This is a genomic window from Actinacidiphila sp. bgisy145 (assembly GCF_057708125.1).
Map to the genome: position 1 here is coordinate 1 of NZ_JBYIRL010000033.1, position 57382 is coordinate 57382.

At 72.5% G+C, this 57382-nt stretch carries 47 protein-coding genes (1 of these 47 cut by a window edge); 29 read left to right on the forward strand and 18 right to left on the reverse strand.

Annotated elements, in window-relative coordinates; translation table 11 throughout:
* Window positions 1-42 precede the first annotated feature (42 nt).
* On the reverse strand, window positions 43-1440 hold the full coding sequence (locus tag AC3ERT_RS26520; RefSeq protein WP_435132934.1) for an ABC transporter substrate-binding protein: 1398 nt from the start codon (window positions 1438-1440) through the stop codon (window positions 43-45).
* A gap of 327 nt (window positions 1441-1767) precedes the next feature.
* Entirely contained in the window at window positions 1768-2760 is a 993-nt protein-coding gene (locus tag AC3ERT_RS26525) for a LacI family DNA-binding transcriptional regulator (protein ID WP_335982672.1), read from the reverse strand.
* A gap of 170 nt (window positions 2761-2930) precedes the next feature.
* Between AC3ERT_RS26525 and AC3ERT_RS26530 the strand changes: the two genes are divergently transcribed.
* Window positions 2931-5264 carry a discoidin domain-containing protein gene (locus tag AC3ERT_RS26530; protein ID WP_435177197.1) on the forward strand — a complete coding sequence of 778 codons (2334 nt, stop codon included), beginning with the start codon at window positions 2931-2933 and terminating at the stop codon, window positions 5262-5264.
* Window positions 5265-5322: 58 nt separating this feature from the next.
* Here the strand turns inward: AC3ERT_RS26530 and AC3ERT_RS26535 are convergent, their stop codons facing one another.
* The gene (locus AC3ERT_RS26535; RefSeq protein WP_435177199.1) at window positions 5323-6564 is read right to left on the reverse strand and encodes a PucR-like N-terminal domain-containing protein; all 1242 of its coding nucleotides are present in this window, start codon (window positions 6562-6564) and stop codon (window positions 5323-5325) included.
* Window positions 6565-7027: 463 nt separating this feature from the next.
* Between AC3ERT_RS26535 and AC3ERT_RS26540 the strand changes: the two genes are divergently transcribed.
* The 16 genes from AC3ERT_RS26540 to glnA all read left to right on the forward strand — a co-directional run bounded on the left by AC3ERT_RS26540 (window position 7028) and on the right by glnA (window position 24193).
* Complete coding sequence (locus tag AC3ERT_RS26540; protein WP_435132940.1) at window positions 7028-7660, forward strand: hypothetical protein; 633 nt, start codon at window positions 7028-7030, stop codon at window positions 7658-7660.
* A gap of 280 nt (window positions 7661-7940) precedes the next feature.
* Window positions 7941-9689, forward strand: a complete 1749-nt coding sequence (locus tag AC3ERT_RS26545) for a DUF6801 domain-containing protein (RefSeq protein WP_435177201.1) — start codon at window positions 7941-7943, stop codon at window positions 9687-9689.
* Between the two features lie 76 nt (window positions 9690-9765).
* A complete protein-coding gene (locus AC3ERT_RS26550) occupies window positions 9766-10752 on the forward strand; it encodes an ABC transporter ATP-binding protein (protein ID WP_335982685.1) in 987 nt (328 codons plus the stop codon).
* Between the two features lie 28 nt (window positions 10753-10780).
* Window positions 10781-11620, forward strand: coding sequence for an MlaE family ABC transporter permease (locus AC3ERT_RS26555; RefSeq protein ID WP_335982688.1), 840 nt, complete (start codon window positions 10781-10783; stop codon window positions 11618-11620).
* A 3-nt stretch (window positions 11621-11623) separates the two neighbouring features.
* Window positions 11624-12511 (forward strand): MlaE family ABC transporter permease, encoded by an 888-nt coding sequence (locus tag AC3ERT_RS26560; protein ID WP_335982690.1) that lies wholly within the window; start codon window positions 11624-11626, stop codon window positions 12509-12511.
* Entirely contained in the window at window positions 12508-13812 is a 1305-nt protein-coding gene (locus AC3ERT_RS26565) for an MCE family protein (RefSeq protein ID WP_435177203.1), read from the forward strand. Before AC3ERT_RS26560 ends, AC3ERT_RS26565 begins: the two co-directional genes overlap by 4 nt.
* Window positions 13809-14840, forward strand: a complete 1032-nt coding sequence (locus tag AC3ERT_RS26570) for an MCE family protein (protein WP_435132951.1) — start codon at window positions 13809-13811, stop codon at window positions 14838-14840. Before AC3ERT_RS26565 ends, AC3ERT_RS26570 begins: the two co-directional genes overlap by 4 nt.
* A complete protein-coding gene (locus tag AC3ERT_RS26575; RefSeq protein ID WP_435177205.1) occupies window positions 14837-15910 on the forward strand; it encodes an MCE family protein in 1074 nt (357 codons plus the stop codon). Before AC3ERT_RS26570 ends, AC3ERT_RS26575 begins: the two co-directional genes overlap by 4 nt.
* A 71-nt stretch (window positions 15911-15981) precedes the next feature.
* Window positions 15982-17181, forward strand: coding sequence for an MCE family protein (locus AC3ERT_RS26580; RefSeq protein WP_435177269.1), 1200 nt, complete (start codon window positions 15982-15984; stop codon window positions 17179-17181).
* Window positions 17178-18383 (forward strand): MCE family protein, encoded by a 1206-nt coding sequence (locus tag AC3ERT_RS26585; protein ID WP_435177207.1) that lies wholly within the window; start codon window positions 17178-17180, stop codon window positions 18381-18383. Before AC3ERT_RS26580 ends, AC3ERT_RS26585 begins: the two co-directional genes overlap by 4 nt.
* The gene (locus AC3ERT_RS26590) at window positions 18383-19675 is read left to right on the forward strand and encodes an MCE family protein (RefSeq protein WP_435177209.1); all 1293 of its coding nucleotides are present in this window, start codon (window positions 18383-18385) and stop codon (window positions 19673-19675) included. The genes AC3ERT_RS26585 and AC3ERT_RS26590 overlap by 1 nt, the downstream gene beginning before the upstream one ends.
* Complete coding sequence (locus tag AC3ERT_RS26595; RefSeq protein ID WP_435177211.1) at window positions 19675-20334, forward strand: hypothetical protein; 660 nt, start codon at window positions 19675-19677, stop codon at window positions 20332-20334. The genes AC3ERT_RS26590 and AC3ERT_RS26595 overlap by 1 nt, the downstream gene beginning before the upstream one ends.
* A 17-nt stretch (window positions 20335-20351) precedes the next feature.
* Window positions 20352-21056 carry a hypothetical protein gene (locus AC3ERT_RS26600; RefSeq protein ID WP_435177213.1) on the forward strand — a complete coding sequence of 235 codons (705 nt, stop codon included), beginning with the start codon at window positions 20352-20354 and terminating at the stop codon, window positions 21054-21056.
* Between the two features lie 131 nt (window positions 21057-21187).
* The gene (locus tag AC3ERT_RS26605; RefSeq protein WP_435177271.1) at window positions 21188-21787 is read left to right on the forward strand and encodes a hypothetical protein; all 600 of its coding nucleotides are present in this window, start codon (window positions 21188-21190) and stop codon (window positions 21785-21787) included.
* A gap of 115 nt (window positions 21788-21902) precedes the next feature.
* Window positions 21903-22667 carry a hypothetical protein gene (locus tag AC3ERT_RS26610; RefSeq protein ID WP_435177215.1) on the forward strand — a complete coding sequence of 255 codons (765 nt, stop codon included), beginning with the start codon at window positions 21903-21905 and terminating at the stop codon, window positions 22665-22667.
* A 164-nt stretch (window positions 22668-22831) separates the two neighbouring features.
* Window positions 22832-24193, forward strand: a complete 1362-nt coding sequence (glnA, locus tag AC3ERT_RS26615) for a type I glutamate--ammonia ligase (protein WP_335982711.1) — start codon at window positions 22832-22834, stop codon at window positions 24191-24193.
* A gap of 115 nt (window positions 24194-24308) precedes the next feature.
* On the opposite strand, the gene AC3ERT_RS26620 is transcribed toward glnA, so the two are convergent.
* Window positions 24309-24746 carry an Asp23/Gls24 family envelope stress response protein gene (locus tag AC3ERT_RS26620; RefSeq protein ID WP_335982729.1) on the reverse strand — a complete coding sequence of 146 codons (438 nt, stop codon included), beginning with the start codon at window positions 24744-24746 and terminating at the stop codon, window positions 24309-24311.
* A 124-nt stretch (window positions 24747-24870) separates the two neighbouring features.
* Here AC3ERT_RS26620 and AC3ERT_RS26625 point away from each other — a divergent pair, with 124 nt between their 5' ends.
* On the forward strand, window positions 24871-25635 hold the full coding sequence (locus tag AC3ERT_RS26625) for a histone deacetylase (RefSeq protein ID WP_435177217.1): 765 nt from the start codon (window positions 24871-24873) through the stop codon (window positions 25633-25635).
* Window positions 25636-25716: 81 nt separating this feature from the next.
* A complete protein-coding gene (locus AC3ERT_RS26630; protein WP_435132969.1) occupies window positions 25717-28758 on the forward strand; it encodes a bifunctional [glutamine synthetase] adenylyltransferase/[glutamine synthetase]-adenylyl-L-tyrosine phosphorylase in 3042 nt (1013 codons plus the stop codon).
* Window positions 28759-28790: 32 nt separating this feature from the next.
* Here AC3ERT_RS26630 and AC3ERT_RS26635 read toward each other — a convergent pair whose 3' ends face one another.
* The 7 genes from AC3ERT_RS26635 to AC3ERT_RS26665 form a co-directional block, all read right to left on the reverse strand.
* A complete protein-coding gene (locus AC3ERT_RS26635) occupies window positions 28791-29744 on the reverse strand; it encodes a phosphatase PAP2 family protein (RefSeq protein ID WP_435132972.1) in 954 nt (317 codons plus the stop codon).
* Window positions 29745-29830: 86 nt separating this feature from the next.
* The gene (locus AC3ERT_RS26640) at window positions 29831-30871 is read right to left on the reverse strand and encodes a LacI family DNA-binding transcriptional regulator (protein ID WP_335982738.1); all 1041 of its coding nucleotides are present in this window, start codon (window positions 30869-30871) and stop codon (window positions 29831-29833) included.
* Between the two features lie 34 nt (window positions 30872-30905).
* On the reverse strand, window positions 30906-32774 hold the full coding sequence (locus AC3ERT_RS26645) for a glycoside hydrolase family 13 protein (RefSeq protein ID WP_435177219.1): 1869 nt from the start codon (window positions 32772-32774) through the stop codon (window positions 30906-30908).
* 134 nt (window positions 32775-32908) lie between these two features.
* Complete coding sequence (locus AC3ERT_RS26650) at window positions 32909-33754, reverse strand: sugar ABC transporter permease (RefSeq protein ID WP_435132978.1); 846 nt, start codon at window positions 33752-33754, stop codon at window positions 32909-32911.
* A gap of 13 nt (window positions 33755-33767) precedes the next feature.
* Window positions 33768-34766, reverse strand: a complete 999-nt coding sequence (locus tag AC3ERT_RS26655; protein ID WP_435132981.1) for a carbohydrate ABC transporter permease — start codon at window positions 34764-34766, stop codon at window positions 33768-33770.
* Window positions 34767-34947: 181 nt separating this feature from the next.
* Complete coding sequence (locus AC3ERT_RS26660) at window positions 34948-36243, reverse strand: extracellular solute-binding protein (RefSeq protein ID WP_335982742.1); 1296 nt, start codon at window positions 36241-36243, stop codon at window positions 34948-34950.
* A gap of 245 nt (window positions 36244-36488) precedes the next feature.
* The gene (locus AC3ERT_RS26665; RefSeq protein WP_435177221.1) at window positions 36489-37409 is read right to left on the reverse strand and encodes a hypothetical protein; all 921 of its coding nucleotides are present in this window, start codon (window positions 37407-37409) and stop codon (window positions 36489-36491) included.
* A 273-nt stretch (window positions 37410-37682) separates the two neighbouring features.
* On the opposite strand from AC3ERT_RS26665, the gene AC3ERT_RS26670 reads away from it, so the two are divergent.
* Window positions 37683-38216 (forward strand): GNAT family N-acetyltransferase, encoded by a 534-nt coding sequence (locus tag AC3ERT_RS26670; protein WP_435177223.1) that lies wholly within the window; start codon window positions 37683-37685, stop codon window positions 38214-38216.
* A 93-nt stretch (window positions 38217-38309) separates the two neighbouring features.
* Here AC3ERT_RS26670 and AC3ERT_RS26675 read toward each other — a convergent pair whose 3' ends face one another.
* Both AC3ERT_RS26675 and glnII read right to left on the reverse strand, forming a co-directional pair.
* The gene (locus tag AC3ERT_RS26675) at window positions 38310-40394 is read right to left on the reverse strand and encodes a hypothetical protein (RefSeq protein WP_435177225.1); all 2085 of its coding nucleotides are present in this window, start codon (window positions 40392-40394) and stop codon (window positions 38310-38312) included.
* A 173-nt stretch (window positions 40395-40567) separates the two neighbouring features.
* Window positions 40568-41587 (reverse strand): glutamine synthetase, encoded by a 1020-nt coding sequence (glnII, locus tag AC3ERT_RS26680; RefSeq protein ID WP_435132995.1) that lies wholly within the window; start codon window positions 41585-41587, stop codon window positions 40568-40570.
* A gap of 220 nt (window positions 41588-41807) precedes the next feature.
* On the opposite strand from glnII, the gene AC3ERT_RS26685 reads away from it, so the two are divergent.
* The 3 genes from AC3ERT_RS26685 (at window position 41808) to AC3ERT_RS26695 (ending at window position 44220) form a co-directional block, all read left to right on the forward strand.
* Window positions 41808-42185: a 5-carboxymethyl-2-hydroxymuconate Delta-isomerase gene (locus tag AC3ERT_RS26685; protein ID WP_435132998.1), complete on the forward strand. Its 378-nt coding sequence runs from the start codon at window positions 41808-41810 to the stop codon at window positions 42183-42185.
* Between the two features lie 2 nt (window positions 42186-42187).
* Complete coding sequence (locus AC3ERT_RS26690) at window positions 42188-43057, forward strand: Gfo/Idh/MocA family protein (protein WP_435133060.1); 870 nt, start codon at window positions 42188-42190, stop codon at window positions 43055-43057.
* A gap of 155 nt (window positions 43058-43212) precedes the next feature.
* Window positions 43213-44220, forward strand: a complete 1008-nt coding sequence (locus AC3ERT_RS26695) for an NADPH:quinone reductase (RefSeq protein WP_435177227.1) — start codon at window positions 43213-43215, stop codon at window positions 44218-44220.
* 124 nt (window positions 44221-44344) lie between these two features.
* Here AC3ERT_RS26695 and AC3ERT_RS26700 read toward each other — a convergent pair whose 3' ends face one another.
* Both AC3ERT_RS26700 and AC3ERT_RS26705 read right to left on the reverse strand, forming a co-directional pair.
* A complete protein-coding gene (locus AC3ERT_RS26700) occupies window positions 44345-45547 on the reverse strand; it encodes a serine hydrolase (RefSeq protein WP_435177229.1) in 1203 nt (400 codons plus the stop codon).
* 237 nt (window positions 45548-45784) lie between these two features.
* Window positions 45785-46849: a helix-turn-helix transcriptional regulator gene (locus tag AC3ERT_RS26705; RefSeq protein WP_435177231.1), complete on the reverse strand. Its 1065-nt coding sequence runs from the start codon at window positions 46847-46849 to the stop codon at window positions 45785-45787.
* Window positions 46850-46962: 113 nt separating this feature from the next.
* Here AC3ERT_RS26705 and AC3ERT_RS26710 point away from each other — a divergent pair, with 113 nt between their 5' ends.
* Complete coding sequence (locus AC3ERT_RS26710) at window positions 46963-47661, forward strand: SDR family NAD(P)-dependent oxidoreductase (protein WP_435177233.1); 699 nt, start codon at window positions 46963-46965, stop codon at window positions 47659-47661.
* A gap of 368 nt (window positions 47662-48029) precedes the next feature.
* Here the strand turns inward: AC3ERT_RS26710 and AC3ERT_RS26715 are convergent, their stop codons facing one another.
* Together AC3ERT_RS26715 and AC3ERT_RS26720 are read right to left on the reverse strand one after the other, a co-directional pair.
* Window positions 48030-49931 (reverse strand): ABC transporter ATP-binding protein, encoded by a 1902-nt coding sequence (locus AC3ERT_RS26715; RefSeq protein ID WP_435177235.1) that lies wholly within the window; start codon window positions 49929-49931, stop codon window positions 48030-48032.
* A complete protein-coding gene (locus tag AC3ERT_RS26720; protein ID WP_435177237.1) occupies window positions 49928-51766 on the reverse strand; it encodes an ABC transporter transmembrane domain-containing protein in 1839 nt (612 codons plus the stop codon). The genes AC3ERT_RS26715 and AC3ERT_RS26720 overlap by 4 nt, the downstream gene beginning before the upstream one ends.
* Before the next feature lie 123 nt (window positions 51767-51889).
* Between AC3ERT_RS26720 and rpmG the strand changes: the two genes are divergently transcribed.
* From rpmG to AC3ERT_RS26735, 3 genes are all read left to right on the forward strand, one after another.
* Window positions 51890-52054: a 50S ribosomal protein L33 gene (rpmG, locus tag AC3ERT_RS26725; protein ID WP_055610751.1), complete on the forward strand. Its 165-nt coding sequence runs from the start codon at window positions 51890-51892 to the stop codon at window positions 52052-52054.
* Between the two features lie 5 nt (window positions 52055-52059).
* Entirely contained in the window at window positions 52060-52320 is a 261-nt protein-coding gene (locus AC3ERT_RS26730) for a type B 50S ribosomal protein L31 (protein ID WP_335982768.1), read from the forward strand.
* Between the two features lie 571 nt (window positions 52321-52891).
* Window positions 52892-55327: a hypothetical protein gene (locus AC3ERT_RS26735; RefSeq protein ID WP_435177239.1), complete on the forward strand. Its 2436-nt coding sequence runs from the start codon at window positions 52892-52894 to the stop codon at window positions 55325-55327.
* 92 nt (window positions 55328-55419) lie between these two features.
* Here the strand turns inward: AC3ERT_RS26735 and AC3ERT_RS26740 are convergent, their stop codons facing one another.
* Window positions 55420-56286, reverse strand: coding sequence for an Fpg/Nei family DNA glycosylase (locus tag AC3ERT_RS26740; protein ID WP_435133020.1), 867 nt, complete (start codon window positions 56284-56286; stop codon window positions 55420-55422).
* Between the two features lie 719 nt (window positions 56287-57005).
* Here AC3ERT_RS26740 and AC3ERT_RS26745 point away from each other — a divergent pair.
* Together AC3ERT_RS26745 and AC3ERT_RS26750 are read left to right on the forward strand one after the other, a co-directional pair.
* Window positions 57006-57245, forward strand: a complete 240-nt coding sequence (locus AC3ERT_RS26745) for a hypervirulence associated TUDOR domain-containing protein (RefSeq protein ID WP_335984114.1) — start codon at window positions 57006-57008, stop codon at window positions 57243-57245.
* On the forward strand, window positions 57242-57382 hold the 5' portion of the coding sequence (locus tag AC3ERT_RS26750; protein ID WP_435177241.1) for a DUF3140 domain-containing protein. It continues 201 nt past the right edge of the window; only the first 141 of its 342 coding nucleotides appear in the window; it begins with the start codon at window positions 57242-57244; its stop codon lies off the right edge, out of view. The genes AC3ERT_RS26745 and AC3ERT_RS26750 overlap by 4 nt, the downstream gene beginning before the upstream one ends.

Genomic DNA, 57382 nt, shown 5'->3' on the forward strand with positions numbered 1-57382 from the left:
CCTGGGGGGTTGTTCGCCGGACCGGCCCCGCGGGGCGTACGGTCAGCTGCTGGCGGCCAGCAGCTGGTTGACCTGGTCGGTCGCGGTCTTGAGCAGCTTGTCGATGTCGGCGCCCTTGTTGGTCAGCACGCCCGACATCACGGTGTCGAGCACCGTGTAGACCTTCTGCGCGTTCGGCGGCTCGGCGAGCACGGGGGTGTCGACGCCGGTGTACGCCTTGAAGTTGTCCACCGGGATGGTGGCGCTGGCGGTCTTGAGCTGGTTGTCCTGGTCCTTGGCCGAGCCGGTGAAGAAGAACGGCTCGGGCAGGCCGACCGGCAGGCCGTCCGCCTTGGTGCGGGCGTAGTTGAACTGGCCCTTGCCCAGCGTCAGGTACTTGAAGTTGATCCAGGCGATGCCCGCCTTGATCTGGTCGGGGCTGTCCGACTTCTTGAACATGTAGTCGTTGCCGCCCATGAGCGCGATCTTGCCGCCGGGGATCGGGGCCATGCCCAGGTCCTTGTAGTCGGCGTGGTACTGCTGGACCTCCAGCGTCACGTCGTCGGGCGCGCCGACGTACATGCCGATCTTGCCGGTGCCCATCGCCTTCTGGACGTCGCCCCACTGCACACCGGGGTCGGCCGGCATCGACTTGTCGGTCCAGCGCATGTCGTGCAGCGTCTGGAGCACCTGCTTGGTGGCGGCGGTGTCGAAGGCGGCCTTGGTGCCGTCCTCGCTGACCGCGCGCACGCCCACGCCGTTCATCTCCGAGACCAGGTGCCAACCGCCCTGGTTGCCGCCGGAGTTGTCCATGTAGCCGGTGATGCCCTTGCCGCCGAGCTTGTCGGAGATCACCTTGGCGTCCTGGCGGATCTCGTCCCAGGTGGTGGGCGGGTTGTTCGGGTCGAGCCCGGCCTCCTGGAAGATCTTCCGGTTGTAGATCAGGCCCATCTTGTAGTTCGAGGTGGGCAGCCCGTACAGCTTGCCGCCGTCCTTGAGGACGTTCAGCACGCTCGGGTCGATGCTCGCCAGGTTCGGGATCGTCTTGGCGTTGACGTAGTCGGAGATGTCGGCGGCCTGGCCGGCGTCGAGCACCTGCGCGAGGTCGGTGTAGTACGAGTAGAACGTGTCCGTCTGGGTGCCGGCCTGGAGCTGGGCGGTGAACTTGGCCGGGTCCTCGCAGGGGAAGGCGTCCTTGCTCTTGATCGTGACGTTCGGATAGATCTTGTTGAACGCCGCGACGTCGTCGGTCCACTCCCGGCGCTCGGCCTTCTTCGTGGTCGGCGGCTCGCAGTCGACGCTGATGGTCACCTTGGTCTTCGGGTCCAAGGGGGTCGCGGCGTCGGCGCTGCTGGTGCTGCCCGAGCCGTCCTTCTTGCTGCTGGAACACGCGGTACCGGTCAACCCGATCCCCGCGACCAGAGCGACTGCCACCAGTCTGCGGTAGCCGATTCTGCTCATGTTCTGCCCTTCCCCTGAACCACTGCGCGTCGTTGGACTGCGATCTGGGACCCCCGTGGCACGTGAGGCACATGCGTCCGGCGCGAGAGTGCGCCGCCGTCCCGGGTTGGCTCAACGTACTTAACCCGATAGATGTCCGCAAGATGTCGCGCGAATTTCGCAAAGACACGACTTGGTCACAGCAGGGAGAGGGCGCTCAGGGGTGCCCTGGCGGGCGGGGAACGCGCAGGGGCGCGGGAGACCGCGCGGCCGGCCCGGCGCGGCATGGCGGCGGGCAGGTCGCGCGGTCTCCCGCGCCCCTGGGTGGCGGACGTCCCTCGGCGGCGCCTACGCGTTGGCGCGGGCCGGGCCGGTGGAGCCGCGGACCACCAACTCCGGCTCGAAGAACAGCTCGTCGTGGTCGACGGAGGCGCCGCTGATCTCCCCGGCGAGCAGGTCCACCGCGGCCCGCCCCATCGCCTCGATCGGCTGCCGCACGGTGGTCAGCGGCGGCTCGGTGCAGTTCATCAGCGAGGAGTCGTCGTAGCCGATCACCGAGACGTCCCCGGGCACGGACAGCCGGCGGCGCCGGGCGGCCCGGATCGTGCCGAGCGCGAGCAGGTCGGAGGCGCAGATGAACGCGGTGTTCCCGCGGGCCAGCAGCCGGCTCGCCGCGGCCTGCCCGCCCTCCAGCGTGAACAGCGCGTGCTCCACGGTGACCGACGGGTCCACCCGGCGGGCGGCGGCCAGTTTGCGGCGCGAGGGCACGTGGTCCGGCGGGCCGAGCACCAGCGCGATCCGCTGGTGGCCGAGCGAGATGAGGTGGTTCATCGCCTGCTCGACCGCCACCGCGTCGTCGCACGAGACGCGGGGGAAGTCGAGATGGTCGATGGCGGCGTTCATCAGCACGGTGGGCAGGTTGCGTTCGGCCAGGCGCGCGTAGTGGTCGTGCGGGGACTCCGCCTGGGCGTAGAGCCCGCCGAAGAAGACCACCCCGGAGACGTGCTGCTGGAGCAGCAACTCCACGTAGTCCGCTTCCGATACGCCGCCGGCGGTCTGCGTGCACAGCACCGGGGTGAACCCCTGCTGGGCGAGCGCGCCGCCGACCACCTCGGCGAACGCGGGGAAGATCGGGTTCTGCAACTCGGGCATGACCATGCCGACCAGTCGGGCGCGTTCGCCGCGCAGCTGGGTGGGCCGTTCGTATCCGAGCACGTCAAGGGCGGTGAGGACCGCGGCCCGGGTCGCATCGGAGACGCCCGGCTTCCCGTTCAGCACGCGGCTGACCGTGGCCTCGCTCACCCCGACCTTCTTTGCCACCTCGGCAAGTCGTCGTGTCATGGCGTCGATTCTAGTACAGCTACCGCAAGTTTCTTGCAGGGTATTTGCGAGATCTCTGCAAGCTATCCAAATCTTGCGAAATCCAATCGACATCTTGCTGTGACGTGTTCGGCATCCCTAGGGTGTGCGTCACGTCAGCGACTCCCGTCAGAAGGGAAGCCCCCCACCCCATGGACACCAGACGTCGCTCCTCGCTCGTGCTGGCCGCGGCCACCGCGGCGGCAGTGGCCGCGGGCGGACTCATCGCCCTGACCGCCACCGCCGCCGCCTCGGCGGCCCCCACCGCCGCCGGCCCCGCCGCCAAGGCATCGGCCGTCTCCCCGTTCGACGCCGCCGGCGGCGCCTCGGTGCCGTTCACGGAGTACGAGGCCGAAGCCGCGCACACCGACGGCACCGTGATCGGCCCCGACTACACCCAGGGCACCGTCGCCTCCGAGGCGTCCGGCCGCCAGGCGGTCACCCTCGGCCAGGGCCAGTACGTCGAGTTCACCCTCACCAAGGCCGCGAACGCCGTCGACGTCGCTTACAACCTGCCGCAGGGCGCCTCCGGCACCCTCTCGGTCTACGTCGACGGCACCGAGCTGAGCCGGAAACTCGCCGTCACCTCGCAGTACAGCTACGTGGACACCGGCAACATCGCCGGCTCCAAAACCCATCACTTCTTCGACGACTCCCGGCTGCAACTCGGCCAGAACCTCGCCGCCGGCGACACGGTCAAGCTCCAGATCGACTCCGGCGACACCGGCACCGCCACCATCGACGTCGCCGACTTCGAGCAGGTCGCGGCGGCCGCCGCCCAGCCGGCGGACTCGGTGTCGGTCGTCGACGAGGGCGCCGACCCCAGCGGCAGCGGCGACTCCACCCAGGCGTTCCGCCAGGCGATCACCGACGCCAAGGCCGCCGGCAAGGAGGTGTGGATACCCGCCGGCGACTTCAAGGTCACCTCGCAGCTCCCGGTCGACGACGTCACGCTGCGCGGCGCGGGCAACTGGTACTCCGTGGTGCACAGTTCGCACTTCATCGACCAGACGTCCGCGACCGGCAACACCAAGCTCTACGACTTCGCGGTGTTCGGCGACGTCAGCACCCGCAACGACAGCTCGCCCGACAACTTCGTCACCGGCAGCCTCGGCCCGAACTCCGTGGTCTCCGGGATGTGGGTGCAGCGCGAGAAGTGCGGCCTGTGGCTGACCGGCGACAACGACAACCTCACGGTCGAGGACAGCCGGATCATCGGCACCACCGCCGACGGGCTCAACCTCGACGGCAGCGCGCAGGGCGTCACCGTCAAAAACAACTTCCTGCGCAACCAGGGCGACGACTCGCTCGCCATGTGGTCGCTGGGCTCGCCGGACACCGGCAACACCTTCACCGGCAACACCATCGTGCAGCCCAACCTCGCCAACGGCATCGCGATCTACGGCGGTTCGGACAACACCGTGTCCGACAACGTCATCGCCGACACCAACGCCCTCGGCAGCGGCCTGGCCATCTCCAACCAGGCGTTCCTCCAGCCCTTCAACCCGCTCTCGGGCAAGGTCACGGTCTCCGGGAACACCCTCATCCGCACCGGCGCGCTGAACCCCAACTGGGGCCACCCGATGGGGGCGCTGCGGGTCGACTCCTACGACTCGGCGATCACGTCCGTGGACGTGCGGATCTCCGGCACCACCTTCGTCGACAGCCCCTACAGCGACTTCGAGTTCGTCTCCGGCGGCGGCCACGGCTACGACGTCAGCGGTGTGACCGTGGACGGCGCGACCGCGACGAACACCGGCACCGTGGTGGTGCAGGCGGAGACACCCGGGTCGGCGACGTTCAGCGATGTCACGGCCACCGGCACCGGCGCCACCGGCGTCTACGACTGCCCGTACCCGGCGGACCTGACGCCCTTCACCGTCAACCAGGGCTCGGGCAACAGCGGTTGGTCCGGCACCTGGGGCGACTGCACCACCTGGCCGCAGCCGGGCGGGGGCGACAGCAGCGGAGGTACGACGAGCGGCTCGACGGACGGCGGTTCGACGAGCGGTTCGACGAGCGGCTCGACGGACGGCGGTTCCACCGGGGGCACCACCCCGCCCTCCGACGGCAACCTCGCCCAGGGCCGGCCGGCCACCGACACCGGGCACGCGGACGTCTACACGGCGTCCAACGCGGTGGACGGCGACGCCAGTACGTACTGGGAGAGCACCGACAACGCCTTCCCGCAGTCGCTGACCGTGGACCTCGGTGCCACCCGGACCCTCGGGCGGCTGGTGCTGAAGCTGCCGCCGGCCACCGCGTGGGCCACCCGCACCCAGACCCTCTCCGTGCTCGGGTCCACTGACGGCTCGACGTTCACCACGCTCAAGGGCGCCGCCGACTACACGTTCGACCCGTCCTCGGGCAACACCGCGACGGTCACGCTCAGTTCGGCCGCCACCCGCTACCTGCGGCTCACCTTCACCGCGAACACCGGCTGGCCGGCGGGCCAGCTCTCGGAACTGGAGGCGTACGCCTCCTGACCCCTCCCGGGCGCCCCTTGTTCCGCGTACCGCACGCCGGGACGAGGGGCGTCCCGCGCTACGCCGGCGCGGTGCCGTCCTCGCCGTGGCGGCGCAGGTGCAGGGCGCGCAGCGCGATCTCCGTCGCGAACCGGTCGTCCGGGTGCGCGAGTTGGTCGCCGAACGCGCGGTCCAGGATGCGCAGGCGGTAGCGGACCGTCTGCGGGTGGACGCCCAACTGGTCGGCGACCTGGCCCGCGGTGCCCCGGGTGGTCAGCCAGATCCGCAGGGTGTCGATCAGCCGGGTGCGCTGCGCCGGGGTCAGCCCGACCAGCGGCGCGAGGTACTTCCGGGCCATCTGGTCGGCCAGCGCCGGGTCGCCCAGCAGCCACAGCGGCAGCAGGTGGTCCTCGCTGAGGACCAGCGCGTCGTCCGCCCCGTCGGCGGCGCTGCCTCCGACCACTCCGGAGCCGGCCAGTGCGAGGGTGTGCCGGGCCCAGCGCAGCGAGTCGGCGGCCTCACCGAGCCCCGTGGTCAGTCCGACCGCGGCCCGGCAGCCGCCGAGCGCGGCGGCCAGCGAGGCGCGCCGCTCCTCGCTGAACGCCCCCGGCACGAGTAAGTGCGGCTCGGGGTCGGCGAAGTCCTGGAGCACGTCGCGGTCGAGCGCGGTCCGGGCCGGCCGGGTGCCGGGGGCGACGGCCACCATCGTGACCTCCTCCGGCAGCGGCCACGCGGCGTGCTCGGCGAGTTCGGCCAGCGCGCTGCGCGCCACCGCGGTGCCGCCGAGTATCCGCCGCAGCAGCCGGCGCCGCCGGTTGTCCGGTTCCTCGCCCAACTCCGCGAGCGCCTGCACGTATCCCTCGCGGGAGAGCTCCGCCAGGTCGCCCATGTAGGCGAAGAGCGCGTCGGCGAAGGTGAGCATGAAGGACGCGGAGAGGTTGTAGCGGCGCCCGACCGTGCGCACCCGGCGCAGCGCCACCTGGCAGCCGATCCGGTACGCGGCCTGGAGGTTGTCCAGGCTGCGGCCCTCGTACGCCTCGAAGCGGCCGAACCGGCGGCACAGGTCGTCGCGCAGCGAGGTGGTCGCGGTGGGAGCGGCGACCCGGTCCACGAACGTGGCGATGCTCTGCTCGATCCCGATTTTGATCACCCGGCTGTTCGGGCCCTCCAGGAGGTGCCCGTATTCGGGGATCGCGGTGACGATTTCAGCCGCCATCTCTTTTAAAAGGCTGGGCAGTTCCGGGCGCATGATGGCGGCGAACTCCCGCGGAATCGGCCCCGGCGACTCGGTGTGCTCCGGGGTCTGCCGCATGATGGTCATCCCCGCCCCCTCCCCAGCGCCCCATCGCGCGTCGGTGACCTCGCTGCAAGATAGACCAAACGTCTACGGAGCGCAGCCCCATGGACACGCAAACGTTGTCGGCCGGTGCCGCGCGGGCCCGGGCCGGAGCGGCGGGGCGACCGTACCGCAGGGGCGGCGGGGTGCGCCGCGGCGGACGCCGACGGGCGGGCCGGCGGTCTGCAAGTGCTCACTCCTTTACAAAGCCGCCGGCGGCGATGTTGCCCCGGTGACAGAAAAATACCGGCCGGTAGTGATCGGTGGAGATTCTTCGGCCCGATTGTTGCGCCGTCTCGTTACCCGTGCGTAACGTCCTGCCCCGCAAGGGCAACCGACCGGAATCGGTACCCCACGTTCCAGGTAGTGAGTCGCAACCGAATTCGCGCTTCGAGCAGCGCGGACGACGGTTTTATCAGGCACGTCAACTCCCAGGAAGGAACAGCCCGTGCGTAAGATCTCGCCTCTCGTCAAGGGCGGTGTCGTCACCGGCGCCGCGTTCGCCGCGGCCCTCGGCCTCGCCATCAGCCCGGCCTCCGCGGCCGGCACGTGGACGGTCACCGGCGGCGGCGCCTTCACCGGCACCTCCACCAACACCGTCCTGAAGGACACCGCCACCGGCACCACGCTCACCTGCAAGACGTCCACTGCGACCGGCACCGCGGCGAACACCACCGGTGCCAGCGGCACCGGCATCGCCTCGATCGCCTCCGTGGCGTGGACCAGTTGCTCCGGCCCGCTGGGCATCACCTTCACCGTCACGGCCGACAACCTCCCGTGGTCGCTGAACGCGGTCAGCTACAGCGGCGGCGTCACCACCGGCACCCTGACCGGTGTCGAGGCGCACATCAGCGGCCTCGGCTGCACGGCCACCTTCGCCGGCGCCAGCGCCACCACGCCGGCCACGCTGGACGTCACCTACACCAACTCCACGCACGACCTGAAGGTGCTGGGCACCGGCAACCTGCACGCGTACAACGTGTCGGGCACCTGCCTCGGCCTGATCAACTCCGGTGACGCCACCACGTACTCCGGCGACTACACCGTCTCGCCGACCACCCTCCAGATCACCTCGCCGTGACCCGGCAGATCTCCTGACGGGCGGATCGCCACACCCCCGCCCACCCGCACCACCAGGGACCCCGGCCCGCGCCACGAGGCCGGGGTCCCTGCGCCAGGAGGGGGCACTCACTGGAGGACAAAGTTCCGGTTGGGGTTTGTCACGGGGTGACAAGAATCCCCGGTTCCGGAAATTGGCCGGATCTCCGGGTGTTCGATCACTTGTCCGGCCTTATTACCCACACGTAATGTCCTGCCGCCAGGGCTGGAAAAGGAGTTCGGAAATGAGGGGTGCCGTGCGCGTGAGCCGACCGCGTCCGCGTCGAGTGGTGCAGCTCGCGGGCGTCGCGGCAGCCGCGCTCCTGGCCGGGCTGCTGCCGGGCACCGACTCCGCGGCGACCGGCGCGGCCGACGGGGTGTCACTCGCGTACACCTGCCAGTTCGGCGCGGGCCAGGACCCGCAGGACATCAGCGTCGGCATCAAGCAGACCTACCCGTCGAACGGGGTGGTCGGCAAACCGATCCAGCCGGGCGACCTGACGCTCACCGTGGGCATCCCGCGGGCCGCGGTCACCGCGCTGGTCCCGGCCGAAGCCGACACCCTCGGCGGCAGCGCCGACATGAAGGCCAACGTCACGCAGGGCACCTCGCGCACCGTGGCGGTCTGGCCGGACCTGACCGCGCAGCCCACCACGGTGGCGGGCAGCGGCGACCTGGACCTGGTCTTCACCGGCAAGGTGCCCGGCGTGTCGGTGACCGCCGGGGGAGACCTGGTCTTCGCCGCCGGCGACCTGGACCTGACGCTGCACCCGCAGGCCGCGACCAGCACCCCCACCGACCCGGCCACGCCCACGCCGGACCCGTCCACCGGCGACGGCTCCGGTACGAGCGGGGCGGGTTCCGACAGCAGCGGTACCTCCGCGGACACCGCCGCCGCCACCGCGGCCGACGGCTCCGGGAGCACGACCGCCGCCGACCCCGCCGACGGCGCCGGCTCCGGCGCGCTCACCGACATCACCGGCCTGTGCGCGGCCAAGGCCGGCCAGGACATCACGCTCGCGACGGTCACCGTGCCCGGCACCGGCGACCCGACATCCGGCACCGGCGCTCCGACCAGCCCCACGGGAACAGCCGGTACGCCGTCCGGTTCGGCGTCGTCCTCCCCGTCCGCCGGCAGTCCGGCCGACGGCACCCGCAGCACCATCGTCCCGCTCGACACCCCGCCGCGCTCGGGCGTGACGTCCTGCGGCGCGGCGCCGAAGGGCGAGCTGGACCCGAGCCGGCTGCCGGTTCCGCCGGCCGGCGCCATCGTGCTGCCCCCCGCAGGGTTCGTCTATCCGGATGTGATCCTGTGCGGTTACTTCACCGGCTTCTCCAACGTCAACAAGCTCAGCGGCGCGATGATCGTCAACGACCCTCGTGGGAAGCCCGGGTTGGCGACCCTCAATTCGAACCGCAGGCTGGCTCTCAACACGAGCGAGAACTACTACGAGGTCGACTCCCTTCTCGGGATCGAACTTCCCTCCTCCCATTCGACGTTCCTCAGTTTCGGGTTCGTCCCCATCACCGCCGACGTCGACTTCGCCGCCGATGGCCCGATGACCGTGGTCAGCTCCGGGTACCCGTCGCAGGGAATTCCCCAGATCACGGTCGTCGGCGGGTACCAGGATCTGCGGATCAGCAACGTGAAGGTCAACGGCGTGTCCATGCACCTCGGAGCCGGCTGCCACACCACCAAGCCGTTGAACGTCGTCCTCACCGGACGCCAGGACGAGGGACTGCCCGGGGACGACGGCAGACCGGACTACACGATCGCATCGGGTGGCCCGCTCGTGGACGACAACCTGGTCATCCCCCCGTTCACCGGCTGTGTCACGCCCGACGGCGACAACCTGAACTCGCTCTTCACCGCGTCCCTGTCGGGACCCGGCAACACCCTCAACTTCGTCCAGGCGCCGCTGTGCTCGATGGACGGCACCACACCCGAGAACTGCGACGAGCCCGACATCCCGCTGCCCCAGCTCCCCGTCCGCGCCGGGTCCACCAAGTGACGGCCCGCCGCACGGAGTTCGACCGTACTCACGTCCCCCACCCGTCCGTCCACCGCAACCACCCCCGGGAGGTGCAATGGGAATCGAAGTGACCGTCGAGGGTCTGACGAAGTCCTTCGGCAAACAGACCGTCTGGGAGGACGTGACGCTCACTCTGCCGGCCGGCGAGGTCAGCGTGATGCTCGGGCCCTCCGGCACCGGCAAGACCGTCTTCCTGAAGTCCGTGATCGGCCTGCTCAAACCCGAGCGCGGCCGGGTGCTGGTGAACGGCGTCGACATGGTCGGCGGCAAGGAGCGGGACATCTACGAGACCCGCAAGCTCTTCGGCCTGATGTTCCAGGACGGCGCGCTGTTCGGCTCGATGAACCTCTTCGACAACATCGCCTTCCCGCTGCGGGAGCACACCCGCAAGAAGGAGTCGGAGATCCGCCGCATCGTCATGGAGCGGATGGACATGGTGGGCCTGATCGGCTCCGAGCGGAAGCTGCCCGGCGAGATCTCCGGCGGCATGCGCAAACGCGCCGGGCTGGCCCGCGCGCTGGTGCTGGACCCGCAGATCATCCTGTGCGACGAACCGGACTCCGGGCTCGACCCGGTGCGCACCTCCTACATCTCGCAGCAGCTGATCGACCTCAACGCGCAGATCGACGCCACCATGCTGATCGTCACCCACAACCTCGACATCGCCGCGACGGTGCCGGACAACATGGGGATGCTCTTCCGGCGCCGCCTGGTCACCTTCGGCCCGCGCGAACTGCTGCTCACCAGCGACGAGCCGGTCGTACGGCAGTTCCTCGGCGGCCGCAAGGAAGGCCCGATCGGGATGGCCGAGGAGAAGGACGAGGCCACCCTCGCCCGCGAACAGCTCACCGCGGTCGACGAACTGCCGCGCCGGATCGCACCCCAGCTCGAACCGAGCCCCGGACTGCCGCCGCGCGCGGCCGTGCAGCGCCGCCGGGCGCGGGTGCTGGCGATGTGGGACGACCTGCCGCCGGCCGCCCGCGCGGCGATGAAGGCCGGTCTCGCCCCGGTCGCCGCCCCCGTACAGGAGGAGCACGCATGAGGACCGGCCCCGCCGCGGGGGTGACCGCGTGAGCGCGCCGCCGGTGCCGGGGCCGGCGCCGCGCCCGCCCGCACCCGCTCCCGCCGTACCGCGCCGCCCCTTCCCCGGCACCGGGGCGCTGCGCCAGACCGGGCAGCTGATGACGCTCGGCGCGACCACCATCAGGGACACCTTCCGGCGGCCCTTCCAGGTCCGCGAGCTGATCGAGCAGTTCTGGTTCGTGGCGAGCGTGACGATCCTGCCCGCGGCCCTGGTGTCGATCCCGTTCGGCGCGGTGATCGCGCTCCAGGTCGGCTCGCTCGCCCAGCAGTTGGGCGCGCAGTCCTTCACCGGCGGCGCGAGCGTCCTGGCGGTGATCCAGCAGGCCAGCCCGCTGATCGTGGCACTGCTGATCGCCGGTGCGGGCGGCAGCGCGATCTGCGCGGACCTCGGCTCGCGGAAGATCCGCGAGGAGCTGGACGCGATGGAGGTGATGGGCGTCTCGCCGGTGCAGCGGCTGATCGTGCCGCGGGTGCTGGCCACGATGCTCGTCGCGCTGCTGCTCAACGGCCTGGTCTCGGTGGTCGGCACCGCCGGCGGCTACTTCTTCAACGTGATCGTGCAGCACGGCACCCCCGGCGCGTACCTGTCCAGCTTCTCCGCGCTGGCCCAGCTGCCGGACCTGTACATCTCCGAGATCAAGGCGCTGATCTTCGGCTTCATCGCCGGGATCGTCGCCGCCTACCGCGGCCTGAACCCCAAGGGCGGCCCCAAGGGCGTCGGCGACGCGGTCAACCAGTCCGTGGTCATCACCTTCCTGCTGCTGTTCGTGGTGAACGTGGTGCTCACCGCGATCTACCTCCAGCTCGTGCCGCAGAAGGGAGCCTGAGCGATGGCCCTGCTCGACAAGGACGCCCCGCGGCCCGAGCCGCCCGGGCCCCCCGCGCCGCCGCCCCGCGCCCGCCGGGTGCGGCCGGGCCGCTGGCTGCGCTGGCTCGACGACACCGGCGACCACCTGCTCTTCCACATCAAGGCCGTGCTGTGGGTGCCGCGCACCCTGCGCCGCTACCTCAAGGAGGTGCAGCGGCTGCTCGCCGAGGTCGCCTTCGGCAGCGGGGGCCTGAGCGTGATCGGCGGCACCGTCGGCGTGATGATCGGCATGACGCTGGCCACCGGCACCGTCGTCGGCCTCCAGGGCTACGCGGCGATGAACGAACTGGGCACCGCGGCGTTCACCGGCTTCATCTCCGCCTACTTCAACACCCGCGAGATCGCGCCGCTGATCGCCGGGCTCGCGCTGTCCGCGACCGTCGGTGCCGGGTTCACCGCGCAGCTCGGCGCGATGCGGATCAACGAGGAGGTCGACGCGCTGGAGAGCATGGGCGTGCGCTCGATGCCGTACCTCGTCACCACCCGGATCATCGCCGGCGTGGTGGCGATCATCCCGCTCTACGGCATCGGCCTGCTCAGCAGCTACGCGGCGTCCCGGCTGGTGACCGTGTGGTTCAACGGCCAGTCGCCCGGCACCTACGACCACTACTTCAACCTCTTCCTCGCACCGGAGGACGTACTGCTGTCCATACTGAAGGTGCTGATCTTCAGCGTCGTGGTGATCCTCGCGCACTGCTACTACGGCTTCACCGCCAAGGGCGGCCCGGCCGGTGTCGGTATCGCGGTCGGCCGGTCGGTGCGCAACGCGATCGTGATCATCTCGCTCACCGACTTCTTCCTGTCGCTGGCGCTGTGGGGCGCCACCACCACCGTGCGGGTGGCGGGATGACCACCACCGACACCCGCACCCCGGGGCCGGCGCCCTCGCCGCCCGCACCCCCGGCCCGGCCGCGCCTGCGCCGCCTCGGCGGCACCGCCCGCCGGCGCACCGCGGGCATCGTCTTCCTGCTGGTGCCCGCGCTGCTGGCCTGGCTCGCGGTGGCCGTCTACGACAAGTCGTTCACGCACTCCGTGACGGTCACCGTGGAGACCGGCAGCGCCGGCAACGAGATGAACCAGGGCGCGGACGTGAAGATGCGCGGCGTCGTCGTCGGCCGGGTCACCGCCATCCACGCCGACGGCGCCGGCGCCCGGCTGACGCTCGCCATCGACCCCGGTCAGATGCGGCACATCCCGGCCGGGGTCACCGCGCAGATGCTGCCCACCACGCTCTTCGGCGAGCGGTTCGTCGCGCTGGTGCCGCCGGCCGGCGCCGCCACCGGCACGGGCACCACCGGCACCGGCGCCACGCTCGCCGCGCACGCCACCATCCCGCAGGACCGGTCGGCCGACGCCGTCGAACTCGAACAGGTCCTGGACAACGTGATGCCGCTGCTGACGGCCGTCCAGCCGCAGAAACTCGCCGCCACCCTCAACGCGGTCTCCACCGCGCTCGACGGCCGTGGCCAGGAACTCGGCACCACCCTGGTCCAGCTCGACCGCTACCTGACCAAGCTCAACCCCCAACTTCCCGCGCTCACCGACGACATCAAGCAGCTCGTGACGGTCAGCAACACCTACGACGCGGCCGCGCCCGACATCGTGCAGGCCCTCACCGACTTCACCAGAACCAGCGGCACCATCGCCGAGCAGCAGGCCAACCTCAGCACGCTGTACGGCTCGACGACCGCCACCGCCCAGGACATCACCACCTACCTGCGGCAGAACAAGCAGAACCTGATCCACCTCGCCGCCGACAGCCGCGGCACCCTCCAACTGCTCGCGAAGTACGCCCCGTCCTTCCCCTGCACCCTGCGCACCCTCGCGGACTTCGTGCCCGAGATGGACAAGGCGCTCGGCAAGGGCACCGACGAACCCGGCCTGCACGTCGACGTCACCGCCGTCGCCTCCCGCGGCAAGTACGTCGCCGGCAAGGACACTCCGGTGTACGACGCGAGCGGCGACCCGCAGTGCTACCCGGTCCCGTACACCGGCCGCGGCACCACCCCGGTCGCCAACTCGCCGCAGGAGAACGAGCTGGTCAACGAGTTGCTCGCGCCCAGCATGGACACCTCGCCCACGAAGCTGCCGGACTGGAGCAGCCTGCTGACCGGGCCGGTCTACCGCGGGGCGGAGGTGACGGTGAAGTGAACCGCCGCAGCCTGACCGGACCGATCGTCAAGTCGCTGATCTTCATCCTGGTCACCGCGTTCGCCACCACGGTGCTCGCGGTGAGCATCGCCGGCGCCGGCGTCGGCAGCACCTCCGGCTACAACGCCGAGTTCACCGACACCACCGGGCTCAACAAGGGCGACAGCGTCCGCATCGCCGGGGTCAAGGTCGGCCAGGTCGACTCGATCAAGGTGGTCCGGCACCGGATCGCCGAAGTGCACTTCTCCGTCCGCAAGGACCGCACCCTGCCCGCCTCGGCGACCGCCACCATCAAGTACCTCAACCTCGTCGGCCAGCGCTACATCGACCTGGAGCAGGGCAGCGGCCCGGTCGGCGCCGGCCTGCACCCCGGCGGCACCATCCCACTCAGCCACACCAAGCCCGCGCTCGACCTCACCGAACTCTTCAACGGGTTCCAGCCGCTCTTCGAGGGGCTCTCCCCGAAGGACGTCAACCAGCTGTCCGGGGAGATCGTGCAGGTCCTCCAGGGCGAGGGCGGCACCGTGGACAGCCTGATCGGCAACATCGGCACGCTGACCACCACGCTCGCCGCGAAGGACCAGGTGATCGGCCAGGTGATCGACAACCTCAACTCGGTGCTGACCACCGTCAACACCCGCGAGGCCGGCTTCAACGACCTGATCACCTCGCTCCAGCAGCTCGTCACCGGCTTCTCCGCCGACCGCAAGCCGATCGGCCAGTCCATCACCGCCATCTCCCAACTCACCACCAGCACCGCCGGTCTGCTCCAGGACGGCCGGCAGCCGCTGAAGAACTCCATCGCCCAGCTCAACCGGGTCTCCACCAACCTCGGCGACAACACACCCCAGTTGCAGCAGTTCCTCACCACCACCCCCGGCAAGCTCCAGACCATCGGCCGGCTCGCCTCCTACGGCTCCTGGCTCAACCTCTACCTGTGCCAGGCCACCGTGCACGGCGTGACCACCTCCGACGGCAGCACCCCGCCCACCGGGATAGCGATCACCGAATCGAGGTGCCGGCCATGAGGCTGCGAGCCCCCGCGCTGCGCCTGCGCGCCCCCGCCCGGCGCGGCCCGCTCTTCCGGCCGCTGCGCGAACGCAACCAGGTCGCGGTCGGCATCGTCGGCCTGCTGGTGCTGGCCCTGCTCAGCCTGGTCGCCTACAACGCCGACGCGCTGCCGCTGATCGGCGGCGGCACCACCTACTCCGCGTACTTCACCGAAGCCGCCGGCATCAAGAGCGGCAACGAGGTACGGGTGGCCGGCGTCAAGGTCGGCAAGGTCACCCACGTCGGGCTGGACGGCGCCCAGGTCAAGGTCACCTTCCGGGTCCGGCACACCTGGATCGGCAACGCCAGCACCGCCGCCATCGCCATCAAGACGCTGCTCGGCGAGAAGTACCTCGCGCTGGACCCGCTCGGCAACGCCAAGCAGAACCCCGGCGACACCATCCCCAAGTCCCGCACCACCTCACCGTACGACGTCACGCAGGCGTTCAACGGCCTCGGGCAGACCTTCGACGCGATCGACACCAAGCAACTCGCCGCCAGCTTCCAGGCGATCGCGGACACCTTCAAGGACACCCCGGACTCCGTGCGCACCGCCGCGACCGGCCTGTCGTCGCTGTCCAAGACCATCTCCAGCCGCGACGCCCAACTCGCCTCCCTGCTCAGCGGCAGCAAGCAGCTCACCAAGACCCTCTCCGACCAGAACAGCCGCTTCCAGCAGCTGATCTCCGACGGCAACCTGCTCCTCGGCGAGGTCGAGAAGCGGCGGACCGCCATCCACTCCCTGCTCACCGGCACCCAGTCCCTGGGCACCCAGCTCAACGGCCTGGTCACCGACAACACCCAGCAGCTCGCCCCCACCCTCGACGCCCTCGACCGCGTCACCGGGGTGCTGCTCGCCAACCAGGCCAGCCTCGACAAGGTGCTGGCCCTGGCCGGCCCCTACTACCAGGTGGTCGGCAACACCCTCGGCAACGGCCGCTGGTTCGACAGCTACCTGTGCGGCCTGGTGCCCAAGAACTACCTGCCCAGCGGCACCCAGCCGACCACCGGCTGCATGCCGCCCAAGGCGACCGGAGGAGCGTCGTGACCCTCTTCCCGCGGCGGCTGCGCCGCACCACCCCCCGGCCGCCGCGCACCGGCCGCCGGCTGCGGGTACCGCTGCGCGCCCTGTCCGTGCTGGTCGTACTGGCGATCGTCGCCGCCGGGGCCGTCACCGCCGGGTTCGTCGCCTTCGGCGGGCCGTCCGGCAAGCACGTCACCGCGTACTTCGACCGCACCGTCGGCGTCTACGCCGGCTCCGACCTGCGCATCCTCGGGGTGAAGGTCGGCACGGTGGAGTCGGTGAAGCCGCAGGGCAAGCAGGTGAAGGTGACCCTGCGGCTGGACCACGGCATCAAGGTGCCCGCCAAGGCCGGGGCCGTGGTCGTCGCGCCCAGCGTGGTCGCCGACCGCTACGTCCAGCTCACCCCGGCGTACACCGGCGGCGCCCAACTGCCCGACCACGGCGTCATCCCGGCCAGCCGCACCACCACCCCGGTCGAGATCGACCAGCTCTACGCCTCCGTCACCCAGCTCAGCAAGGCGCTGGGCCCCGACGGCGCCAACACCAACGGCGCCCTGTCCGACCTGCTCGACGTCGGGGCGCAGAACCTCAAGGGCAACGGCAAGGACATCGGCGACAGCATCGACCAGCTCGGCCAGGCCACCAAGACCCTCAACGGCCACAGCGGCGACCTGTACGCGACCCTCGCCTACCTCCAGTCCTTCACCACGATGCTCAAGAACAACGACGGCAAGGTGAAGACCGCCACCGACCAGCTCTCCACGGTCAGCGGCTTCCTCGCCGACGACAAGGAGGACCTGGGCGGCGCGCTCCAGCAGCTGTCCACCGCGCTCGGCTCGGTGAAGACCTTCATCCAGGACAACCGCAGCCGGCTCAAGGCCAGCATCGACAAGCTCACCCCGATCACCCAGACCCTCGTCGACCAGCGCGCCTCGCTCGCCGAACTCCTCGACGACGCGCCGCTGGCCGCCGACAACCTGCTCAACACGTACAACCCGGCGACCGGCACCCTCGACGGCCGGGCCGACATCAACGAGCTGAGCATGGGCGGCAGCGTGGACCCGACCGACACCGGCGCGTCCGCGGTCAAGCGGAACACGACGACCACCACCGGTACGGCGAGCACCACCGGCACGACGTCCGGTACGGCCGCCGACGACGCGGTGCCGCTGCCCCTGCCGCCGGTCGGCACCGTCTACGGCAGCGACACCACGACCGGCGGCACGGCCGGTTCCTCCGGTTCACCGGGTTCCACCGGCTCCGCCGGTTCCGCCGGCAAGGGGGCGGCGAAGTGAACGCACGCCACGCGGCCGCCGCCGCCCTGCTCACCGCCGCCGCCCTCACCCTGACCGGCTGCTCCTTCACCAACGTGCAGAACATGCCGCTGCCCGGCGGCGCCGACGTCGGCAGCCACCCCTACACCGTCAAGGCCCGCTTCGCCGACGTGCTGGACCTGGTGCCGCAGGCGTCGGTGCGGGTCAACGACGTCGCCGTGGGCCGCGTCACCAAGATCTCGCTGGCGCACGGCAGTTGGTCGGCGGTCGTGACGATGCAGCTCAACGGCAAGGTCAAGCTCCCGGCGAACGCCTACGCCCAGCTGGAGCAGTCCAGCCTGCTCGGCGAGAAGTACATCGAACTCACCGCCCCGCCCAGCACCGAGACCTCCACCGGACGGCTGGAGTCCGGCGACACCATCCCCGCCTCGCACACCAACCGCAACCCCGAGGTCGAAGAGGTCTTCGGCGCGCTCTCCCTGGTGCTCAACGGCGGCGGCATCCAGCAGATCCACACCATCAGCACCGAGCTGAACAAGGCGCTGGGCGGCAACGAACCCGCGGTGCGCGACATGCTCACCCAGGTCGACACGCTCGTCTCCGACCTGAACGCCCACAAGAAGGACATCACCGACGCCCTCGACAGCGTCAACAAGCTCTCCGCGACGCTCGCCACCCGCGACCAGAAGATCGGCACCATCCTCACCTCCCTGAGCCCCGGCCTGAAGGTGCTGGAGCAGCAGCGCGGCTCGCTGGTCACCATGCTCCGCTCGCTCGACACCCTCTCCGGGGTCGCCACCGACACCGTCAACCGGAGCAAGGACGACATCGTCGCCGACCTCAGATCGCTGGCCCCCACCCTCCAGCGGCTCGCCGACGCCGGCGACGACCTGCCCGACTCCCTCCAGGTGCTGCTGACCTACCCGTTCACCGACGAGGTGCTCAACGGCGTCAAGGGCGACTACCTCAACGTCTACCTCGACCTCACCGCGAGCGCCGGCACCCAGCTCATCCCCGAACTCCAGGCGGGCGACAGCGACTACCCCGGCCTGGTGGCCACCTCCTCCGCGAAGAAGTCCGGCACCTCCGCGAAGGACCTGCCGCTGCCCCTGCCCTCGGTGACCGGCTCGGCGTCCACCTCCTCCGCGCCCGCCACTTCCTCCTCGCCGTCCCCGCCGTCCTCGCCCTCCTCCTCGTCGGCCACCACCCCGGGGAGCAACTGATGCTGACCCGCGCCACCCTCGCCAAGAACCTCGCCTTCCTGATCGTCGCGGTCCTCGTGATCGGCTTCGTCGGCGTCCGCTACGCCGACCTCGGCCGCTACGTGGGCCTGCGCGGCTACTACACGGTGGACGTCCAACTCCCGCAGACCGGCGGCCTGTTCGAGCACTCCGACGTCACCTACCGGGGCGTGTCGGTCGGCCGGGTCGGCCCGATCCGGCTCACCGCCGACGGCGTGCGGGCCGAACTGCGGATCAACAACTCCGCCCCCCGCATCCCCGCCCGGCTCACCGCGGTCGTCGCCAACCTGTCCGCGGTCGGCGAGCAGTACATCGACCTGCAACCCGCCACCGACAACGGGCCCTACCTGCACGGCGGTTCGACCATCGTGCAGGCCAGCACCAAGGTGCCCGCGCCGGTCACCAACCTGCTCACCAGCGTCAACGACCTCACCAAGTCCGTGCCGCTGGACGCCCTGCGCACCGACGTCGACGAACTCGGCCTCGCCTTCAGCGGCCAGGGCGACAACCTCCAGTCCCTGCTGGACACCAGCAGCGAGTTCCTGACCGCCGCCGACGAGAACCTGCCCACCGACACCAAGTTGATCGACGACGGGCAGACGGTGCTGCACACCCAGGTCGACGAGTCCGACGCGATCAGGAACTTCGCCACCAGCGCCAACCAGCTCGCCAAGCAGCTCGACGACTCCGACACCGACCTGCGCCGGCTCATCGCCGCCGCCCCCGGCGCCGCGACCCAGGTCAGCGCGCTGCTGCGGGACGTCGGCCCCAACCTCAGCGTGGTGCTGGCCAACCTGCTGACCACCTCCGATGTCGCGGTCACCCGGCAGAACGGCATCCAGGAGTTCCTGGTGAAGATGCCCGCCGTGGCCGCCGCCGGCTCCTCGGCGGTCAAGGACGGCAAGCTCGACTTCGGCATGGCGGTCACCTTCTTCTCGCCGCTGCCGTGCACCTCCGGGTACGGCAGCACCACCTACCGCAACGGCCTGGACACCAGCCCGCCGACGACCGCCTTCAACACCGCGGCCACCTGCACCGCGCCCGCCTCCTCCGGCACCGACGTACGCGGCTCCGCGCACGCGCCCAGCGGCGGGGGAGTGCCGAGCCCGGCGCAGCCCGGCTCCGTCCTGCCGACGACCACCTCCGCGACCACCTCCGTGAGCGCCGCCACCACCACCGCGGCTTCGGCGCTGCCCGGCGCCCTCGCGCTGCCCGCGCTGCCCGCCGCCGGGCCCACCACCATGGCGGGCCTGCTCGGACTGGAGGACCACTGATGAGCGGGACGACGAAGAGCCCGAAGGCGGCGGAGTCCGAGCCCGAGGATGTGGCGGAGCCGGTGGACCCGGATGGTGCGGTTGACCCGGACACCGCGCCCGAGGGCCGTACGCCCGCGCGCGGCCGTACCGCACGCGCCGCCCGGGCGCTGCGGGCCCGGCGCACCGCGGTCGCCTGGGCCGCCGCCCTCACCGTCGCGCTGCTGCTGGCCGGCTACTCCGCCTGGTCCTACGTCGACACCCGCGGCGACGGCGCGCTGTCGTACGGCAAGGCGCGCGACGCCGCATTGGCCGCGGGCACGCGCGGGGTGGCCCGGCTCAACACCGTGGACGCCGCCCACGTCGCCCGGGACCTCGACGACTGGCTCGGCGTGACCACCGGCCCGCTGCACGCCCAGCTCACCCGCACCCACGCGTCCGACACCGCGACGATGAAGGCGGCCGCCACCTCCACCCGCGGCACCGTCACGGACGCGGCCGTCACCGAGCTGGACACCCGCGCGGGCACCGCGCAGCTCATCGTCACCGTGCAGGTCCGGCTCACCCCCGCGGCGGGCACGGCCACCACCGACCGCAAACGCTTCGAAGCCAACCTGTCCCGTACGGACGGCACCTGGAAACTCGCCGCGCTCACCGCGGTCCCGATCGGTGCGAGCTGAGGGCGAGGGACAACGAGATGACGACCATCGACAACACCGAGCAGGTCCTCGCGGACACCGACGCGGACGTGGACGCGGACGCCGACGCCGGGGCGGACACCGAACCCGCGGCTGTGACCGAGCCCGAGTCCGAAGCCGAGCCCGTGGACGCCGAGGCCGAGCCTGCGGAGCCCGATGTGCCGGGCGGCGTACGGCTGCGCGGGCTGCTGCGGCGCACGCGGGCGTACGGGTGGCGGCGCATCGTTGGGGCCGCGGTGGTCGCCGCCCTGCTGCTCGGCTCCGGCGGGCTGCTCTACGCCGCCCAGGACCTCAAGGACCCGGCGGCCACCCGCAACCGCGCGCTCACCGACACGGCCACCACCGACCAGGCGATCGGCGACGTCAGCAGTGCGCTGAGCCAGATCTTCGCGTACACGCCCGACGGCACCGACGCCACCGAGCAGGCCGCGCGCAGCGTCCTCGCCGGCGCCGCGGCCACCCAGTACCAGGCGCTGTTCGCGCAGATCAAGCAGAACGTCGCCGCCCAGCAACTCACCCTCACCACCAGGGTCGTACGGGCCGGTGTGGTCAGCCTCACCGGCGACCGCGCCCGGCTGCTGGTCTTCCTCGACCAGACCGCGCAGCGCGCGGGTTCCACCGCCACCAGTGCCGCCGCCCAACTCTCGGTCACCGCCGAGCAGATCAACGGCCACTGGCGGATCACCGCACTCAAGGCCCGCTAGGGGAGAGGCAGATGCCACGTATGCGTTTCGGCTCGCGCCCACCGCGCAAGGACGACCCCCGGGCCGCCGAGGCCCCTGCCGAGGTCTCCACGAAGACCCCCGCGGAGACCGACGAGGAAGCGGCGCCCGCGCTGAAGGACACCCGGCCCGCGCCGACCGGGCGGCGGCCCGTCCTCGGCGCGGCGGTCGCCCTCGTGGCGGCCGCGGCCGTCGCGGCGGCGTGGACCGGCTGGTCGTGGTACTCCGCCGCCCATGACGACGACGCGGCGTTCGCGCGCAGCCGGGACACCGTACTGGCGGCGGGCGAGCAGGCGGTGCAGAACCTGAACACGCTCGACCACGCCCATTTCGCGGCCGGGCTCGCGGTGTGGGAGCAGAGCACCACCGGCGACCTGCACGACGAACTCGTCCAGGGCCGCAGCGCCTTCGAGAAGCAGGTGCAGCAGGCGCAGACGGTCAGCACCGCGAAGGTGCTCAGCGGCGCGGTCACCGACCTCGACGACCGTACGGGGAAGGCGGACGTGATGGTCGCGCTCCAGATCACCGTGCAGGCGCCCAAGGCGAAGCCGGCGGTGAAGGAGAGCCGGCTGCTCGGCGAGATGACCCGCACCGCGGCCGGGTGGAAGCTCAGCGCGCTCGGCGACGCGCCGCTGGGCGACAGCGCGGCCACCTCGACGGACACCGCCCCCGCGACCGCCACCGCCACCCCCACGACGACCGCCGGCCACTGACCCCCGCACAGCCGCCCCGCCCGCCCCCCCCGCACAGCCGCACCGCCCGCGCCCCGCACCGCAGCAGCGCCGTATGCCGCACGCCGTACGTTCGTACGCGAGAGGACCGCAGCCCATGTCGACCACCACCCGCCACCTCATCAACCGGCAGCGCAGACTCGCCGCGGTGGGCGCGCGCACCGTCGTACGGCCGGCCCCCGACCGTACGGCCGGTCCCGCCGCCGACCCTCCCGCCGACCCGGCGGCTCCCGCCGCGCCGGAACCGGCCGCCCCACCCGCGGTGGACGAGGACACGGACCCGGAAGCGGACGGCAGCGGTGACGCCGTCGGGCAGTCCCGGACCCGCCTCGCGCGGCGGCCCGGCCGCTTCCCGCTCGCCGTCGCGCTGCTCGCGGCACTGACGGTGCTGCTCGGCGGTTTCGCGGCCTGGGCGGCCGGCAAGGCCTCCGCGCTGCACGACGACGCGGCCACCGCCAACACCGCGCTCACCGACAACGCCCGCACCGCCGAGGTCAAGGGCCAGATCGCGCAGGACGTGAACTCCGTCTTCTCCTACGACTACAGCAACACCGCCCGCACCGACGCCGCCGCGAAGAAGGTGCTCACCGGCAAGGCCGTCCAGCAGTACGCCACGATGATCGCGCAGGTGAAGGCGGCCGCCCCCAAGCAGAAGCTGGTGCTGACCACCACGGTCACCGCCACCGGCGTGGAGATGATCAGCGGCGACCGGGCCCGCGTGCTGGTCTACGCCGACCAGTCCAACACCTCCACCGCCAAGGGCGCGAACGCCGGAAGCGCTTACTCCGCCGCCATGCTCGCGGTCGACGCGGTGCGCCAGGCGGGCAGCTGGAAGATCTCCGCCATCGACACCTTCGGCTGAGCGGCCGGGCCGCCGCCCGGACGGGGTGCGGCGCCCGCCCCGCCCGGGGTGCACCATGGAGGAGCGGCGCGCGCAACGCGTGCGAAACGGTGTGGTGCAATGCTCCTGATCCCCCGGTATGGCGACGGCGGGGGAGCGGTGCTGAGCGGCGAGGATGGAAGCATATGGACAAGCAGCAGGAGTTCGTTCTCCGCACCCTGGAGGAGCGGGACATCCGCTTCGTACGGCTGTGGTTCACCGACGTGCTCGGCTACCTGAAGTCGGTCGCCGTCGCGCCCGCCGAACTGGAGCAGGCGTTCGACGAGGGCATGGGCTTCGACGGCTCCGCGATCGAGGGCTTCGCCCGGGTGTACGAGTCCGACATGATCGCCAAGCCGGACCCGAGCACCTTCCAGATCCTGCCCTGGCGCGCGGAGGCACCCGGCACCGCCCGGATGTTCTGCGACATCCTGATGCCCGACGGCTCCCCGTCGTACGCCGACCCGCGCTACGTCCTCAAGCGCGTGCTGGCCAAGACCTCCGACCTCGGCTTCACCTTCTACACCCACCCCGAGATCGAGTTCTTCCTGCTCAAGGAGCGCCCGCTGGACGGCACCCGGCCGACGCCCGCGGACAACTCCGGCTACTTCGACCACACTCCGCAGAACGTCGGCATGGACTTCCGCCGCCAGGCCATCACGATGCTGGAGTCGATGGGCATCTCGGTGGAGTTCTCGCACCACGAAGGCGCCCCCGGCCAGCAGGAGATCGACCTGCGCTACGCCGACGCGCTGTCCACCGCGGACAACGTGATGACCTTCCGGCTGGTGATGAAGCAGGTCGCCCTGGAGCAGGGCGTGCACGCCACCTTCATGCCCAAGCCGTTCTCGGAGTACCCCGGCTCCGGCATGCACACCCACCTCTCGCTCTTCGAGGGCGACCGCAACGCGTTCTACGAGTCCGGTGCGGAGTTCCAGCTCTCCAAGGTCGGCCGGTCCTTCATCGCGGGCCTGCTGCGGCACGCCGCGGAGACCGCCGCGGTCACCAACCAGTGGGTCAACTCCTACAAGCGGATCTGGGGCGGCTCCCAGCGCACCGCGGGCGCCGGCGGCGAGGCCCCCTCGTACATCTGCTGGGGCCACAACAACCGCTCCGCGCTCATCCGGGTGCCCATGTACAAGCCCGGGAAGACCGGCTCCACCCGGGTCGAGGTCCGCTCGCTGGACGCCGGCGCCAACCCCTACCTGTCCTACGCCGTCCTGCTCGCCGCGGGCATGAAGGGCATCCAGGAGGGCTACGAACTGCCCGCCGGCGCCGACGACGACGTGTGGGCCCTCAGCGACTCCGAGCGCCGCGCCCTCGGCATCGAACCGCTCCCCCAGAACCTCGGCGAGGCCATCTCCCTGATGGAGCGCAGCGAACTCGTCGCCGAGACCCTCGGCGAGCACGTCTTCGACTTCTTCCTGCGCAACAAGAAGCAGGAGTGGGAGGAGTACCGCAGCGAGGTCACCGCCTTCGAGCTTCGCAAGAACCTCCCGAACCTGTAAGCGCGGGCTCTCCGGGGCGTCGGCACGCACGTGCGGTGGGCCCGGCGGGATCGTCCGCCGGGTCCACCGCGGTTCGGCGAGGACCGCTTGGCTGCCGCCTGCCGGGGCGGAGGGGTCAGCGGACGCGCCCGGGGGACTCCTCCTCCTCGTCGGACTCCTCACCGGGTACGTGCACGTCGCGGACGTTGACGTTGACCTCGACGACCTCCAGGCCCGTCATGAGCTCGACGGCGCTGGTGACGCTGCCCCGGATGTCGGAGGCGGTCTCGGCGATATGGGTGCCGTAGAGGACGACGACATCGAGGTCGATCGCGGCCTGTTCCTCGCCGACCTCGACCTTGACGCCGCGGGTATGCGCGTCGGAGCGGGCGACCCGGTCGCGGACCGCCCCCACCGCGCGGGTGGCGCCGCCGCCCATCGCGTGGACCCCTTCGACCTCCCGGGTGGCGATCCCGGCGATCGTGGCCACCACCGAGTCGGCGATCGTGGTCCGCCCGGCGGTCTCCTTGTGGCGGCCGGGACCGGTCTTGGCAGAGTTCTCCGCGGTTGTCATGGGGCAAGCCCCTTCTCTCTCGACTGCCCGCCGGCGAAACGCGGGCTCTCCTACCACTGTGAACCCGCCCCGGCACCCGTGCCACTCCGATGCAGTAGCGCCCCACCCGCGCCACACTGGGGGGATGGGTGCCCGCACGGTCTGGTACGTCTCCTACGGCTCCAACACGCACCTGGCGCGGCTGCACCGGTACCTGGCCGGGGGCCGCCCGGCCGGCGGCGCGCGGGAGTACCCGGGGTGCCGGGACGCCACGCCCCCGGCCCGTTCGGTGCCGTGGGAACTGCCCGGCACGATGTACTTCGCCACGCACTCCCCGGTGTGGGGCGGCGGCCGCGCCTTCTACGACCCGGCCGCGCCCGGCCGCGTGCTGGCCCGCGCGCACCTGGTCACGGTCGGCCAGTTCTCGGACATCGCCGCGCAGGAGATGTACGCCGCGCCCGGCCGCGACCTGGACCTGACGCGGGTGCTGGCCACCGGCCGCGACCGGCTGGGCCCGGGCCGCTACGAGACGCTGGTGCGGGCCGGTTCGCTGGACGGCGTACCGCTGCTGACGTTCACCGCGCCCTGGGCGATGGCGGAGGTGCCGTGGACGGTGCCGTCGGCGGCCTACCTCGACCACCTCGCGGCGGGCCTGCGCGAGGCGGGCGGCTGGCGGGACGCGGACATCGCGCACTACCTCGCGGGGCGCCCGGGCGCGGCCGGGCACTGGACCGTACGGGACGGCGCGCTGGTGCCGGGCGGCCCGGACCGTACGCCGGCCAGCCCCGACCGTACACAGGCCGCACCGGACCGTACGCCGTGCCCCCGTACGCCCGGCGCCCCGACCCGTACGCCCGGCGCGGCCGGACCGCAGGCCCCGCCGGGCGCCGCGGACCGGCCGGACGGCTAGGCTCGTCACGGCGGCCGGCGCAGGTCGGCCGCCCGTCATGTGCCGCAGCGCGGCGAACCGCGGTGACCCCCGGGAGGGCCGATGCAGGGTCGACGCAGCAGTACGTTCTCCCGTCTGCTGCGGCACGGGTTCACCGATGCCGCGGCCGCCGAGCGGCTGCTGCAGGACGACGCCCTCGCGGGCGTCCGCGGCGACCCGGTGCTCCTCGAAGCGCTCGGCGCCACCGCCGACCCCGACCAGGCGCTGCTCGGCCTGGTCCGGCTCGCCGAGGCGCTCGACCCGGGCGAGCGCCACACCCTGCTGGACACCGTGACCAGCGCCAAGCCCCTGCGCGACCGCCTGCTGGGCGTGATGGGCGCCTCCGAGGCGCTTTGCGACCACCTCGCCCGCCACCCCGCGGACTGGCACGCCCTGGTGACGTACGAGGCGCGCGATCTGCACCCGGGCGTCGAGGAGTTCGAGGAGCTGCTCGCCGCCGCCCGCACCGCCGACGCGCTGCGCGCGGCCTACCGGCGGTGCCTGCTCGGCATAGCGGCCAGGGACGTGTGCGGCACCAACGACCTGGTGCGCACCGCGGCCGAACTCGCCGACCTCGCCACCGCCACGCTGCGCGCCGCCCTGGCGATCGCCGCCGCCGAACTGCCGCAGGACGCGGCCGCCTGCCGGCTCGCCGTGATCGGGATGGGCAAGTGCGGCGGCCACGAGCTGAACTACGTCTCCGACGTGGACGTCATCTTCGTCGCCGAACCGGCCGAGGCAGCCGCGGCCACCGCAGACGGCGACGGAGAGGGCGGGGGTGGTGGCGGGGGCAGCGACACCGCGGCGCTGCGGTCCGCGACCCGGCTCGCGGTGCGCATGATGGGCGTCTGCTCCGACACCACCGCCGAGGGCACCATCTGGCCGGTGGACCCGAACCTGCGCCCGGAGGGCAAGAACGGCCCGCTGGTGCGCACCCTCAGCAGCCACCTCGCCTACTACCGGCGGTGGGCCAAGACCTGGGAGTTCCAGGCACTGCTGAAGGCCCGCCCGGTCGCCGGGGACGCCGCGCTCGGCGCCGCGTACGTCGACGCGATCCGCCCGATGGTCTGGCAGGCCGCCGAACGCGACAACTTCGTCACTGACGTGCAGGAGATGCGCCGCCGGGTGGTCGACACCATCCCGGCCGCACAGGTCGAACGGGAGCTGAAACTGGGCCCCGGCGGCCTGCGCGACGTGGAGTTCGCGGTGCAGCTGCTGCAACTCGTGCACGGCCGCACCGACGCGAGCCTGCGCAGCCCCACCACCCTGACCGCGCTGGCGGAGCTGGCCGCCGGCGGCTACGTCGGCCGCGCCGACGCCGCCTCCCTGGACGCCGCCTACCGCTTCCTGCGGCTGATGGAACACCGCATCCAGCTCCAGAAGATGCGCCGCACCCACCTGGTGCCCGACGACGAGGCCGGACTGCGCCGGCTCGGGCGGGGCCTGGGCTTCCGGGTCGAACCCGTGCAGTCCCTGGACCGGGAGTGGAAGCGGCACGCCCGCGAGGTGCGGCGGTTGCACGAGAAGCTCTTCTACCGCCCGCTGCTGGACGCTGTCGCCCAACTCGACCGCGAAGAGACCCGGTTGAGCACCGAAGCGGCCAGGACCCGGCTGCTGGCCCTCGGTTACGCCGACCCGGTCGCGGCCATGCGCCACCTGGAGGCCCTGGCCAGCGGGGTCAGCCGCAAGGCCGCCATCCAGCGCACCCTGCTGCCGGTGCTGCTCGGCTGGTTCGCGGACTCCGCCGACCCCGACGCCGGACTGCTCGGCTTCCGCAAGGTCTCCGACGCGCTCGGCAAGACCCCGTGGTACCTGCGGCTGCTGCGCGACGAGGGCGCCGCCGCCCAGCGGCTGGCCCGGGTGCTGTCCTCCGGCCGGCTCGCCCCCGACCTGCTGATGCGCGCCCCCGAGGCCGTCGCGCTGCTCGGCTCCCGCGACGGCCTGGCCCCCCGCGACCACCAGGCCCTGGAACAGGAGGTACTGGCCGCCGTCGGCCGCGCCGACACCCCCGAGCAGGCCATCGCCGCCGTCCGCGGCGTCCGCCGCCGCGAGCTGTTCCGCACCGCGGCCGGCGACCTCATCGACACCTACGGCGACGACGAGGAGTCCGACGGCCCGCTCGACCCGGCCGTCCTCGTCGACCGGGTCGGCACCGCCGTGTACGGGCTCACCTCGGCCACCGTCGCGGGCGCGCTGCGCGCCGCGGTCAACGCCGTCACCGGCGGCGACGCCCACCCGCTGCCCACCCGCGTCGCGGTGATCGGCATGGGCCGCTTCGGCGGCCGCGAACTCAGCTACGGCTCCGACGCCGACGTGCTGTTCGTGCACGAACCCCGCGAGGGCGCCGACAGCACCGACGCCAACCGCGCCGCGCTCGCCGTCGCCAACGAACTGCGCCGCCTGCTCCAGATCCCCACCGCCGACCCGCCGCTGCTGATCGACGCCGACCTGCGCCCGGAGGGCAAGTCCGGGCCGCTGTCGCGCAGCCTCGCCTCCTACGAGGCGTACTACCGGCGCTGGTCGCTGGGGTGGGAGAGCCAGGCACTGCTGCGGGCCCTGCCGGTCGCCGGGGACGCGGAGCTGGGCGAGCGGTTCATCGCCCTGATCGACCCGCTGCGCTACCCCGCCGACGGCCTCGACGACGAGGCGGTGCGGGAGATCCGCCGGCTCAAGGCGCGGATGGAGGGCGAGCGGATACCGCGCGGCGCCGACCGCACCACCCACGCCAAGCTCGGCCGCGGCGGGCTGTCCGACGTGGAGTGGACCGTACAGCTGCTCCAGCTCCAGCACGGCGCGCGGCTGCCGTCGCTGCGCACCACCGGCACCCGGTCCGCGCTGGCCGCCGCGTGCGCCGAGGACCTGATCGGCGCGGAGGACGCCCGCATCCTGGACGAGGCGTGGGTGCTGGCCACCCGGGTGCGCAACGCGGTGATGCTGGTCCGCGGCCGCCCCGGCGACACCTTCCCCGGCGACGGTCGCGAACTGGCCGCGGTGGCCCGCTACCTCGGCTACCCGGTCGGGCACGTCGGCGACATGCTGGAGGAGTACCGCCGCCGCACCCGCCGGGCCCGCGCGGTGGTGGACCGGCTGTTCTACGAGGCGTGAGGCGCTGGTCCACCAGGAGCGTGCCGCTGGTCTTACGAGGTGGGCGCCGGCCGGTACGCCCACCGCCCGTACAGCAGCCACACCAGCCCGTAGCCGGCGCCGAGGCAGACCACGCCGCCGACCGCGTCCAGCCAGAAGTGGTTGCCGGTGGCGATGATGACGGTGAGGGTGAACACCGGGTACAGCAGCGCCACCACCCGCACCCACCTGCGCCGGGCCAGCGTGAAGACGGTCACGCCGCACCACAGCGACCAGCCGATGTGCATCGACGGCATGGCGGCGTACTGGTTCGACACGTGGGCCAGGCTGCCCTGGGAGAGCGAGCCCCAGGTGTCGTGCACGGCCACCGTGTCGATGAAGCCGCCGCCCGGCAGCAGCCGCGGCGGGGCCAGCGGATAGGCCCAGAAGCCGATCAGCGCCAGCCAGGTGGTCGCGAACAGCACCAGCCGGGGCGGCGCGTAGCGGTCGGGATGGGCGACGTACAGCCACACCAGCACACCGATGGTGATGACGAAGTGCAGGGAGGCGTAGTAGTAGTTCATCCCCACGATCAGCCATGTCACCGAGTCCAGCGCGTGGTTGACGCTGTGCTCGACGCCCAGGCCGAGATGGCGCTCGAAGTCCCACACGCCGTGGGCGTGGCGCAGCGCGGTGGTGCGCTGGGCGGGCACCGCGTTGCGGATCAGCGAGTAGAGCCAGTAGCTGACACCGATCAGCACCAGTTCGAACCAGAGCCGGGGCCGGCGCGGGGTGCGCAGCCGGGTCAGCAGCGCGCCGGGCGACCAGCCCGGTCCGGGGGCCCGGGAGGCGCCGCCCGTGTCCGGCCCGGAAGAATCCGGCCCGGAAGCGTCCGGTCCCGAAGCGCCCTGCCCGGTACGTGCGGTGCCTGCGCGGTCCGCTCCGGCGGCGCCGGCCCCGGCGGTGTCGACGTGGTCGGCACGGCGGGCCTTCGGCGACTTGGCGGTGTCGGCGGTCGGTTCCCCCATGGGACACCAGTCTGCCAGACCGGCCCGGTCAAACAGGTGCCAGGCCCGCTGAACCGGACATCGCGTGTCGGTGTCCGGCCGGGCCGTCAGCCGGCCGACGGCGCCCCGCGGTCGGCCGGACCGGCGGCGGTCGAACCGCGGACCACCAGCTCGGGCATGAAGACGAACTCGCTGTGCGGGGGCGGGTTGTCGCCGATCTCCTCCAGCAGCGCGTTGACCGCCGCCTGGCACATGGCGGGGACCGGCTGCCTGATCGTCGTCAGCGGCGGGTCGGTGAAGGCGATCAGCGGGGAGTCGTCGAAGCCGACCACCGAGATGTCGCCCGGCACCGCGTGCCCGAGCTGCCGGGCCGCGCGGATCGCGCCGAGCGCCATCATGTCCGAGGCGCAGACGATCGCCGTGCAGCCGGCGGCTATCAGCGCGCCGGCCGCCGCCTGCCCGCCCTCCAGCGTGTACAGCGAGTGCTGCACCAGCGCCTCGGCGTCGTCGTGCGACAGCCCCAGCACCTCGCCCATGGCCGCGAGGAAGCCCTCGATCTTCCGCTGCACCGGCACGAACCGCTTCTGCCCGACGGCCAGCCCGATCCTGCGGTGCCCGAGCGCGGCGAGGTGGGTGACGGCCAGCCCCACCGCTGCTCGGTCGTCCACCGACACCGACGGCGCGTCGATCTTGTCGGAGTAGCCGTTGATCAGGACGAACGGCACGCCCTGGCCCTGGAGCCGGGCGTACCGCTCGGTGTCGGCGGTGGAGTCGGCGTGCAGGCCCGAGGCGAAGATGATGCCGGCCACGCCGCGTTCGACGAGCATCTCCACCAGCTCGTCCTCGGTGGAGCCGCCCGGCGTCTGGGTGGCCAGCACCGGGGTGTAGCCCTGCCGGGTCAGCGCCTGGCCGATGACCTGCGCCATCGCCGGGAAGATCGGGTTCCCCAACTCCGGGGTGATCAGCCCGACCAGGCCGGCGCTGCGCTGCCGCAACCGGACCGGTCGCTCGTAGCCGAGCAGGTCCAGTGCGGCCAGCACGGATTCGCGGGTGGCCGCGGAAACACCTGGCTTGCCGTTGAGCACCCGGCTGACCGTCGCCTCACTGACCCCCGCCTGGGCTGCGATGTCTGCGAGCCGCGCGGTCACAGCACCGGATGCTACGGGGCGGAACACCGCCATGTCAGATCGCCCACCAAATTGCCGTGTCGGCGGGGAGCGTGACGAAGCCGCCCGCCGGAACCGACCCGTCGGTAACCTGCGTGGCGCCTGTGAGCTGCGCGTCCTCGGCCGCCGCCGTCGCGGCCGTCTCCGACTCGGCCCCCGCCGCGTCCGCGGCCGCCGGTGCTTCCGCGTCCGCCGCCGGGCCGTCGCTGGACAGCAGCAGCCGGCCCGGGCGCGGCAGTCGTACCGGCGACGCCGTCGGGTTCACCGTGCAGACGAACGCGCCGCCGGGCGCGTCGCGCCGGAAGGCGAGCACCCCCTCGGGCGCGTCGAGCCAGGTCACCTCGGTGCCGGCGCCGAGCGCCGGGTGCGCGCGGCGCACCGCCAGCGCCGAGCGGTACAGCTCCAGCGTGGAGTCGGGGTCGCCGGTCTGCGCCTCGACGCTCAGCCCCGCCCACTCCGGCGGCTGCGGCAGCCAGCTCGGTCCGCCCGCGACCGGGCCGAAGCCGTAGGGCGCCGTGTCGCCGGACCACGGGATCGGCACCCGGCAGCCGTCGCGGAAGCCGTCCTGCCCGGCCGCGCGGAAGAACGACGGGTCCTGGCGCACCTCGTCCGGCAGGTCCGTGACGTCCGGCAGCCCCAACTCCTCGCCCTGGTAGAGGTAGGCCGAACCGGGCAGCGCCAGCATCAGCAGCGTGGCCGCGCGGGCCCGGCGCAGGCCCAGCTCCCGGTCGCCGGGGGTGCGCAGCTGGGTCGGCGGCGCCGGCGGCGCCTGCCCGGCGGTGAGCGGCGGGAGGTTGCCGAGCCGGGTGGCGTGCCGGGTCACGTCGTGGTTGGACAGCACCCAGGTCGCGGGCGCGCCGACCGCGCCCATCGCCTCCAGCGACCGGTCGATCACCTCGCGCAGCGTGTCCGCGCCCCAACCGGCGGTCAGGTACTCGAAGTTGAACGCCTGGTGCAGCTCGTCGGGGCGCAGGTAGCGCGCCGCGCGCTCGATCGTCGGCGTCCACGCCTCGGCGACCGCGATCCGCTCCTGGCCGCCGGCCTCGCCCACCGGCCCGTACTCGTCGAGGATGCGGCGCCAGTCCCGGTAGATGTCGTGCACGCCGTCCTGGTCGAAGTACGGCATCGCGGCGGTGCCCAGCAGCGCGACCTGCCCGCCGTGGCCGATGTCCGGCAGGCCGTCGGCCTTCACCAGGCCGTGGGCGACGTCGATCCGGAAGCCGTCGATGCCCAGGTCCAGCCAGAACCGCAGCACCGAGCGGAACTCGTCGTGCACCGCGCGGTGGTTCCAGTTGAAGTCCGGCTGCTCGGGGGCGAACAGGTGCAGGTACCACTCGCCGGGGGTGCCGTCCGGCTCGGTGACCCGGGTCCAGGCGGGACCGCCGAAGATGGACTCCCAGTCGTTGGGCGGCAGTTCGCCGTGCTCGCCCTTGCCGGGGCGGAAGTGGAAGCGGTCGCGGGCCGCCGAGCCGGGGCCCTCGTGCAGCGCCTGCCGGAACCACTCGTGCTGGTCGGAGCAGTGGTTGGGCACCACGTCCACGATGACCCGCAGGTCCAGCGCGTGCGCGGCGCGCACCAGGTCGTCGGCGTCGGTGAGGGTGCCGAACATCGGGTCGACCGCGCGGTAGTCGGCGACGTCGTAGCCGGCGTCGGCCTGCGGGGAGGCGTAGAACGGCGACAGCCACACCGCGTCGACGCCGAGGTCCCGCAGGTAGGGCAGCCGGGCGGTGATGCCGGGCAGGTCGCCCATGCCGTCGCCGTTGCCGTCGGCGAAGCTGCGCGGGTAGACCTGGTAGATCACCGCGTCGCGCCACCAGTCTCTGCGTCCGGCGTCGGCGTCGGTCGCGGCGGCGGTGCTGGGCGCGTCGGTGAGGTGCTGGCTCATTGATTCCCTTTGGGTTCGGGGGAACGACTAAGTGGCGTGCGGTCGTGCGGGGTTGTGCGGCCGCCGGGTGTACGGGGGGTGTACCGCCGGCGTGACGGGGGCGCGGACGCGGCGGGTCCGAGGTGCCCGGGGTGTCAGCCCTTGGTGCCGCCGGCGGTCAGGCCGGTGACCAGGTGGCGCTGGACGAGCAGGAAGACCACGGCCGCCGGTATCGCGATCAGGACCGAACCGGCCGTCATCGCACCCCAGTTGGCGCGGATGTTGGACGCGTACGTGGGCAGCCCCGCGGCCAGCGTGTAGTGGGTCTTCATGAACTGGCTGGAGTAGGCGACCTCGCCCCAGGCGGTGAGGAAGCTGTAGAACGCGGTGACGGCCAGGCCCGGCCGGGCCAGCGGCAGGATCAGCCGCCAGAACGTGCCGAACGGGCTGAGGCCGTCCATCCGGCCCGCCTCGTCGATCTCCCGGGGGATGGTGTCGAAGTACCCCTTGAGCATCCAGGCGCAGAACGGCACCGCGATGGTGCAGTACACCAGCACCAGGCCGAGGTAGCTGTCGAGCAGGTCCAGCCGCGCCATCAGGTTGTACAGCGGCACGATCAGCACCGCGACCGGGAACATCTGGGTGACCAGGAAGACCCACATCAGCTGGCGGTGGCCGGGGAACTTCATCCGGGAGATCGCGTAGCCGGCGCTGGCCGCGATGAACACGCCGAGCACCATGGTGGCCCCGGCGACGATCACCGAGTTGAGCATCCAGTGCGGGAAGCCGCTGTGCAGCAGCACGAACCGGTAGTTGGACAGGCCCAGGTGGTGGATCACCTGGCCGGGCTGCTGCCAGGCGCTGTCCGGGCCGAGCGAGATGAAGACGATCCACAGCACCGGGAAGACCGCGACGGCGCTGGCGGCGATCAGGGTGGCGTGCAGGGCGAGTGAGGCGCCCGTGCTGCGCTGACCGCGGCCGCGGGGAAGGGTGGCACTCATGGGTGACGGCTCCTCAGCTCTGCTCGGTCTTGACGCGGCTGCGGTAGAAGGTGGAGAAGGCCACCAGGATCAGCAGGATGACGATGCCGTAGGAGGCCGCGCTCGCGTAGTCGGAGATGCCGACGAACGCCTTCTCGTAGGCGAAGGTCACCAGGATGTCGGTGTCGCCGCTGGTGTTGCTGCCCAGCAGCAGGTAGATGATCGGGAACATGTTGAACGTCCACACGGTGCTCAGCAGGACCACCGTGCTGGTCACCGGGCGCAGTCCGGGCACCGTCACGTTGGTGAAGCGCTGGAACGGCGAGGCGCCGTCCATCTCCGCGGCCTCGTACAGCTCGTTGGGGATGGCCTGGAGGCCGCCGAGGATGGCCACCATCATGAACGGCACACCGCACCACACGTTGACGATGATGACGGCGACCTTCTGCGCGAAGGGCGTGCCCAGCCAGTCCTGCGAGGGCAGCCCGACGAGGTTGATGACGTCGTTGAAGACGCCGTACTGCGAGTTGAACATCAGCCGCCAGGCGAAGACGCCGACGAACGCGGGCACCGCCCAGGGCAGGATCAGCGCGAGCCGGTAGGCCAGCCGGAACCGCATCGGCCGGTTGAGCAGCACCGCCATGCCCAGCCCGATGGAGTAGGTGATCCCGACGCAGGCGACGGTCCAGATCACCGTCCACTCCAGCCGCGGGTAGAAGTCGCCGTCGGCGCCGGAGAGGATCTGCCAGTAGTTGTGCAGGCCGACGAAGTGGTAGCTGGCCGGCACATGCACCGGGCCGATGTTGGTGGCGACGTTCTGCGCGGTGGCGTTGGTGAAGGACAGGTAGACGCCGTAGCCGAGCGGGTACAGCACCAGGACGCCGAGGACGATCACGACGGGGGCGACCATCGCCCAGGCGTACCAGTGCTTGTCCCAGGCGCGGGCGAGGGACTTCAGCAGGCCCGGCCCGGGTTCCTTGGACCGCGCGGGGCGGCCGGGGCGCTCGGCCCGTTCTACGGTGGCGGTGGTCATCTCTCCTCGGCTCTGTCGTTGCCTGGGGCGTGGTGCGGGGTGCGGGGTGCGTTCCTGCGGGTGCACCGTCCGGGGGTGCGGGGGTGGTGGAGGGACCGGGCCGGCCGGTCGGGCGCGTGGGCCCGCCCGCCGCGTGGCGCGGGGGCGAGACCTCCGCCGGCCGGCCCGGAGCCGGGGGGCGCTACTGCACCGCGTAGTCCGGCAGCAGCTTGCCGAACTGCTTGGCCGCGGAGTCCAGTCCGCTCTGCACGCTCGCCTTGCCCTGGAGGATCTTGATGTACTCCTGCTGGAGCGGGGTGAACAGGCTGCCGACCTGGGGGAGCGCCACCCGCGGGCGGGCGGTGTCCAGGATCGGCTTGAACCCGGCGATCTGCGGGCTCTTGAGCACCTGCGCGGTGTACGCCGAGGTGCGGGTGGGCAGCGTGCCGTTCTTCACGGCGATCTGCTCCTGGCTGCTGGTGGAGGTCATGAACTGGGTGAACAGGTAGGCCGCGGAGAGGTTCTTCGAACCCTGGTAGACCGCCAGGTCCTGGCCGCCGGTCGGGGCGAGCGGCTTGCCGGTGGAGCCGGCCGGCACGGACGCGTAGCCGAGGTTGGCGGCGTCCTTGAACGCCGAGCCCGTCAGGTCGTCGCCCACCGACCAGGGGCCCTGGATCAGCATGGCGACCTTGCCGGTCTTGAACGACGTCTGCATGTTGTCGTAGGCGTTGGCGAAGTCGATCTTCACGGAGGAGGAGTCGTAGATCTTCTTCGCCTCGGTGACGGCCTTCACCGCCTCGGGGGAGTTGATCGTGACCTTCTTCGCCGACGGGTCGGCGAGGTCGGCGCCCTCACCGAAGAGGAAGGGCAGCAGGAAGTACGAGTCGGGGTTCATGTAGGTGCCGGTCGCGCCGGTCTTGGCCTTGATCTTCGCGGAGTCGGCGACCAGTTCGTCCCAGGTGGTCGGGGGCGCCGCGATACCGGCCTGCGCGAACAGCTTCTTGTTGTAGAGCAGCCCGAGGGTGTCCGTCACGGAGGGCACGGCGTACGACTTGCCCTCGTACTTCGTGGTGTTGAGCGGTCCGGCCACGAAGTCACCGGTGTCGGTGAGGGCGGTGGTGCCGTCGAGCGGGGCGATGTAGTGCAGCGAGGCGTACTCCGGGATCAGGCCGACGTCGGTCCTGATGACGTCGGGCGCGCCCTTGCCGCTCTGGGCGGCGGTCTTGAACTTCTGCTCCACCGTGGAGAAGTCGACGTTCTGGTAGTTCACCTTGATCTTCGGGTACTTCTTCTCGAAGTCGGCGATCAGCGCCTTGTAGGCCGGCGCTTCGACCTTCGCGTCGGAGGTGTCCCAGTAGGTGACCGTGCCCGACACCTGGGCGGGGTCCTTCGCCTTGCCGCTGTCCTGGCTGCCGCCACTGCCGCTGCCGCCGCCGCAGGCGGTGGCACCGAGGACGATGGCCGCGGCCATCGCCACGACGGATATGCCGCGTCGCATACCTGACTCCTTGATGAGGGAAGTGCCCGTTCACCCGATCCGGCGGCTCCCCGGCCCCATCCCACAGGCCGGTGTCCGCTCGGGCTGGGCAGGACCGTAACAGCGGTGCAACGTCTTGCGAAAGACTCTGCAAGAAACTTTCTGCAAGATCCTTCACCGCTGCCGCCGGATCACCCCTCACACACCTCCGCCGGACCGGGAACCCCCGATCCGGCGAAGTGCCGTGCGCAGTAACGCAGTTGGCGTCAGACGGTGTCCTCGAAGAGTTCCTCGGCCGTGGTGACCGTCAAGCTGCGGGTCAGCCACCGCATGAGGTCTTCTCGGTCGGGGTGGTGCAGGATGCGGTCGCGGGTCTCGTCCGGGATGTCGATCCCGCGGCTCTCCAGCACGAGCAGCACCGACTCGGCCACGCCCTCGATCTTGCCCTCTGCCTTGCCCTCGATCGTGCCTTCGCTCTTGCCCTCCAGGAACTTGCGCTCCGCGAGGGTGCCGCGGCCGGGGAAGTAGCTTCCGTTCTTCATGAGCTTGCTCCAGAGATCCTGTGCCGGGGTGTTCTCCCCGAGGCCGATTTCCAGCATTTCCGAGTAGTAGTCGCGTGACTCCTGGTCCGCCGTGGCGAGGGCCTTCGCCAGTGCTTCCAGTATGTCCGCGCTGTTCGGGTGGCGGCCATGCGTGATGGCCGAGAAGGCGGCGAACGCCAGGTGTTCGGCCGCCTGATCGCTGTCGGTGATCAGCGGGATGTTCCCGGGGCCGAGCGCCAGCGGACGGACGGTGAGCGCGGTCCACCCGCCCCACCCGTGGTGGAAGGGTCCCGCGGCCCACTCCGCGGTCGTCTTGTCCTGGCAGACGACCAGAAGCAGCGTGGGGCAGTCGTACTTGGCGCTCAAGTACGACAGGTAATACCCCCAACTCGACGGCTTCTTCTCGTCGCGGCGCCCCTGTGCCTCGATCGCGAGGATCAACCCCTGCGTGCCGTCGTCCGGTTGGAGCCGCAGCACGGTGTCCACGCGGCGCTCGACCGGGTGCATCTCGGTGACGTCCGTGGGCAGCACCTCGACGACCGGGTTGTGCGGTATCCGCACCCCCAGGACGCCGAAGACGGGGGTGATCAACTCAGGTCGGCCCTGGAAGATCCGATGCGACGCTTCGTGTCGTGAAGTGACCATGGAGTGACCGTATTCGATCATTTGGCGTGCGCGTCCGAAAACGGCAACTAATCACCCGATGGAGTGATTTGACTTGACGTACGTGCCAACTGGGCGAATAAAAAGAGCTTATAAGAGCCTGATGTGAGCCTTGCCAAGATGGGCGTCTGCACAACTTCCGCACAGTGAGGACAAGTTGTGACCAAACCCTTCACGGGAGCTTCTCAAAGTGAGACGGGTCACGATTGGCGGGAACGGGGGAACCTTTGGGGCATCTTGCGCGTCCATGTACCCATGAGCACCCCGCACGCCACGATCCGGCACGCCTCGATCGAGGACTTGGACGCGATCTGCGGCGTCCATGCCCGCGCCAGGGCCACGTACTACGAAGGCCACCTGGCAACGGAGTTGTACAGCGGCCCGGCCGAGCTGGAGCGGCAGCGGGCAGGCACCGCGCGCGCCATCACCGCGCGGGACCGCATCGTGCTGTGCGCGACCCGGCAGGACCACCTCGTGGGCTTCGCCGTCCTGGGCGCGCGCTTCGACGGGGACGAGCTGTTCCACTTCCACATCGACCCGGAGGTGTGGCGCACCGGCACCGGCACCGCGCTGCACCAGGCGTGCGTCGCCGAGTGGCAGGCCGCCGGGATCGGGCTGGCCCGCCTGCAGGTCTTCGCCCCCAACGCCCGCGCCCGCGCCTTCTACGTCAAGCAGGGCTGGGAGGAGGACGGCCGCAAGGACGACCACGTCACCATGCAACTGCGCATGCCCAAGCTGCCGTCCCCGCTGCCGCCCTCCGCCACGGCCCCCGCCGCCAGGCCCGCCTAGGCCGCGTAGACCTGCGGAGGACCGCCCGGCTGCCGCCCGCCTGAGCTGCGCCTGTCCGGCCCCCGCCTGTCCAGCCCCCGCCCGCCCGGATTCCTAGTCGTCGCCCAGGGGGGACAGCGCGGTGCCGTCGTCGAGGCGGCCGCTGAGCGTCGCCCGCGTCCCCCGCGCCGCCGGGGTGGACAGGAACGCCCCCTGGGACGTGGCCTCGACGCCGTTCGTCGCCTTGATGGACGCGGTGTCGCGGCTGCCGGCCGCCAGCAGGTACCACCGGTCGGCGGGCGACTTCCACATCACCCCGGCCATCACGTGCTGGTCGTAGCGGCTGCACGCGTTGCCGTCGGCTTGCTGCCCGGCGAGCGTGCCGAGCTCCGCCGTCTTCGCGGCCGGCGGCACGAACTGCACCAGCGCGATGCCCGGCCCGCGCCAGGTGTCGGCCCGGTCGCAGGTCCACGACGCGTCGCCCGCGCCCTCGGGCAGCGCGGTGTCCGCGAACTCCCAGTTGTCGACCGCCTTCACGCCCTGCCCGCGCAGCTCGACCAGCCGGCACGCGCTGTGCGCCCAACTCGCCAGCGCCTGCGACCCCGTGGCCTCCCGCGGTGCCACCGCGCCGCCCACCGACGACGGCGGGCTGTAGGTGAGGTGCACCGGCGCGAGGTCGCCGAGGTCGGCGACCAGGAACGACTTCTCCGCGCCGATCGACGCCGAGGAGCGCAGCTCCATCACCGGCCACGTCGTCCCGCACGCCGCGGAACCCGTCGCGTTCGACGCGGCGCTGGGCCCCGGCATCGGCACCGGGTCGGTCACGCCGTCCGCGCTGCGGTGCAGGTCGGCGGCGTCCTGGCCGGGGCGGAACAGGTCGCGGGTGCTCGCCTGCGTGACCCAAGGGGCCGTGAGGAAACGGGCGTTGCCATCCACCCGGTCCACCAGCAGCGCCGCCGAGGTGGTCAGGTCGGCGTTCTGCGCCTGCGCGAAGTCCAGCGCGGCCCGGCCCGTACCGCTCTTCGGCTGCGCGTAGCGCACCACCCGCAGCCCGTCGTAGAAGATCACCACGGTCGCGGCGTCCTCGTCCCCGGCGAAGAGCAGTTGCGGCGGCTGGGTGGGCCCGGTGCGCGGGGTGCCCGGGGTGGCGCTGACGTCCACCGAGGAACCGGGGTTCGCCCACACTGCCAGCGCCCGGCCGAGCAGCTCGGTGTCCTTCGTACGGTCGCCCCGCGCGGGCCAGGCGGAGAAGTCCAGCCGGGCGGTGGCCTTCCAGCCGGCCGCCGGCACCTTCACCAGCGCGGCCGGGTCCAGCGCGCGCGGGTCGGCGCCGGGCGTCCCGGAAGCCGCGTAGTGCTCCGTCGAGGAGCCGCCGCCGACCACCGCGAACAGCAGCGCGCCCGCGGCGACCACCGCGGCGGCCGTGCCCGCGATCCGGCCCCGGCGGCGGCGCCGCAGCAGGTCGGTGGGGCGCAGTTGCAGCGTGCAGGCGTCGAACTCGCCCGACGCCAGCAGCCGTCGGCCCGCGACCGGGCCCGTCGTGGTGTCGGCGCGGCCGCCCCCCGCGTCCGTACCGAAAGCCGCCCCCGGACCGGCGTCGAGGCCCGCGCCCGTGACGACCCCGGTCACCACGCCCGGCACCGCGCCGCTCCGGGCGGGCACCTTCACGCCCGCCGCGAGCCGTACCGCCTCGCGCGGGTCGACCACGCCCGCCGCGTCGAGCACACCGCGCGCGTCCGGCTCGCCCAGCGCCTCCGCGGACATCAGCGCGTACGCCGCCCGGGCCGGGGCCGGCAGCGAGGACAGCGCGCGGTACAGCGCCGCCTCGGCGTCGCCGCCTGCCTGCGGATGCGCCCGCAGCCCCGTCAGCCGCGGCGGCCGCACGTTCTCCAGCGCCGCGCGCAGCCGTCCCTGGTCGCCGAACTCCAGGGCCGCGCGCAGCACCCGCACCCGCAGCACCCCGTACGCGCCGCCCTGCCGGGAGGGCGCGGGCGAGGTCGGCAGCGCGGACTGCACCAGCCGGTGCGCGGCCAGCGCCCGGCGGTGCTTGCCGAGGTCGGCGGGCAGCGTCACGTACGCCAGCCGGACCAGCCGCGGGTAGTGCTCGACCAGTGCCGCCTCGGCCTGTGCGACCGAGATGGTGGCGGACGAGCCGCGGGAGGATGCGGAGGAGGTGCCGGATGCCGCTTGCGTCTTCACGCAGTGTCGAACGAGCCGTTGATGCGATGGTCACCCGGGGGCGTCACACGAACGTGTGAAGGGCGCCCCACCGAGTTCGGCGGGGCGCCCTTCATGCGGCGTACGGCGGAACGGCCGCGGCCCGGGACCGGGCGCGGACCGGCGCGGCCCTACGACGGCCGGCTCGGCTCGGCTCAGACCAGCCCGGCCTTCTCCAGCGCGGTCCCGCAGGTGTCCACGATCAGCCGCGTCACCACGTACGGGTCGATGTTCGCGTTCGGGCGGCGGTCCTCGATGTAGCCCTTCTGGTCCACCTCGACCTGCCACGGGATGCGCACCGACGCGCCGCGGTTGGACACGCCGTAGCTGTACTCGTTCCACGGGGCGGTCTCGTGGGCGCCGGTGAGGCGGTGCTCGACGCCGGAGCCGTAGTTCTTGATGTGCTCCAGCGGCTTGTCGTCGCGGCCCAGCGCCTCGGCGGCCTCGATGATCGCCTCGTAGCTCTCGCGCATCTTCTTGGTGGAGAAGTTGGTGTGGGCGCCCGCGCCGTTCCAGTCGCCCTTGGCCGGCTTGGGGTCCAGGGTGGCGGAGACGCCGAAGTCCTCGGCGGTGCGGTACAGCAGCCAGCGCGCGACCCACAGGTGGTCGGAGACCTCCAGCGGGCTGAGCGGGCCGACCTGGAACTCCCACTGGCCGGGCATCACCTCGGCGTTGATGCCGGAGATGCCCAGGCCCGCGGCGAGGCAGTTGTCCAGGTGCTTCTCCACCACCGGGCGGCCGAAGATCTCGTCGGCGCCGACCCCGCAGTAGTAGCCGCCCTGGGGCGCCGGGAAGCCGTTCTCCGGGAAGCCGAGCGGGCGCGAGCCCTGGAAGAACGTGTACTCCTGCTCGATGCCGAAGAGCGACTCCTGGTCGGCGAACTTCTCGGCGACCTCCCGCAGCGCGGCGCGCGTGTTGGACTCGTGCGGGGTGCCGTCGATGTTGAAGACCTCGCACAGCACGAGCTTGTCCGCGCCGCCGCGGATCGGGTCGGCGAAGGTGGCGACCGGCTTGAGTACGCGGTCCGAGGCGTGGCCCTCGGCCTGATTGGTGCTGGAGCCGTCGAAGCCCCAGATCGGCAGCTCGGCGCCGTCCGCGAGGATCTTCGTCTTCGAGCGGAGCTTGGCGGTCGGCGCGGTGCCGTCTATCCAGATGTACTCAGCCTTGTAGGTCACGGTGACGCCATCCTTAACGAACGTGAGCGCGGGTGCGGCACCGAGCCGCGCTGATCGGGCCGGTAGGCAGCGTCCCAACAGCGCTTTTCCCCGCCGTTGCCCGGCTGTTAACCACGTGTGAACTGCCCGCCGTGACCAGCGGGAACCCCGCCGTGAGGTGCAGGCGGGACAGGGGTGGCGCGCCGTCCGGAGCACGCCGGGCGCGGGTAGGGTCGAGGGTATGCCGCACAGCATCGTGGAGTACTCCGCCAACCTCGCCGACACCTTCGACCGCCCGCAGTTCGCCAAGGGCCTGCACGAGGCCCTGGTGCGGGTCGCCGGCGGCCGCGCCGAGGGCTGCAAGACCCGCTTCGTCCGGCTCGACGAGACGTACATCGCCGACGGCTCGCCGCACTACTCGATGGTCCACGCGCAGGTGGGCATCCTGTCCGGCCGCCCCCCGCAGGTACGGCGGGAACTGGCCGAGGCGGTGCTCGCGGCGCTGCGCGACACCGTACGGCCCCTGCCGGAGGCCGAACTCCAGCTGTCGGTCGACGTACGCGAGCTGGACCGCGAGACGTACGCCCAGCACGACACGCCCGCGCAGGTGCGGTCATGACGCTGCGCGTGGGGCTGCTCGGCACCGGACCCTGGGCGCTGAAGGCGCACGCCCCCGCGCTGGCCGCCCACCCGGACGTGGAGCTGGCCGGGGTGTGGGGCCGCCGCCCGGAGGCCGCCGAGCAGCTGGCCCGGGAGTTCGGCGGGCACGCGTACGGCGACGCGGACGCGTTGATCGGCGACGTGGACGCGGTGGCGATCGCCCTGCCGCCGTCCGTGCAGGCGCCGTTGGCGGTGCGGGCCGCGCGGGCCGGCAAGCACCTGCTGCTGGACAAGCCGCTGGCCGCGACCGTCGAGGACGCGCGCGAGGTGGCCGACGCGGTGGCGTCCGCCGGAGTGCGCTCGGTGGTGTTCTTCACGCTGCGCTTCGGCGCGGGCACGTCGGCGTGGATCGAGCAGCAGGCCGCCGCAGGGCCGTGGTTCACCGGCCGCGCCGACTGGTACGGGGCGGTCTTCGGCGGTGCTGCCAGCGCCTACGCCGACTCGCCGTGGCGGCGCGAGAAGGGCGGACTGTGGGACGTCGGCCCGCACGCCCTGTCGGTGCTGCTGCCGGTGCTCGGCGACGTCACCGAGGTGCACGCGGTACGCGGCCCGGCGGACCTGGTCCACCTGACGCTGCGGCACACCTCGGGCGCGTCGAGCACGGCCGTGCTGACGCTGACCTCGCCGCCGCCCGGCGCCGGCGTGGCGATCGAGTTCCGGGGCGCACCCGGGATCGCGACGTTCCCCGCCGACATCGGCAGCCCGCCGACCGAGGCGCTGGCCCGGGCCGTCGACGCGCTGACGAGCGGTGCGCCGCACGCCTGCGACGCCCGGTTCGGGCTGCGGGTCACCGAGATCCTGGCGGCGGCCGAGCGGGCACTCGACGCTTGACCTTCGGCGACCTGGCGACCTGGTGACCCGGTAACTGCGGCCCGCGCGCGGACAGGTGGAGCGCGGGGCCGGGCGCGCTGGGCCATCCGGGGGAATGCGGGCGAAGGTGCGCCGGATCGGGAAGAGACGTGCGTCGGTCGTGGTTCGCAAGTGGCATGAAGGCGATCGTTTACAGCAGCAGCGGCGGCCCCGATGTCCTCACCCTCACCGACCGGCCGGTGCCCGAACCCGGGCCCGGCGAAGTGCGGGTGAAGGTCCATGTCTCGGGGGTCAATCCGACGGACTGGAAGTCGCGCGAGAACACCTCCCCGCAGTATCCGCAGGTGCCCAACCAGGACGGCTCCGGTGTGATCGACGCGGTCGGCGCGGGCGTGCCGGCCGAGCGGGTCGGCGAGCGCGTCTGGCTGTGGGAGTCGGCCTACCAGCGGCCCGACGGCACCGCGCAGGAGTTCACCACGGTCCCGGCGCGCAAGGCAGTCCGGCTGCCTGACCACGCCTCCTTCGACCTCGGCGCCAGCATCGGGGTGCCCGCCATCACCGCCCACCGCGCCCTGACCGTCGCGGAGTTCGGCCCGGTCCGGCTCGCCCCCGGCGCCCTCGCGGGGCGTACGGTCCTGGTCGCCGGCGGCGCGGGCGCGGTCGGCAACGCGGCGATCCAGCTCGCCCGCTGGGCCGGCGCCACCGTCGTCACCACGGTCAGCAGCCCGGAGAAGGCCGCGCTGGCCACGGCGGCGGGCGCGCACCATGTGGTCAACTACCGCGAGCAGGACGCCGCGGCCGAGATCCGCGCCCTCGCGCCCGACGGCGTGCACATCGTGGTCGAGGTCGCCCCGGCGCACAATGCCGCCCTGGACACGGCGGTGACGGCGAACAACGCGGTGATCGCGTTCTACGCCAATGACGCCGGCGAGTTCACCGCGCCGGTGCGTGCCTCCATGGCCCAGAACCTGCGCTGGCAGGGCCTGCTGCTCTACACGGTGCCCGACGAGGCGAAGGACGAAGCGGTGGCCGCGGTGTCCGCCGCGCTCGCCGACGACGCGCTGCGGGCCGGGCCGGAGGTCGGCCTGCCCTTCCACCGCTACCCGCTGGAGCGGACCGCGGAAGCGCACGAGGCGGTGCGGGGCGGGGCGGTCGGGAAGGTGCTGATCGACGTGGCCGGGTAGGCCCGGGGCAGCGGGCTGATCCCGGGCCGCCGGTGCGGTGCGGTGGGGTGCGATGCGGTGCGTTGCTGTGGTGCGGGCGGTCGCACCGGTGCCTGGGGACTGCGGCGGCCGGGCGGTCAGGCGGTCAGGCGGCGGAGGCGACGTACGCCTTCGCCGCGGCCTGGGCGACCTGCTCGACCTGGTCGATGGCGCCCTGCTCGGTCCGCTGCCCGGACGACAGCACACTGACCAGCAGTCGGTGCCCGTCGTACGTCACCTCGCCGATGCTGTTGATGTCCCACAGCCCGGTGGCGCTGCGCTGGAGCCAGCCGTTCTTCAGCGCGTAGCCGGAGCTGTCGGTGTCGGCCGCCGACACGCCCCAGCGCTCACCGGCGACGACGGACCGCATCAGCCCGGCGATGTAGGCGCGGGAGGTGGACGACAGGGGCGAGCCGCTGTCGAACACCGCGTGCAGCAGGGCGATCTGGTCGCCCGCGGTGGTCTGGGTCAGCCCCCACAGGTCGTTGTCGCCGCCGACGGTGTGGGTCAGCCCGAAGGACGCGTTCGCCGTGGCCAGTCCCGCCTTGCGGCCGATGGTGCGCCACAGTTCGAGGGCCGCGCTGTTGTCGCTCTCCTCGATCATCTTGGTGGCCAATGCCTTCTGACTTGCCGTCAACTGGGTGCCGGTCTTCTGGTGTTGGAGCAGCAAGGTGGCGAGGATGTCCACCTTGACGATGCTCGCGGTGTCGTACGAGGTCGCGCCGGTGGCGTAGGTCGCGGCGGAGCTCGTGCCGGCGGTCGAACCGGCATCGGTGACCGCGACGGACACATTGCCGCTGACGCCGAGGGCGCGGACCGCCGAGGTGACGGCGGCCTGGGTCGAGGCGGTGGTCGTGGCCGCGGTGTCGGCCGTACCGGCGTCGGTGGCGGACACGTCGGTCGGCGAGGTCGTGGTGGAAGCCGAGGCCGAGGGGCTCGACGGGCTGGCGCCGGCCTTCGGGGTGGCCGTGTCGGTGGTGGTGTTGGTGTTGATGTCGGAACCCGCCTTCGCCGACGGCGACTGCACGATCGTGGCGAGCGTGAGGACGGCCATCGCGGCGAGGGCGGTCACGGAGATCAGCAGCGGACGGGTCCAGGAGCGGGCGGCGGCGTGCGCGGGCGCGGAGCCGGTCGCAGCCGCCGCGGGTATCGCGCCGGGGGCGACGAGCCGCGTGGCGGGCTCGGGGGCGCCGGCGTCCTCCTCCGCTCGCGGTGGGACCGGGGCCGCGCCCGTACCGTCGCCGTGTGTGCCGGCCATGGCCGCCCACCCCCCGCCTTCGCGGTCCGCCAACGGTCTGCGCTGTTCCATGCCACCGACCCTAGGAACGGTTTCTGGGGTTCCTCTGAGAGCCGGGTGGCAATCGTCTGAGACATGCCCGGGGCGCCCGCGGGTGCCCGTGCCGGGGCGCCTACGGGCGGGGGTGCCTGCGGGAGGTGCCCGCCCGACGCGTCCGTGCGCGGTATTTCGCGGGGCCGGACGGTGCCGACCGGCGTGCGGCTGACGCTACGAGCGGGGTGTTGTCGCCGTGTGACCGGGCGGTGACGATCAGCGCACTGGTGCGGTGGGCGCGGTCCCCGTGCTGGATGAGGGGGCGGCGCCCGGCGGGAACCCGGCGCTCGGCGCGGACGTGCCGGTTGATGCGGGCGCGCTGTCGTGTTCAGCCCCGTAGTCCGATCCTGCGACGATGCTCAGCCGCAGCCGGGTCTCGTCCTCGCTGCCGACCGCGGCCGTCATGATGACGATCTTCAGCTCGGAGTCGCCGTCGGTCAGGACGTCGCAGTCCACCGTCACGGTGCCGACCACCGGGTGCTCGACCCTCTTGTGGTCCTCGCGGTGCGCGGCGACCGTGCCGGCCGCCCACAGCTCGGCGAACCGCTCGTTGCCGGCGGTCAGGTCGCGGATCAGCGCGGCCAGACGGCGGTCCCGGGGGAAGCGCCCGGTGGCGCGGCGCAGGTCGGAGACCACGGCGGCGTCGGTGGCGGGGCGGTCCGCCTCGATCACCGGCCACCGCGACAGGACCCTGGTGCTGCCCTCCACCGGGAAGCGGTCGCGGGCGAAGTTGCGCTGCTGCGGGGGCGCGCCGGACGGGTCGCCGATCAGCGCGGCCCAGCCGCGGTTCCACCACAGCAGCTGCCAGTCCGCGGCGAAGACGGCGGCGGCCGTGCCCTGGAGGCGGGTGAGCACGCGGTTCATGCCGGGCGGGAGGTGGTCGGAGACCGTGCCGTTCACCGGCGGGACCAGCCCGGCCAGCCGGTAGAGGTGGTCCCGCTCCGCGGTGGTCAGGTGCAGGGCGCGGGCGAGGGCGGCCACCACGGAGGATGAGGGAGTCGTGGCGCGTCCCTGTTCCAGGCGTACGACGTAGTCGACCGAGACCCCGGCGAGGTCGGCCAGTTCCTCGCGCCGCAGCCCGGTGGCCCGCCGTCCGTGGGCGACGGGCAGGCCGACGGCGGCCGGGGGGAGGCGGTCGCGCCAGGTGCGGATCGTCGCGCCGAGCCCGAGCCCGAGCCCGAGTCCCGGCCCGGGTGTCGGCTCCGGCGTGGCCGCGGGCGCCGGGCGGCCCGGCCCTCCGGCTGCCGTCGGTGTGCTGTCCCTGCCGCGCACGTCGTCCATGCTTCCATGCTCGCGCACCCGGAAACGGAGCGGCAGCCACGAAGGTGGTACGGCTGTTCCTACCGTCGGACCGTCCCTGGTCGGCCCCTCCGGCCGTCGGCACCATCGAACCCATGACGATCACTTTCATCACCGGAGCCAACAAGGGCCTCGGCCGCGAGACCGCCCGCCGCCTCGTCGCACAGGGCCACACCGTCCTCCTCGGAGCGCGCGACCGCGCCCTGGGCGAGGAGGCAGCCGCGGCAGTGGGCGCGCGCTACGTCCCCATCGACGTCGCCGACGACGCGTCCGTGGCCGCCGCTGCCGCCGACATCGCCGCCCACGAGGGCCGGATCGACGTCCTGATCAACAACGCGGGCGTGCGCGGCCCGTCCGGCGGTCCCGGCGAACTCACCGCCGCCGACGCCCGAGCCGTCTTCGACGTCAATGTCACCGGCGCGGTCCGCACCACTGCCGCGTTCCTGCCGCTGCTGCGCCGGTCGGACGACCCCGCCATCATCAACGTCAGCAGCGGCATGGGCTCGCTCGCCTTCACCCACGACCCGTCCCGGCCCGAGTTCCATGTGGTCGTGCCGCTGTACTGCGCGTCGAAGGCGGCGCTCACCATGCTGACCACGCAGTACGCCAAGGCCCTGCCCGACATCCGCGTCAACGCCGCCGACCCCGGCTACACCGCGACCGACCTCAACGACCACCGCGGCACCCAGACCGTCACCGAGGGCACCGACGCGATCGTCGCGCTGGCGACCGAGGGTCCGGGCGCGGGCAGCGGGCGCTTCGTCGACCGCTACGGTGACATCGCCTGGTCCTGACGCGGGTGCGGGGCACGGAGGGGTCCCGCGTGCAACAGCACGTCGGAGGTGAGCGGGGCGATCCCCCGGTGCGCTACCAGCTGCTGCCGATCGTGCCTGCCGCAGCCAGGATGCCGCCGAACCGGTTCTCGCCGACCTGCCCGATCACGCGGCCCGAGACGGCCGACCGCCTTGGGGCAGCCCGTACTTGACCGTGCCGTCCAGCGACAGCCGCTGCTCGGCAGCGAGTTGGAGCACCCCGGGCCGCCGCCGCACCCAGCCGGCATCGCACGCCCTCGTCGCTCGTCGCTCATGGCTAGTCGCCCGGCCCGCCCGGGTCCGGCACGGGTGCCTGTCGAGCCGGCCGGCCAGGGGCCCCGCCCGCGCGCTCAGCTCGGCCGCGACCAGGCGTCCCACAGCGCCGCGTACGTGCCCCCGGCCGCGCGCAACTCCTCATGGGTGCCCTGCTCGGTCACCCGCCCTGCCTCCATGACGAGGATCGTGTCCGCCGTCGCGGTCTGCGCGAGCCGGTGGGCGACGAGCAGCGCGCTGCGCCCCCGCAGCACCCGGGCAGCGGCGGTGTCGAGCAGCCGCGCGGAGTCGCTGCCGCCCTCGGCCGTGGCCTCGTCGAGCACCACCACGTCCGGATCGAGCAGGAACAGGCGGGCCAGGGCGAGGTGTTGGGCCTGGCTGGGGCCGAGGTGGTGACCGCCGGCACCGATCACCGTGGCGGCGCCGTCCGGCAGCGCGCCGACCCATCCGGCCGCGCCGACCGCCTCCAGGGCGGCGCCCACCTCCGCGTCGGACGCCTCGGGCCGCGCCAAGCGTATGTTGTCGGCCACGGTGCCGGCGAAGAGATGGGTCTCCTGGGTGACGAGGGCGACCGAGCGGTGCAACTCGGCGGGGGAGAGGTCGGTGAGCGGCACCCCTTCCAGCGTCGCGCTGCCGCGCCGGGGCGTCCGCAGGCCGGCGAGGAGCGTGGCCATCGTGGACTTGCCGGACCCGGTGGTGCCCACCACCGCGACATGACGGCCCGGCTCGATCCGCACGGTCACCCCGTGGACGACGTCGGGCCCCTCGCCGTAGCCGAAGTCCGCGGACTCGAGGCGGAGGACAGGCGGCCCGGACCGGGTACGGGGGAGCGCCGGTGCGGGCAAGGGCACGGGCCGTGGCTCGGGCGCCCCGGCGGTCCTCGCGGGAGCCGCGTCGAGCACCCCGATCAGGCGGGCCAGCCCCGCCGCCGCCTGCTGCACGCTGTCGAACGCGCCCAGCACCATGTTGATCGGGTCGAAGAGCCCGACGAAGAAGAGGGCAGCCGTGGTCGCCGCTCCGACGCTCGCCGAACCGGACCGGACCAGCACCGCGGCGGTGAGCAGGATCGCGCCGAGCCCGATGAACTCCGCGACGTTGAGCCGCCCGAAGAAGCGGGTGGCGGTGCGGATGGCCCTGAACTCGTACTCCGCCGCTTCCAGGGACGCCTCCTCGACCCGGGCGTACTGGCGGCGGCCCAGGCGCAGCGCCCGTACGGTCGGCAGGGCGCCGAACGCGCCCAGCAGCGTGGAGGTGCGGTGGCCCTCGGCGGTGCGGCCGGCGGCGTAGATCGGGCGGGACGTGCGCAGGTACCAGCGCAGGGTGTACGCCTGAAGCGGCACCGCGAGCAGCCCGGCGAGCGCGAACCGCCAGTCCAGCGAGGCCAGTCCGACCAGAGTGGCCAGGATCGCCAGCGCCGCCGACACGAAACTCCCGAAGCCGCCCTGCGCCGCCTCGGTGACGCGCTCCACATCGCCGGACACGCGCGAGACGAGGTCGCCGCTGCCGCCCGCCTCCACGGTGTCGACCGGGAGGCCGAGCGCCGTGCCGACCACCTCCTCGCGCAACTCGGCCACTTCCGGCAGCACGACCCGGGCGAGCAGGACGTTCGACGCCCAGGTGGCCGGGGCGCCGAGCACCGCCGCCACGGCGAGCAGGACGACCGGCCCGATCACCGCCGATGTGCCGCGGCCGTCGACGACCGCCTGCGTCACCCGGCCGATGGCGATCGGTCCGACGAGACCGAGCGCGCTCTGGGCGATCATCACGGCCAGGGTCGCGGCGAGCAGCGCCCGGCGCCTGCGCAGGACGCCGCGCAGATATCCGCGGGTCCTGCGGCCGTCGGCGACCGGCAGCAGTGGTCGGGGCTTCGTCGACATGTCGACGGCCTCCGCGGCGGCGGTGCCGGAGGCGTCGGAGGTATCGGAGGAGGCGTCGGCGGTGGTGGCCGGGGAGCTGGCGGTGGAGCCGGTGGCGTTCATCGGGTCAGCAGCTCCCGGTACGCGGCGTTGTCGCGCATCAGCTCGGCGTGGGTGCCGCTGTCCGCCGCGAGCCGGCCGCCAGGGGCTCCGTGCGGCGCGTCCGGCGCACCCTCGCCCGCGGGCGTCGCTGCCGGCGCGCTGCTCGGCGCGGGGCGCAGGAAGAAGACCCGGTCGCAGCGGGAGAGCAGCGCCGGGCTGGTGGTCACCAGCAGCGAGGTCCGCCCGTCGCGCGCCCGCAACTCCCGCAACCGGCCGGCGATACGGTCCTCCGTGGCCGCGTCCACCGCCGTCGTCGGGTCGTGCAGCACCAGCACCGGCGGATCGGCGGCCAGGGCGCGGGCGAGGGCGACGCGCTGCCGCTGGCCGCCGGACAGGCTCTCCCCGCGGTCGCCGACGGGCGCCTGCGCCCCACCGGGCACCGTGTCGATCACCTGGTCCGCGAACGCCGCCCAAGTGCCGCGCTCCGCGGCCTTCCCGTCCGGCGCGAGCAGCGCGATGTTCTCCGCGATGGTGCCCGGGAACAACACGGCGTCATGCGGCGACACCAGTACCCGCGCGCGCAGATCCGCCAACGCCACCTCGCCCACCTCCTTCCCACCGACCTCGACCCGCCCGCTCCCGGGCTCGCCCTCCCGCACCAGCAGCCCCGGAATCCGCCCGGCGACCCCGGGCACATCGACCACCAGCCCCGTCAACTCGCCGCGCTCGGCGACGAACGACACTCCCGTGAACCCCTCCACCTCGACCTCCGACACCACGACCCGCCCGTCTGCCCACTCACCCGGATCGAGGCCGTCCCGCACCACTTCCGGCATCCCCACGACCTCAAGGACCCGCCCCGCGGACGCCACCGCCCGCGCATACGCCGCACTCGCCCCCGACACCACCTGCATCGGTCCCACCACGAATCTTGCCAATCCCAAAGCCGCCACAAACTCGCCCAAACCCATTCGACCCGAAAGTGTGAGCCACCCGCCCACTCCCGCGATCACCGCCAAGTACCCGCCGGTGAAGGCCGTTCCCACCGCCGACAGCAGCGACTGCGACGACACCGCCCGCAGCGACGCGCCCAACGCGACCTGGCTGGCCCGCCCGTACTCCGCCGCCGCGGTCCGCTCCGCCCCGATCCCCTTCAACACCCGCATGCCGCGCACCAGATCCTCCGCGAGCACCGCCGCCCGCCCGGCCTCGTGCTGCTCCGTACCGCTGTGCCGCCGCAAGCGCCCCGCCACCCTGTCCTGCACCACGAGCAGCAGCGCCGTACCGAGCAGGATCACCGCGCCCAGCGGCAGCGAGAACCACAGCAGTAGCCCCGTGGACACCGCGAGGACCGCGACCGCGGCCACCGTCTGCGCGACGACCCCCGCGAACGCGCCGACCCGGCCGGCGTCGCTGGCCGCGCGGGTGAGCAGGTCGCCGGGGGCCAGCTGCACGCCGCCGGTCGGCCGCAGCACCCGTTCGGCCACCCACATCCGGACGACGTGCCCGGTGTGCTGCTTGGCCCGCATGCTGGCGCGGGCGCCGAACCGGAACGACAGGGACAGCAGGACGAAGTCCGCGGCGAGCACGCCCAGCCAGAGCGCGATCGCCCACCGGCCGCCGCCCGCGACGGCCTGGCCCACCGTCGCACCGACCGCCACCGGCACCATCGACTCGCCGAGCTGGTGCGTGCTGTAGAGCGCCGACGCGGCCACCAGGTCCCGGCGCCGGGAGCGCAGCGCCCCCCACAGCAGCGCGCGGGCCGACGGCCACTCCACCGCACCGGCCGCCGACGAGGGGTCCGCGGGGGAGGGGGCGGCAGGCCGCGGCGATACGGCTGGGGCGTCGACTGTCACCAAGCCGACCTTAAAGGGACTGTTCGGCGGCGTATACGCGTTATGCGGTCAGGAGGTATCGCCCACCGGCCAGCGGGTGAGGGGACCTCTTGAAAATGAAAACCAAAGTCGTATAATGGTGGCATGGCCAGAAACGAACTGCGTCCCGTCGTCAAGCTCCGGTCCACCGCGGGCACCGGCTACACCTACGTGACCCGCAAGAACCGGCGGAACGACCCCGACCGCATGACCCTCCGCAAGTACGACCCCGTCGCGGGTCGCCACGTCGACTTCCGAGAGGAGCGCTGAACGCCATGAAGCCCTCCATCCACCCCGCCTACGGCCCTGTCGTCTTCCGCGACCGCGCCTCCGGCGACGCCTTCCTGACCCGTTCCACGCTCACCAGTGACAAGAGCATTCAGTGGACCGACGGCCGGACCTACCCGGTCTTCGACGTCGAGGTCTCGTCGGCGAGCCACCCCTTCTACACCGGCACCCAGCGCGTCATGGACTCCGCCGGCCGCGTCGAGCGGTTCAACCGCCGCTACGGCCGCCCGGAACCCGAGAAGCGGTGAGCCCCCGCCCCGCCCGCCGGCGGGGCGCGGACCGGAGACGGCCCGCCCCCGCACGGACCGGCCACGAGGCCCGGCACGTCCGACGTGCCGGGCCTCGCCGCGTCCGCGCCCCCTCCCTCGCATCAGCCGGACTCATGGGCTGAATATCGGACTTCTCCCGCGGGCTGTGGATAACTTTGCGCATGGCGGCGGACGCAGCCCGTAGCGTGGTTCTCGCGTGGCGCAGGGAGCGCCGCGTTCATTCCCGTCCGGGAAGCCGGGGATGACCGGGGAAACAGGGGTTCCGGGGGCAGAAATGGAAGGGTTCGTTTTCGGGGAGTTCCGCCTGTCGGTCGGCGGTCGCGGCCAAGGCATCAGGCTGGAGCGCGCCGCGCCCGAGACCGGCCGGCGCGGCGGCGGTCGCGGCGGGGGGCGCGGCGGGGGAGGCCACGACGGGGGCGGCGGCCCGGACGACCCGGCCCTGCTCCTGCCCGAGCGCCGGGTGCGCCACCCCCACACGGGTGTCGTGGGCACACTCGTGGGGCGGGAAGAACAACTGGGTCTGTTGCGCAGCGTGGTGCGGTCGCGCCGTATGGTCGAATTCACCGCGCCGTGCGGATCGGGAAAGACCTCCCTGCTGCGCGCTGTCGCACCGGACGCATATATCCGCGCCGGCGCCGCCGACCTCGAGGACTTCCTCCAGGACCTGGTCCGCGAATTCTACGAATACCCGCCCGGGGCACCCCGGCTGAGCACCGAGGAGTGCCGCCACGCCCTCGAACAGGTCGTCGCCGTCGTCGCCTTGGACGACGTGGGATACGACCCGCCGCAGATCGCCGAACTGCGCGACGCGTTACGCGGCTGCGCGGTGCTGATCGGCGCGGTCCGGCCGGGCGTCGGGCGGCTCGGCGTCTCGCACCCCCTGCCGGGCCTTTCCGCCGAGGACGCGGTGACCCTGTTCTCCCGCTTCCTCGGCCGGATCGTCGCGGGCGCCGAACTCCCGCCGTCCCACCGGCTGGTGGCCGCACTCGGCGGCCGACCCCTCGCGCTGCGCCAAGCCGCCGCGCTGGTGCGGTACGAAGGCCGGGGCATCGCCGAGCTGGCGTGCGAGGTGGAGCCGGACCCCGAGGTGCTGGACGAACTGGCGATCGCCGTGCTCGGCCCGCGGTCCAAACGGGTGCTGGCCGTCCTGGCGCTGCTGGGCGGCGCCCACCTGCCGGCCCGGCTCGTGGCGGCCATGGCCGAAGTCGAGCCCGGCACCGAGCGGTTCGAGCAGCTGTGCGCCCGAGGGCTCGCCGAGAAGCACGGCGACCGCTTCGGCCTGCCGACCGGCCTGCCCGAGCCCTACCTGCGGCTGCTCCACCCCCACCTCGACCTCCGCACCGCCCTGCGGGCCCTGGCCGGCTGGATCGAGGCGCGCGACCCGGGCAGCGAAGAGGCGGGGCAAGCCGCCGACGTGGCAGTGCCGTTGCTGGATGCGGCAGCGAGCCACGGCGCGTGGGACACCGTGGTCGCGCTCGCCCTGACCGTGGAACCGGTGCTGTGCCTCCAGGGCCACTGGCGATCCTGGCAGCGGGCACTCGACATCGGGCGCATCGCGGCGCAGCGGCTGCCGGACCCGGTCGCCGAGGCCCACTTCGCCCACCAGGAGGGCACCTTGCACCTCCTGGAGGGCCGCCGCGGCGCGGCCATGGCCGCGCTGACCCACGCGCTGGAGCTGCACACACGGCGCACCCGCCTCGGGAACAGCCCCGCGGTGGAGGACACCCGGGCGAATCTGGCGCTCGCCGCGGGCAGCAGCGGCGACACCCGGGACACGGGCGGCGCGGGCGCCGCGCGCACCCTGCTCGGCAAGCGGCTGTCGGGCATCGGACGCTCGACCGGCCGGCGGCGCAGAGCCCGGGCGCGGCGCCGCAGCCGCAGAGCACTGGTCGGGGTGGGGACCGCCACCGCGGTCCTGGCGACCGGCGTCGCCGTGGCGGTCGGCGCCGTCGGCCGCGACGGGCTCGGCGGTGTGGGCGGCGCCAGCCGGCACAGCGGGACCTCGGCGGCCGGCGCGAAGGGCGGCCCGGCGTCGTCCGGCGGCCTGCCCGGCCCCCGGCGGTACGACGGCACCGGCACCCAGGGCGCCCCGGGCAGCACCGACCCCGCCGCGACCGACGAGCCGACCGACCCGGACACCGCGCTGCACCCCCTCACGATCAAGGGCACCGCGGACTACGGCGACGTCCACGCGGGCCCGTCCGGCACCGCGCCCGTCGCCAAGCTCACCATCACCAACCCCAACAGCAGATCCGTCGCCCTGGACGCGATCTCCCTCTCGGCCCGCTCCGACTTCGCCATCACGCAGGGCTCGTGCCACACCGAGGCCACCACGGCGCCCGGCTTCCTCGACGACGAGGCCGGCGGCACCCCGGCACAGTCCAAGGGCCTCGCCGCAGGCGGCAGTTGCAGCGTGACCGTCCGGTTCGCACCCACGGCGCTCGGCAGCCGCGCAGACACCCTCACGGTCAGCTACGGCAAGGGCGCCAAGAGCACCGCCCGTCTCACCGGCCGCGCCTTCGCCACGGTCAAGGTCACCGTCGCCCCCGACACCGACGGGCGCCGCCACGGCTACGTCGACATCAGCTCCGACGGCGCCGTCACCAGCTGCGACCAGGCCGCCCCCTGCACCGTCCGCTACTACGACACGAAGACGCCGCTGCGCCTCGAAGCCCACGGAGATCCCGCGGCCACGGACGGCTCCGGCACCACCGGGACCACCAGCAGCGGGAGCGCGGACACCGGCGGCACCGGCAGCACGAGCACCGCGGGGAGCACCAGCGGCGCCACCGGCACGACCGACGGTTCGGGCACGCCGTCCGGCAGCACCTCGACCACCGGCTCGACCGGCATCGGCACCGTCATCAGCCCGGGCTACCTCCCGGGCAGCTGGACCGGCCCGTGCGCCGGCTCCTCCGACGCGTGCACCCCCGCCCCGGGCGGGGACATCACCACCATCGTCACCTTCACCGCGAACACCTCATGACCCGCCCCCGAGCCCGCCTGCGCACCCGCACCACACCGCACCCGGCAGGCCCGGCCCATGACGCTCGCCGGGCCCGGCCACCCGACCCGCCCCTACTTCAGAAAACGCGACAGGCGGCGGTCCGCGAGCGGCTTCCCGCCCGTCTGGCAGGTGGGGCAGTAGTTGAGCGCCGAGTCGCTGAAGGACACCTCCCGAATGGTGTCCCCGCACACCGGACACGGCTCGCCCTTGCGCCCGTGCACCCGCAGCCCGCTCTTCTTCTCCGCCTTCAGATCCCGCAGCGGCAGTCCGCGCGACCGCTCCACCGCGTCCCGCAGCGTGCTGCCGATCATGTCGTAGAGCAGCGCCGCCTCCTGCCCCGACACGTTCGCCGCGAGCTTGTACGGCGACATCTTCGCCGCGTGCAGGATCTCGTCGGAATAGGCGTTGCCGATCCCCGCGATCACACTCTGGTCCCGCAGCACCCCCTTGATCTGCCGCCGCTCACCCGCCAGCATCCCCGCGAACACCTCCGGCGTGAACTCCGCCGACAACGGGTCGGGCCCCAGCCGCGCCACCCCCGGCACCTCCGCCGGATCGTGCACCACATAGACCGCCAGCCGCTTCTGCGTGCCCGCCTCCGTCACGTCAAACCCCGCCCCCGCCGGCTCCCCCAGCCGCACCCGCAGCGCCAGCGGGCCCTTGCCGGGCCGCGGCGGCGCATCCGGCAGCTTCTCGCTCCACCGCACCCACCCGGCCCGCGCCAGATGCATCACCAGGTGCAGGTCATCGGCCACCAGATCCAGGAACTTCCCGTACCGCGCCACCGCCCCGAACCGCCGCCCCTCCAGATCCCCGACCCCCGGCTGATACGTCTTCAACGCACTCACCGCCACCGGATACACCCGCTCCACCCCCTTCCCCACCACGTGCTCCGCCAAAAACCCCCGCAACGCCTCAACCTCGGGCAACTCAGGCATGCCCCCATTCTCCCCCACCCCGCCCCGACCGCCAGACGACGAGCCGAGGCGGCCCGCCCGCACCCGGTCAGCGCGATCCGCCCCGCGGCCACACCGGACACGACCCTCACGGACCTCGACAACGGCCGTTGCTTCGCAGCGGATGCCTGGTACTCCGGCCGTAGAGCGTGACCTTGCTGGTAGCGGCTCGGTGGGGGTAGAGGTGCGGCCACCGTTGATCATCTTGAGTCGCGCGGATATGCCGCTGGTGTTGCGCGAGTTGTCCCAGAAAGCCACCAGGCACTGGGGGTTGCGGCACAGCTTCAGGCGGCGCCAGGTCCCCGTGAGTTGCGCGTCGTGGATCGCCAGAAGCACGGGCTGCCCGAACGCGCGGGTGCCCACCGAGTCCGGGGCGAGGCGGACGGTGCCATCGGGGTCGAGTCGCAGGCGGGCGGTGGTCTCGACGCGCGGCGGCGCGGTGTCCTCGCCCCGAGACGGATCGCGGTCGCGGGCGATCAGCGAGAGTCGCACCGCGTCGCGTAGGGACCGGAGGGCACCCACGCCCGGGCGTCCTCCGCGACACGCTCGGCGCGGCCGCCACTGTCCGCGACGAGCCGGAACCGCTCCGCGAAGGCGGGGCGCGAGACGCCGCGCAGGAGCCCGAACGGACGGGCGAAAGGAGCTGAAAGCCTGATATCGGGGCAGCCGGGCCTGAGGGGGAATCGACGATCGGAGACATCGTGGCCAAGCACGCGAAGATCACCGAAGGCGACCGGGTGAGCTGGAGGAGCCATGGAGGCACCGCCATCGGCACCGTCAAGCGCAAGCTGACCCGCAGGGGCCGGGCGGCCGGACGCACGGTCGACGCCTCGCCGCACGAGCCGCAGTACGAAGTGCGGAGCGAGAAGTCCGGCGGCACCGCCGTGCACAAGCCCAGCGCACTGACCAGGCGGCCCAGGCACGAGGGGAAGGGCCGGTGACGGGCGGCGCGGACGACGACCGGAAGGACACCGTCCGCGACTTCCACGACGCGGTGAACATGACCGCGTCGGAACTGGAGGAGTGGCTCGCCACCGACGAGTCCCGCCACGCCGGGCAGCACAAGGGAGGCGGCGAG

What these genes read in the sequence shown, in the direction of transcription:
- AC3ERT_RS26520 (WP_435132934.1), bottom strand. Translation starts at nt 1,440, where the DNA reads ATGAGCAGAATCGGCTACCGCAGACTGGTGGCAGTCGCTCTGGTCGCG.
- AC3ERT_RS26525 (WP_335982672.1), bottom strand. Translation starts at nt 2,760, where the DNA reads ATGACACGACGACTTGCCGAGGTGGCAAAGAAGGTCGGGGTGAGCGAG.
- AC3ERT_RS26530 (WP_435177197.1), top strand. Translation starts at nt 2,931, where the DNA reads ATGGACACCAGACGTCGCTCCTCGCTCGTGCTGGCCGCGGCCACCGCG.
- AC3ERT_RS26535 (WP_435177199.1), bottom strand. Translation starts at nt 6,564, where the DNA reads ATGACCATCATGCGGCAGACCCCGGAGCACACCGAGTCGCCGGGGCCG.
- AC3ERT_RS26550 (WP_335982685.1), top strand. Translation starts at nt 9,766, where the DNA reads ATGGGAATCGAAGTGACCGTCGAGGGTCTGACGAAGTCCTTCGGCAAA.
- AC3ERT_RS26560 (WP_335982690.1), top strand. Translation starts at nt 11,624, where the DNA reads ATGGCCCTGCTCGACAAGGACGCCCCGCGGCCCGAGCCGCCCGGGCCC.
- AC3ERT_RS26565 (WP_435177203.1), top strand. Translation starts at nt 12,508, where the DNA reads ATGACCACCACCGACACCCGCACCCCGGGGCCGGCGCCCTCGCCGCCC.
- AC3ERT_RS26575 (WP_435177205.1), top strand. Translation starts at nt 14,837, where the DNA reads ATGAGGCTGCGAGCCCCCGCGCTGCGCCTGCGCGCCCCCGCCCGGCGC.
- AC3ERT_RS26590 (WP_435177209.1), top strand. Translation starts at nt 18,383, where the DNA reads ATGCTGACCCGCGCCACCCTCGCCAAGAACCTCGCCTTCCTGATCGTC.
- AC3ERT_RS26595 (WP_435177211.1), top strand. Translation starts at nt 19,675, where the DNA reads ATGAGCGGGACGACGAAGAGCCCGAAGGCGGCGGAGTCCGAGCCCGAG.
- AC3ERT_RS26600 (WP_435177213.1), top strand. Translation starts at nt 20,352, where the DNA reads ATGACGACCATCGACAACACCGAGCAGGTCCTCGCGGACACCGACGCG.
- AC3ERT_RS26610 (WP_435177215.1), top strand. Translation starts at nt 21,903, where the DNA reads ATGTCGACCACCACCCGCCACCTCATCAACCGGCAGCGCAGACTCGCC.
- glnA (WP_335982711.1), top strand. Translation starts at nt 22,832, where the DNA reads ATGGACAAGCAGCAGGAGTTCGTTCTCCGCACCCTGGAGGAGCGGGAC.
- AC3ERT_RS26620 (WP_335982729.1), bottom strand. Translation starts at nt 24,746, where the DNA reads ATGACAACCGCGGAGAACTCTGCCAAGACCGGTCCCGGCCGCCACAAG.
- AC3ERT_RS26625 (WP_435177217.1), top strand. Translation starts at nt 24,871, where the DNA reads ATGGGTGCCCGCACGGTCTGGTACGTCTCCTACGGCTCCAACACGCAC.
- AC3ERT_RS26630 (WP_435132969.1), top strand. Translation starts at nt 25,717, where the DNA reads ATGCAGGGTCGACGCAGCAGTACGTTCTCCCGTCTGCTGCGGCACGGG.
- AC3ERT_RS26635 (WP_435132972.1), bottom strand. Translation starts at nt 29,744, where the DNA reads ATGGGGGAACCGACCGCCGACACCGCCAAGTCGCCGAAGGCCCGCCGT.
- AC3ERT_RS26645 (WP_435177219.1), bottom strand. Translation starts at nt 32,774, where the DNA reads ATGAGCCAGCACCTCACCGACGCGCCCAGCACCGCCGCCGCGACCGAC.
- AC3ERT_RS26650 (WP_435132978.1), bottom strand. Translation starts at nt 33,754, where the DNA reads ATGAGTGCCACCCTTCCCCGCGGCCGCGGTCAGCGCAGCACGGGCGCC.
- AC3ERT_RS26655 (WP_435132981.1), bottom strand. Translation starts at nt 34,766, where the DNA reads ATGACCACCGCCACCGTAGAACGGGCCGAGCGCCCCGGCCGCCCCGCG.
- AC3ERT_RS26660 (WP_335982742.1), bottom strand. Translation starts at nt 36,243, where the DNA reads ATGCGACGCGGCATATCCGTCGTGGCGATGGCCGCGGCCATCGTCCTC.
- AC3ERT_RS26665 (WP_435177221.1), bottom strand. Translation starts at nt 37,409, where the DNA reads ATGGTCACTTCACGACACGAAGCGTCGCATCGGATCTTCCAGGGCCGA.
- AC3ERT_RS26670 (WP_435177223.1), top strand. Translation starts at nt 37,683, where the DNA reads ATGAGCACCCCGCACGCCACGATCCGGCACGCCTCGATCGAGGACTTG.
- AC3ERT_RS26685 (WP_435132998.1), top strand. Translation starts at nt 41,808, where the DNA reads ATGCCGCACAGCATCGTGGAGTACTCCGCCAACCTCGCCGACACCTTC.
- AC3ERT_RS26695 (WP_435177227.1), top strand. Translation starts at nt 43,213, where the DNA reads ATGAAGGCGATCGTTTACAGCAGCAGCGGCGGCCCCGATGTCCTCACC.
- AC3ERT_RS26700 (WP_435177229.1), bottom strand. Translation starts at nt 45,547, where the DNA reads ATGGAACAGCGCAGACCGTTGGCGGACCGCGAAGGCGGGGGGTGGGCG.
- AC3ERT_RS26705 (WP_435177231.1), bottom strand. Translation starts at nt 46,849, where the DNA reads ATGGACGACGTGCGCGGCAGGGACAGCACACCGACGGCAGCCGGAGGG.
- AC3ERT_RS26710 (WP_435177233.1), top strand. Translation starts at nt 46,963, where the DNA reads ATGACGATCACTTTCATCACCGGAGCCAACAAGGGCCTCGGCCGCGAG.
- AC3ERT_RS26715 (WP_435177235.1), bottom strand. Translation starts at nt 49,931, where the DNA reads ATGAACGCCACCGGCTCCACCGCCAGCTCCCCGGCCACCACCGCCGAC.
- rpmG (WP_055610751.1), top strand. Translation starts at nt 51,890, where the DNA reads ATGGCCAGAAACGAACTGCGTCCCGTCGTCAAGCTCCGGTCCACCGCG.
- AC3ERT_RS26730 (WP_335982768.1), top strand. Translation starts at nt 52,060, where the DNA reads ATGAAGCCCTCCATCCACCCCGCCTACGGCCCTGTCGTCTTCCGCGAC.
- AC3ERT_RS26735 (WP_435177239.1), top strand. Translation starts at nt 52,892, where the DNA reads ATGGTCGAATTCACCGCGCCGTGCGGATCGGGAAAGACCTCCCTGCTG.
- AC3ERT_RS26740 (WP_435133020.1), bottom strand. Translation starts at nt 56,286, where the DNA reads ATGCCTGAGTTGCCCGAGGTTGAGGCGTTGCGGGGGTTTTTGGCGGAG.